The following is a 57,671-nucleotide window of genomic DNA, read 5'->3' as shown; positions in this document are numbered from 1 at the left end:
CGTACCCCCAATGAAAATTTTACTGGTCGAGGATGATGCAGCCCAGCTCCAACCGCTTCACCAAGCGCTCAGCAAAGCCGGGCATGGTGTCGATGCCGTAGTGGACGGAGAGACAGCCCAAAAGCTGATGTGCGATCGCACCTACGATCTACTCGTGCTCGACTGGATGCTGCCCCAGATCAGTGGACTAGCATTGTGTGAGCAGTATCGTCGTCTGGGCAAAACTACTCCAGTCTTGTTTCTGACCGCCAAAGATACAATTCTCGATAAGGTAACTGGACTCAATGCTGGTGCCGATGACTACCTTGTCAAGCCTGTAAACCTAATGGAGTTTCTGGCACGGGTACGAGCGTTAGGGCGGCGCTCTCCGCTGTGGGTAGGAGATTATCTATCATTAGGAGAGCTAGAACTAAATCTCGACACCCTAAAATTACAACACCAAAATGCCAGCGTTCAGCTTTCAGGGCGAGAGTTTCAGCTCATGGAATATCTGCTACGGCATCCTCGTCAGGTACTCAGCCACAACCAGATTGAGCGAGCCTTATGGGAATGGGACATGCAACCCGACAGTAAAGCTGTCGCGATTCTGGTGCATCGCCTACGCCAACGTCTACAGTCTATCCAGGCTCATGGCTGGCTGCAAACTGTTTATGGCATAGGATATCGCTTAGCTATCCCTGAAACGGAGTCTTAGAGCTGATGTTCGAGCACAGTCGCCTTAACCTAGCTCGGTGGTTTAGTCTCTCCATGGGCAGTATTTTAGTAGTTTTTGCCGGAATACTCTATACCTGGAGTGCTCGCAGTCGTCTCTATTCTTTTGACCAAGAGTTGTACAACACAAGCCAGGTAATTGCCTCTGGAGTGGAAGAAATCACCTTTGACGCACAACATCATATCGACTTAGAAGACGCCCCCATCTTGGGCCGTGATAGCATCAAGCTGGATACTAATATCGTCTTTGCCCGGTGGTACACCCCTGACAAAAAACTGTTGCAGTTTATGGGAGAAATACCTACCCCTGTTCTGGAGACAACATTAGGATTTCAGACACTACAGGGCATTGAGTCTGCTCCATTGGAACCACTACGGCAGTTGACTCTGCCCGTTTATAGGGATGATCGACTGCTGGGTTATCTACAGGTGGCAGCATCCCTCACCCCGGTGATGAGACCCCTACAACAACTGCGCGTGTTTCTAGGCATCGGATTACCGATTACCTTAGCGGCCATTGCCGGCACTGGCTGGTTTTTAGGTGGCAAAGCGATGAGACCCATTCGCAATGCTTATCATCGGCTACAGCAGTTTACCGCCGATGCCTCCCACGAACTGCGGGCACCTTTGGCTGCAATTATCAGCAATGCCCAACTTGGCCTGATGGAACCCACTTCCCCAACAGAGCAAACCCATTGCTTGAAGACTATTTCTGTAACCGGAGAGTCAATGAGTACATTAGTGGGGCATCTCTTATTTCTAGCCCGGCACCAGGGGAATTTGCCTGCTGAAGTCTTTCAGCCCATCGATGTAGTTGCCCTACTAAAGACTATTAAAACTAACTATGCTCCTCGGCTAATGGCTCAGAACCTGCACTTTGACAGTATGCTCCCCGATGGTTCTGCAACAGTACAGGGAGAGCATGGCTTATTGCAGCAAGCCATTGCTAATTTGTTGGACAATGCCTGTCACTATACTCCGACAGGAGGAATGATTCGTCTGAAATGTCAAGTTCAAGCTTGCTGGATTGTTATTCAGGTTGAAGATTCTGGGATTGGTATTCCGGCAGCAGACCTACCTCATATTTTTGAGCGATTTTATCGAGTTGATCAGCATCGATCGCGGCAGGCAGGCGGGTTTGGCTTAGGACTAGCTATTGTGCACCAAATTGTTGAGTTGCATGGCGGACAAATTAAGGCTAACAGCCAACTGCAACAAGGCTCACAGTTTGAAATTCGGCTACCCCTAGCCGCTGATTATATCCCTTGAAACCTTCGTGTTACTTTTAGGCCACATCATAGAATCCAGATCTTTATTAGACACCGTTGCGAAGTAATCTGGAGGAGTTCAACCATGAAGACACTTTTATTGGGTGCAAGTGCTACCACCATAACTGTGCTAACCGGCCTAGCCATGCCGGGGATGGCTCAAACCCAAACCACCGTTGAAACACTGCGTAGTAACAATATCGTCACACTGTCTGGAGAAGTGGTACGTCTGATGGGTGATGACTTTCTGCTTGATGATGATACTGGACAAATTGAAGTCGACGCTGAAACTAGCGCTATGCGCGAGGCAGCCATCTCAGTAAACACCACAGTTACTGTTACTGGCTATTATGACGATGACGAATTTGAAGCTCTCACCTTAACCCCCAATGGTGGTGAAACCATCCCTGTATTGGATGACTAATAAAGTCGCTTAATACAGCTCTTAATTTATAGCTACTCTATACGGTTGCGTTAGAGCTATGATTCGTGTGCTTGTCACGGCTAGCCGGCTACGCCTTGCCAAATTATTAGAAAAAGGGCTTCAGCTTCAAGGCTGGAACACTTGCGTTGCGACCACCTACAACGCTGTTATTGAAAAAGTGAAGCACACCCCTACCGACTTGGTGTTAGTCGATGCCGATTTCTTTCAAGCCGAGACCCTGCCATTGCTAGCAGTGCTCCAGCAGCAGAGGCTTCCCTTTGTTGTGATAGCTAAAGATTATCAAGTAGGGGGGCATGACCTGCGACAGGCCACCGCTGCTGAAGATATCTTGATCAAACCCTTTTCCACTAAGCATTTAATTACTGTTCTCAGCCAAAAAATCACCCTTGAAGAGTATTAAGCAGTCAGTGACTTCACCTAATTGTTCTGGTTTACGTTTTCTCGATCCAGTTCATCCAGAGTTATTACTTGAGGGATTTTCTTATGAATTAATTCACAAGCAGTACCTACAACAGGGAAGACCTCTTCTTATGAAGGGACTGTTAGAGAATTCAGATGGTTGGAGCCTTGAGTTTCTTCGCAAACATTTGGGCACACAACTGTTTCCTGTTCGCCAATATGGAAGAGAACGATATCAACAGGACAAGCGCCAATGGAAGGATATGGGCAGTGGCGTATCTGTTAGTAGTCTCACCTTTGAAACCTACGCTGATCTGATTCTCAATGGTGACGCACACAAGTACGATCTCTATCTCGCTAGATGCAGCCTTAAGGGAACATCTCTAGAAAAGGTTTCTGTACTTTCTCCAGTTGAACAGCTACTGAAGTTGTCAAATCCCGTTACTCCTGAAAATCTATGGTGTGGTCCTGCAGGACATACCTCTTGCTTACACTATGACCCAATGGATGGCACACTTGCTCAATTGGCAGGCACCAAGCAAGTCACATTATTTCCACCTTCTCAGCTCTACAATTTATATCCATTTGCCGTGTGGAATCACTTAATGCATGGGGCAAAACGTCGTGCTGTTTACAGTAAGGTCTATCCAGATAATCCAGATTTGAAAGTCTTTCCAAAGTTTAAAATGGCTATGCCTCATCGGATTGATATCACCCTCCAACCAGGGGAAATGCTCTTTATTCCAGCTGGTTGGTGGCATGAGATTACTTCTGTGGGCCATGGCATGGTTTGTTCGATCAACCGCTGGTGGAATGTACCACTCTCAAGAACATTTTCGAACTGGAGCAAGCTACGTGCCCATATTGGTAGCTTATTGGGAATACCCCACACGTTGCTAAACTTTGCAGATGCGATGGCCTCATCGGATAGTCGCCAGCACAAGTTGAGGGCATTAATACAGCGCTTTTAGCCTGTTTAGATAGAACAAAAACAAGCTATGCAACAGGCCATTGACCCGCACTAAGTGAGCAAACACACACTAAAAACCCATGGGGATCACAAAAACTGGTTGGGAATGCACCTGGTATGGCTTGAATCCCTATACACCAGAGAAAGAATTAGCGCTCCTATCTCTCAAATCCTCTTAAAGTACAGCCCCCCTGGCAGCGATGTCAGGGGATTTTTATGCAAAGCCTATGATTGTGATTAACACCATATAGGACTGCATTGAGTTACTGTGCAGCTGCCGATTCAATATCAATGGTGAGTTCATAGGTAGTAGCATTTTCTCGCGACCCACCAACAATCACCATATGGTCTCCCGGATGGGGCAACAGAATAGTTTCTTCTTTCGCTTTATTGGCCAGAATATAACGGCTCGGAGAAATCACATCAAAGAGCGCATTGTTCTCCAGTGACTTGATGGACAAATTCATTTGCTCCCCCCCATCTACCCTCAAATAGTAAACATTCTGCTTACCCTGGAGAGCGCTATTGCTTAGCGTAATGGAGCTGGTTCCTGGTGCAAATCGGACTGATTCTGTCAGGCCAGTGTTTATGTCATCAAGCAGATCACTGGCTTCTAAACCATTGAAATCCTGAAAAGCTTGGCTAACTAACTGACAGTCCGTCAGGTTGAGCACATCCTTACCGATCGTGAGCGTATCATCTGTAAAGCTCCAGGTCTCATCATCCGCTTGAAAATCATGTTCACTCCAGGTAAATACCCGCATTTTCCCTTGATTATCGGCTATTTTGCCTGAAAATGACTGGGCATAGGTGGCATAATTCCCTGCCTCATCATTTTGTGCTGCAGAGCGGGCATCCCCTTGAATGCTTTGGCGCTGATAGTCAATGGTCAAACGCAGGTTAGTTGTCAGGCGATCATTGTCTAGTCGATAACATTGACGTTTAGGTCTACTAAAAGCCGTAGCAGGCGAATCTGGCGGTGTATTGGCCAATTGATACTCAGCATCAGACGTTTCGATATCCGATGGTTGTGTTGCAGCAGATGGGGCTGATTCTTCAGCTTGGCGACTCGTTACGACAGGGTTGCAACTGCCAAGCAAACTAGCGGTGAATAATCCGAGTAAAGTGATCTGCGCCTTCAACCGAACCATAGTAAGTAATTCCATAGTGACCGATCTGCCAATCCTACCGAGCCAGGGCCACCATTACCTGAGTAATAGGACTTAGATCAATAAGTCAACTAGTTTAATCATGTAGGACAGCATAGTGTACACCAACACTTTTGCAACCTGCCAAACCTTATCTAAGCCTCTTGAACAGGCTGAGGCAGCGTATGCCGTTTATTCGCCTTAACCCCAGTCATCTGGTAAAGCTCACTCACGTACACTGCAATCAAACAGCTCTCGCGTTTCCGTAATCACAGCCTATCTGTAAGCATCATCATCATGATCCTTAGCATCCCATAGACTTAACTCACTGGTCAGCAGAAACAACAGAGACAAATAACAACGTTACCATTTGTATCAGAGAAGAGATTTTGAGGCACTACAGGAATATGCTGTACACATGAGTTGAAAAGCTCATAGCTGCTACACAAGGAGGTTTAACGATAGATAGCTCGATAGAATCGTTCGACGACTCAAAAACAGCACTCAAACACATCACTGATATTTCTTCTTACTTGCACTAGAGAGCCATGTTGATAATAGGTTCGCCTGATATACAACAACTCTAAAAAGTCTTGTTTGATTTAGAAGAGTCCCTCAGTCGATTGTTCTGGGTGCTGTTGTGATTTAAAGCTGTAATCGCAGACACAAAATACCTCAGTAGACAGAACTCTGTATTACTTACCTAAATTTATTTAGGCACCCTCTATATTTAACTCGAAGCCTCCATGGGTCTTAGTAGCTGTGGGGGCTTCTTATATTGAATAGATATTGGGCAGTTGCGATGCTCCGCTGGAGCGGCTCCGCCAACACAACCCACAATCACCCTTGTGACCCATATCACTACATTTCCTCAGCCAAATTCAGAAACCCCTTAAGCAACCTTCAGTTTACGGTCAGATAGCGTTCAGGTAGCCCCGGCATCCTTGTAATCAATGAAGCAAGTAAACACACTTCACGAATTCATAAGGAGCTTTAACCATGAAACGCACACTTCTTTCCGCTTTAACTGTTCTCGTTGCCTCCGCTGCGATCGCACCCATCGCTGCCGCCGCTGAGCCCGCTAGCTTCAATATTCAGTCCGCTCGCCTCGAAGCGCTAGACGCCCGCACTAAGAATTCCGTCCATAAACTACGCCTTGAGCACCTTAACAACCAAACCAAGGCTATCGAAGATATCCAAGCCGCTCGCCTTGACGCCCTGGATGCCCGCACTAAGGCTATCGATAACATTCAAGCTGCTCGCTTAAATGCGCTGGACGCTCGCACCAAAGCCGTTGATAACATCCAAGAGACTCGGCTCAACGCCCTGGATGCTCGCACTAAGAACAGTGTTCACAAGCTACGTCTTGAGCACCTTAACAACCAATCTAAAGCGGTTGAGGATATCCAAGCCACTCGTTTGGAAGCATTGGATGCTCGTACCAAAGCTGTTGATAACATCCAGGAAGCACGCCTCGATGCTCTAGATGCTCGTACTAAGTCCGTCCGCTAACAGATTGCTGAGCTGTTGCGGTGCTCAGGTTGACAAGCTTGGGTGCCTGGGGCCGAACTGTTGCGGTGCTCCGACTAAAAATTCTGGATGCCCGGTGCAGACTCCGTAATCTGTGAAATGCTTCATTATTTCAGGGCACCCTTTTCTATTCAGACTCTCCCTACAACACACACTCTAGAGCCTCTACCCTACTGGTAGGGGCTTTTTTTAAATTAATGGAACCTGATGCTGGGAAAATATGACTGAATAATTCTGATGATCCACTCAGTTTTAAGGAAAAGACAATGCCCATTGATCCATATGAACCAGAATTAGCAAAACGAAAAACCATACTTGCGATCGCAGATCGTCAGCTAAAGCAAGCGATGTCAGCCTTCTCTAATCTGAACAAAGTAAATTCACAAGAAAAGCTGAATGGAGTGTTAATAGCGCTCAAGGACTATCAGGACGCAGCCAAAGGCGTATCGCAGTGGGTGCAACAAAAACCCCAAAAATAGTGATATCACAACCAGCAACACCATCAACTATCACACTCCATAGAGTTATCTCACTGCTTCACAGGGAAAACAATGACAAATAACAACATTAACGTTTGTATCAGAGAAGAGTTTTTCAAACATTGTCGGAATATCCTAAGGACATGGGCTGAAAGGCTCATGGTCATAACGAAAGGAGGTCTAACAATAGATATCTCGATAGAATCGTTTGACGGGTCAAAGACAGCACCCAAACGAATCACTGACACCTCTTCTCACTTGCAATAGAGAGCCCTGTTTATAGTAGGTTCACCTTACATAAAACAACTCTAATTAGAAGTTGTGTTGAATTTAGAAGAACTCTTCAGTTGATTGTTTTGGGTGCTGTTACACTTTCAAGATTCACTAGACCAATTATCCAGCGTCAGAACTCACTGGACAACGGTGCACTATCTCCTCAGAATCCTTTAGTTAATACTCTATCGGAGCATTTCACAGTGATCGCTGACACATACGACTAAAAATTGATGACTGTGTGAGGAGACGATAGGCTTGTGCTGAAAAAGGGTGTATACAAACCATCGCAACATACAGTGGGTTCGCGGACAAAGCATAGTATGGAATAACCTCCTATAGCGAACCGTATATCTAAGTAGACAGAAACCTGTACTACTTGACCCTTTATATCTAAACCGAAGCCTCCATGCGCCGTCGTGTTCGTGGGGGCTTCATTACGCATAGACTAGGGCAACATCAATGGATATCCAGAAATTAAGAGGAAGTGAGACTAGTGACATACATATTTTGATGACTCTTGTGCGTGCACCGCTTCAATTAGTTGCTGAAACCTTAACCCAGATCAAACAAGTCAAGCATTGGTATACAGATGTTTACGCAACCTCTGTAGATATACCTTCACAGGGGCTCATTCTCATTCAATTTAAGGGACATCCCTGGACAATTATTCGCTATCTAAAGGGGCAAACATATTCAGGCTATGAAGAAGATGCCAAACTTCTCTCCAAGGAACTAGCAAGCCAAGCCTTGTATTACTTTAATTGTGATACTTCAGGTGAACTGGTCTACAAGTTTTATGATAATGGTCTTTGTCAAGAAGAGATGATTTGTAGCCATGATGAGGATTTGACTTTTCGATCAAGCTTAACGTCAACAGAAAAAGAAGATATGGGTAGTCCCTATTTGTTCACTGAAGATTTTTTAGTTGAACAGGATATTTATATTCCTGCCATTTGGATTCCCGACTTATCACCCATGTCTGGGAAAAATTTTCAAGATATAAAACTGGAGTTTTTTGGGTTTCTTCCTAATTCTTTGAATGCTGTTAAATTTGAGCGTTCATATTTTGAGCGTGTTGATTACTTCTCCATAAGTTGAGTTATTTTTATTTCAAAGTAAATAGCCCATCAACCTGTTAGAGGCGTTCAGCAGGTTGATGGGCTAGCTTTTTTTAATTACTAAGCAAAAATGGAGGATCACTCACCACGCTACGAATCTGACCCGACAGTCTCCTTAGATTTCCTCTGCGCGGCAGTGTCCCTCTCCTACGTGTCCTAAGCCTTTATAGATGTCGGCGAGCTGAAGTTTCTCCACCTTGGTCAGCCGTGCCTCCAAGTCTTCAGGAGTTACATTAACAACACCATCTTGTGCTAAAGCCGCAAACGGGTCAAATCCCAGCGCCCCGCGATTGAGGACCTCATCTGCAGGTATATCAATATCACCAAACAGATGGTCAAAGTGAAACGTGGCTTCCACATCTGCCGTTCCTTCAGGATCTAAAATCCCTTTACGCTCATCACCAATAAAATCGCCGCAGAAGAATTCTAACGACGGATTCATGGCAATTTCAAAAGGAATGGTTTCACCATCACGGGTTGCTGTTCCGATTAATACCAAGGATGGTTCACCCTCTGAAACTAACTTCCAAGATAGAGCGTTATAGCGACCTGCTGGCGTCTCTACCTGTTTTACCAAAATGGGTGCAGCAGTTGCATCCCCCTCAGCTAGATCCACATTGGCGGCATCTGCTAGCACAGTGTTGGTTTGAGCTGTAATTTCTACATCAGCATCTGGATTAAAAGGAGGCGATGTCTGGTAAGCAACAACATCCTGGATATTGGTATAGGCATGGTCAAACTCAATTTGCCAGCCATCTTTACTAGTAAACCCCTGTCGAATAAAGTCTTCACCATTAGCCCTTAATTCTAGGGTACCGACTTTAGCCTCAGGTGACTGGGTACAAGCAACTCCCCCTAACAAGAGCGGGAAAACAGCCACATGCAACAACCAGTTTCTAGACATAGTTCTTCCTCAAACAGCCATCTAATTGAAACGTTGTTACCCTGATCTCTCAATGCCCCCTAGGGGGACAAACGCCTATTATTAGAAATTCTATTCTAAACTCGCCTAATCTCCCTAGCCAGGTCTTGTCGACTTATTATTCAGCCTCCCTAATGGGAAATTCTTCACCTGCTTGATAGGCATCAAAATATTTTTTGAAATAAGTCGTACTGGTAACGTTGGGTTCGTCGATGGTATCTGGGGTGTGCTCATAAATAGGTACACGCTGACGAATTACTTCAATTAATTTTGGATTAAGCTCTTCAAAAGTTTCCACTCGCTGAATGGTGGTTTCAAATCTCAGACGAGCAGGATGCTCATAGCCCATCTTCATCCATGGGAGCCAGGGACAATCGCGAGCCCAAAGGGGGGTGGGCGCTGTCACTCCAGGGCGGACAGCGTAGGTTGTGAAATATTCGGTGCCTTGAAATGTAGGCCCAGGGCAGTGTTCGCGATACTGAGGATCGTCAGCCAGGGGATGGGGATAGGTGAGGGGTATCTCCTGGACTTTTTTTAGGTAAGGTTGCCCCGCAGGAATCGTCGTCGTTTTGGGGCTGACATCTCCCTGCACAACTCGGTTGGCAATGGGTACTACGGATACGGGTGGCCGATTGGGAAAGGGTTGCCACTGGGTAAGTACATCGCCAGTGTCTAGATCGCAATAGAGGCCTAGCTCTCGATTAATACGGTGGCCATACTCGCCATTTTCACCAGAGCAAAGGAATACTTTGGTGGCATTCATGCCTGCGATCGCAACTATCTTCTCTAACGGCGCTTCAGGTGACAGTCGCCACCACACCGTTCCCTCCCATCGATAATAAAGCTGCTTACCATGGTAATGACGATAAAAGTCCAGGTTACTGACATCGTAGGCACGATCTAAATCAGTCATCAGTAACATCCCCAAAAAACATCACCCTGAGTTCAGGCTTACCTTAATCCTACCTAGGAAGAAATGAAAAAAGTATCAAGGGCTACCAATAGGGAGCAATTATAAAGAAAATAAGTAATTACACCTATTTGTTATCTTTCCATGGGATTCTTAACTCAAGTTGATAGTTCAACACGTTTCTTCCAGTTGTGAAACATTGAAAGGTACAGATGTTTAGGCAAGAAATGTGAAAGTCAGCGCATTAACCCTTCGTTACCAGGGCAATGCCTGCTACTGAGCTTCCTAGGTTTTGCTAGTGTCTGTCGATGCTGGCAATTTCAGAACCGGGGTTGTCTGTTTTATGATGGGCAGCTCCTGGGGTGGGTTAACAAGGAGCGGGCGAGACAGCTTTACGCTGTTTCAACCGCTTTTTTTTTGCCATAGCGGTCAGCGGCCCAAGCTACCCTAAGCATGTGTGGTGTCTTGAGTTATCCATGGAAACATCCAAAAATCCCCAATCCCTATGGCAGCTAAAACCTTGGTGGTGCCAACCCTGGTCCATCGTTTTAACTGGCCTGGCTATCCCTACAATTAGCTGGATATGGCTGCATCGCTGGTGGATTACAACACCTGTTGCATTCGTGATTTTCGTCTGGTGGTATTTGTTTTTATATTTAGTCCCAAAGCAATACAAAACCACCCAATCTGACCTATGAAGTATCTACCCCTTGCCGCCCGTGTTTGCTTAGCGCTGATCTTTCTAAAAGCAGGCATTAATCATCTGATGGGCTTTTCTGATTTTGCTGACATGCTGGGTCAGCGTTTGCCCCTTGGCAGTCTATTAGCGGCTGCAACCATCACTTTTCAGCTCCTGGGGAGTCTGTCATTACTCCTGGGTTACAAGACCAAAATTGGCGCACTGCTGCTGGTTCTGTTTCTAATTCCAGCGTCGCTCATGTTTCACAATTTCGTAGCAGACCCTACTCAGATCAATTCATTTCTCAAGAACTTAGGCCTGATCGGTGGACTGCTCATGGTGATTGATGCTGGTGCAGGGGCTGTGAGTTTAGATAGAGCCCTCAAACATTAGTCTTTTGAATTTTGAGTGTTGGGTTTTCTAGGGGTTAACCATACGGCCCTGAACCATAGTCCGATACGACATCCTGACTGATAGGATCGCTCACAACTCACTCAACTCGCCCCAGGGAGTTGCGCATTGTCCAATTGTTGCTCCAGTTCTTCGACGGTGGGTAGCGTCCCTTGCAAATCCGCCGGTAGCTCACGCCCCAGCCGATGGGTGGCCACACCAATCGGCTTGTTGACATCCCGCAAAGAATACTCCGCCACCGTCACATCATTGGACTTGCACAAAATCATGCCAATCGTAGGCTGGTCATCTGCATGACGCAGCAGATCATCGACTGCCGAGACAAAGAAGTTCATCTTGCCGGAAAACTCCGGTTCAAACTCACCTAGCTTCAGGTCAATCACCACAAAGCAGCGTAGCTTCAGGTGGTAAAACAGCAAATCAATGGCATACTCCTTGCTACCCACCTGGATGGGATATTGGCTACCCACAAAGGCAAAGCCCACACCTAGCTCTAGCAAAAAATCTCGAATGTGGCCTAACAAAGATTGCTCCAAGTCTCGCTCTTGGGCATCGGCTGCCAGGGTTAGAAAGTCAAAATTGTAGGGATCTTTAATGAGATTTTTAGCCAGATCGGACTGGTCCGGCGGCAGCGTACGCTCAAAATTGTTGATGGCTGCGCTTTTCTGATGGTGTAGCCCCTGATCAATCTGCATAAGCAGCACATTGCGACTCCAGCCATGCTCAATGGTCTGGCGCGCATACCAAAGACGCTCTTCAGGATCTTTGAGGGCATCCAACAGTCGGACATTATGGCCCCAGGGAATTTGTGAGAACACCTGGCGCACCAGCTGAGCATCAGGGTAGGCATCGGCAAAAGAACGCATGTACTTGAGGTTACGGGACGAAAAGCCAGTCATTTCAGGAAAGTCGCGTTTGAGATCCTTAGCGAGGCGATCAATGACCTTAGTGCCCCAACCTTCTTGCTGTTGACGGTCTAAAATTTCGCGTCCAATCTGCCAATAGAGCAGAATCAATTCTTGATTGACGGCTAAGGCTGCCTTAACCTGGGCCGAGCGAATACGATCCTTGAGGGATTGTAAAAATCGGCGGTAGTTATCGGGTGACAGGGGATTAGCCATGGGTGGCAAGCGAAGAGCAGTCTTTGGCGTCAAATTTAGCTCACTATAGCCCCACTTGCTGACTGCGACTGCGCTCAACCAGCGGCCATGTCTGCATGGGTTGAGACCAAGATAGTGGCCTGTCTACATTGGCTGAGTGCAACGGATCTGACCTTTAGTAGTCATGCTTCATCTGTTACGTTTTGAAAAAATTTATATTTTTTGTAACAATACCCCCAATAAAGAAATTGGCTGTCCAAAACCCTCAAGGTCTTAGACAGCCAAGGCAATCATCACTATTTAGCATCCTGACTTCTACTAAAGAAATCTGAGATGCCTTCACATTCATTAATATAAGCTAATAAAAGTACAAAATGTAAATTTTCTTATGAATGAGGGTAAATTCCATCAATGCGTCCCATGTCCCATGGATACCCTCGACCCATCAGGCAACAAAAACGATTCAAAACCATGTAGTGTGGTCAATGCCTGACATCTACAGAAACATTGTCCGTCAGAATCAGCCTTGCCCACCATTGTTAGGTATATATAGCCAGAGCGTGGAAAAGCAACGAGTAATAGTCATTGGTGGCGGTGCAGCAGGTTTTTTTGGCGCGATCGCAATCGCCCATGCCCACACCAACGCCGTCGTCACCCTTTATGAAGCCGGTCCCGAGTGTCTAGCCAAGGTGCGCATCTCCGGCGGTGGCCGCTGCAACGTCACGCATCACTGCTTTGAACCTGCCCAGCTGGTGCAGAACTATCCCCGTGGCGGCAAAGCATTGCGCGGCGCATTTTCTCGGTTTCAGCCCCAAGACACTGTTGACTGGTATCGCAACCATGGCGTCAAACTCAAAACAGAAGCGGACGGACGCATGTTTCCCGTGACCGATGACTCTGCCACCATCGTCGATTGCTTGATAAAAACTGCCCTGAAAGCAGGCATCATCATCAAAACTCGCTCGCCTGTGAAACAGGTAACCGCAACAGAACCAGGTTTTTTAGTGGGGCTAAAGGAGGGCAATGTGAAGTGCGATCGCATCCTCCTGGCCACCGGCAGTAGTCCCCAGGGACACCGCATTGCCAAAAGTCTGGGCCACACCATTGAGCCACCGGTTCCCTCTCTGTTTACATTCACCATTAAAGATGCCGCCTTAAGGCAGCGCAGCGGCCTCTCCATGGACCCCGTAGAGGTAAAACTCAAACTGCCGGGCCAAAAGAAACCCCTTTCCCAAACAGGTCCAGTGCTGATCACCCATTGGGGTCTCAGCGGCCCAGCCGTTTTGAAACTATCGGCCTGGGGTGCGCGTGCCCTCCACGGGCAGAGATATAAAGGCACTGTGCTGATTAATTGGTTGCCCCAGCTGACACAGGATAATGTGCGAGCACTGCTGCAAACTGCTAGGGAGGAAGGGGGAAAACGTGCGATCGCAAATCACAATCCCACACCGGCCCCCAAACGTCTTTGGATCTATTTTGTCCAACGCGCCCAAATTGATCCCCAAGCCCAATGGACAACATTGTCTAACAAAGCCATCAACAAACTCACCCAAGAGCTCTGCCAAGGAGAATACTTCCTCCAAGGCAAGGGCGTATTCAAAGAAGAGTTTGTCACCTGCGGCGGCGTTCGCCTCAAAGAGATTAACTTTAAAACCATGGAAAGCCGCCTCTGCCCTGGACTCTTCTTTGCAGGAGAGATTCTAGATATTGATGGCATTACCGGTGGTTTTAACTTCCAAAGTGCCTGGACAACAGGCTGGCTAGCAGGCCATGGGATCAATTCGTCACACCTTTGATGGCCCATACGCATTCAAATATGCATGCAACGCAAATATCATAGATAATCAACCTATAAGCACGATTCAAAAGGCACCATTAATTCAACATTACAAAAACAGAGACAAAAACAGAGATTTTTCCGGTTGAAGAAACACAGCAACTTAGCACGAGAAATGGTTAACATCTTGCCATTCAAATCCGTAGAAACAACTTTAATTGCTGAGTTCACAAAAGAATCAAAATACTTTGTAGTGTGTTAAAAGATCTGAATACAGGAAACATTTACCCCCAAAGCCTTTTCAAAGATCAATATTATCTTCTTTGAAGACTGTATCCTTCATAAATAGACGAACCGAAGCAAACCAAATTTTGTTGTTGAGTTCATAGAGGAACCACTTATGCTTCGTATTATATTTAAAGAGTTACATACAAATAACCATTATATTAGTGATGTGACAGCGAAACAGTTACTATGCTCCAAGTGCACATAAACAAGATAAAACAAAGGATGTCAACAACTTTCTTTGCGTTCGAACACCTCATTACCAGCATACAGCTTCAAATTCGTGCATATCTTGTTTATTGCCACAGCATATGCAACAACTATATCTTCGAGTCTTAGGGGGACCTCCATAAGATTCAGAAACTGACAGAGTTTCTACGTCCTGGCATGGTTAGCTTTAGTTATCGTTAAAGCCCATTTTCCAGATTATTTAAATCTGCAATAGCTTCTCAATGGGCATCTGCCAATGTTGAAGAAGTTAACTGATCTGCCTGCCAAAAATACAAGGTTGCATCTCTTTGTTGAGCTGAATTGGCGGACCTTCTTTTGCCTGACCCAGTAGTAGGTGTAAGCCGTCAATAACTGTTTTCGCTTCACCATCTTGCTAGCAAATTCAACACACCAAGGAACACGATTTAAATGGATATCAAATCTCTAGGTGCTGCTTTGCCTGAGCAGCTAACATTGAAGGCTATCAATCGTATTCACCGTCACTATAGTGATCCTAACGATCCTAACGATTCAACATATGTGGATCTTGTGATTGAAGATGGAGGTGTCTTAAATGGCACATACGGTGGCTTTTGTATCGATAGCGACCGAGATATTGGGTTTGGTGTAGATGAAAACTTCAACGGTATCATCGATGCCAACACCAATGAAGTGGGGAGTAGCTATTCTGCCAAAGTTTATTCCAGCTACGAACCCTTACCCGATGAATTAGTGGGTCAGGGTCTCATCGAAAAACCTGAAAATCTAGACTTACTAAACTGGATTATCAATCAGGATTTTACTCAGCAAACCTCCCCTAGTGGTTCTGGGAATTACACTTGGGCAGACCTACAGAGGGCTGTTTGGACATTAATTGATGATGAAAACTCTACCGCTGGTGGCATTGGTGAAGAAGGGGACTACTGGCAACAGGAACGAGTAGATGAGATTGTTGCAGCAGCTCGTGCCAATGGTGAGGGGTTTGTTCCGAGCTATGGTCAAAAAATGGGGATTATTATTGTTCCCGATACAGATGGTGATGGTGCACCTGATGCACAGGTCCAGTTTGCGGCTATTGAGCTAGCCAAGCTAGGCGATAAAGTATTTGTTGACAGCAACCGTAATGGCATTCAAGATGTGACAGAAGTGGGGGTTGCAGGAACAACCGTCAATCTACTAACCGATGTTGATGGTGATGGCACTATAGAAGCTGATGAGGTGATCGACTCTACCACTACTGATAGCAATGGTGAGTATCATTTCACCGTTGTTGCTGGTGATTATAAAGTTCAGTTTGAAACACCTGATGGATTTGAATTTACCGATGCCAACACCGGTAATGATGCCCTGGATTCAGATGCAGATACAACCACAGGTCTTACTCACAAAATCACCCTAGACCCTGGTGAGTACGACAGCACCATTGATGCAGGAATTGTATCTGAAGCAACTGCAAGCCTGGGCGATCGCGTTTGGTACGACACCAATAAAAATGGCATACAAGATGCGGGTGAACAAGGCGTTGCAGATGTCAAAGTCACCCTGACGGGCGGTGGTGCAGATGGCATCATTGGGAATGCTGACGACACCACGGCTGAAACTGTCACTGATGCTAACGGCAATTACGCTTTCACAAACCTCAATGCGGGTGAAGAATATAAAGTCACATTCTCTCACTTACCCCAGGGTTATACATTTACCCAAGCTAATGCTGATGACATGACAACAGAAGAAGTCGTCTTTGAGTCCAGCTTTGAAAGCGTCAGCAATGGCAGTTTTATTAAAGCACCCCTAGAAGGATGGCGGTCAAAGGACGGTTATCTTGAGCTGCACTATAACCACTCAGCAGATGGGAACAACCACATCGAGCTGAATGATGACAGACTGAATTATTACAACGATACCAGTCAAATTTATCGGAATATTGCGACTGAAACAGGCAAGCAATATACCCTCACATTCCAGTCAGCAGCCCGACCAGGGTACAATGCCGATGTCAATGCCCTAGAGGTTCGTTTAGATGGTGCAACACTTCTAGAGGTCAAAGAAGATGGCACTCAGAGTTCAGGGCTCAACTGGAAAACCTATACCGTTACATTTGAGGGTGACGGCACCACAAAACAGCTGGAATTTTTATCCACTGGTATCGCTCAAAACTATGGTCGTGGAGCCCGTTTGGATGACATTAAGTTGGTTGCTAGCAGCGGCAGCAACAACGATGCTATTGATTCCGACGCTAATCCTGACAATGGCATGACTCAAATAGTCACCTTAGCCGCTGGTGAACATAACTCCACCTTAGATGCAGGGTTAGTGAAAACAGCAGTCTGTGCCAAGTTAGTAGGTACAGAGGGTATCAATGAAGGCAAAAAAGGACGTTACTTTGTTGAACTCGATGGTGTTAGTGATGTTGATCGCTATTTCACAGTTCAAGTAAACAGTGGCTCTGCCAAAATGACGACTGATTACCGTGCAGGTTATCAAGACATCATGTGGGGTGGCTATTACGATACTCGTAATCGCTGGGGTCGGGTGATTAAAAAGACCTATGGTTATATCGCCCAAGGTCGCGCTGGTTACACTGGGGACGATCGTAAAGCCATTGGCCCTGGCGATGCTAGCTGGGACTATACAGTCTATGACCAGAATGGCCATAAAGACTACGATGGCGTGATTCAGGTTAAAGTCGCTGCCGGTCAAACCAAGTCTGAAACCTTCCATGTGCAAACCTGGAAGGAAAAAGTCACCGTTGATTGGGATGCCCCCACGCGCAATGGTTACTATGAGGGTACTGAACGTTTTTCGGTTAGTCTGGTATCCGGTGATGCTGACAAGCTATGTGGCGATCATATCGATGTTTCGATTCGCGATCGCACCCACTACGACTTCTTTAGCCCCATTGCCCTTGATCTGAATGGTGATGGCGTTCAAACCACTGCTATGGGTGCAACAATTGGGACCTTTGACCTTTTAGGCACAGGCACTGCCATTGAATCTGGCTGGCTCTCCGGTGCTGATGCATTCCTCGCCGTAGATAACAACGGGAATGGCATCATCGACGATATTTCTGAGTTGTTTGGTGGTGAAGTGGGTGAAGGTTTTGCCAAACTACAGACATTTGACACCAATGGTGACGGTCTCATTGGTAATCAAGAGATTCTTACGGGTGGCATAATTCTTTGGCAAGATGCCAATGAGAACCACACAACTGATGAGGGAGAACTGATTACCCTAGGCTCTCAAGGTATCACCAGCCTCAACACCAGCTTTGAAGAAACCCCTGTATATCAGCACGGTAACGTTCTGATTGAACATGGTTCTGCTAACAAAGTGGACGGCAGTCAGATTGACATGGTAGATGCCTACTTCCAGATTCCTGCAACAGCCAGTAATCATGCTGAGACCATGACTAGTCTTGGATAATTAGTCAGGCACAGGCAAGCCGATCAATCGGCTGTGACCTTTATAGCAAACCGCTGACTGCATATCTCCAAAGGAGAGGCTGCAGCAACAGCGGTTTGCTGTGCCCATAGCTGTTACCACCTAATGCTTCAGCAATTATCTATGGCTGAACTATGGGTGCCAAGCGATGCTAACCCGACAAGAACAACAACCCTAAACTATCCGTCTCTTTTGCAAGGTAGTATCCAGAGTGACTAAATTTGTCCCTTCCAGGTCAATGTCTGCTCTGCAACATTACTCCCATAGGAACGAATAATCTTGAGCTCCACTTGAGCCCGGGTGCCGCCGCTGAGAAGCTGGGAGGCAATGGGCAATCGGCCCAGGGCTAAGGTAAACCGGTTATGGTCCTGTTGCACCAAGTCATCTGGCACGGGGCCATCAAACTCTACGTCATAACGACGACGGCGACCGTCATTGCCTGAGGTGCTATAGCGAACTTCAAAGCGTGTGTCTAACACATCAGAACGCTGGGCCAGATCGACCACGTTCACTTCAAAGGTACGGCTGCGACCATCAACGCGACCCATAGCTAGTTCGGTTACGTCCGCCACAGGCACAATGCCATCTACTCGGTAAGTAGTTAGGGTCTCTTGTTCTACGGTCTCTCCCAATAGCCAATACTCTTCAGGAAAATCAATATCGACTTGACCATTGGGTCGTAATGTTAAATCTATCGTTTCAGTAAAGGCTTGCAAGTCTTGGGAAGCCTGCCAATCAAGGGTAAATTGTCGATCAATAAATCCTTTATAGGCCTGATATTCATCGGCAATGACAGACCCAGGAGCCAGCAGGTTTGTCGATCCTCTGCGGGTCTCCCACAGGTTACGGGACAAAGTAACGGTTTTATTCGCCAGACTGGAAACTGAATGGGACTGTTCAGGATTTGCTTGGGGTAAGGGCTCTAATTGATTGATGAGGACCAGCTTGCCGATGTTACCCGCTGTGCCGTCGGCACCGTTGCGGCCATCTGCACCATCGCGGCCATCATTACATTCGTACTCTTCTTCTCGGCAGGTGCCGTTTTCACAAACTTTAACGGTCCAGCGTTCGTCGTCACATTCACAACCATAGGTACCATCACCACCACGACCACCACGACCACCGCGTCCCCCGCCTGCCATTGCTAAAACCTGTCGTAGGTGACTGGGGTCAGTGTATTGAACCGTCAGGGTACCGCCATTGCCACCACGACCGCCATTGCCACCATGACCGCCATTGCCACCATCGGCAGCATTCAAATCATGGCGCTCATCGCGGGGCTGCCGTCGACACCGCAACCACTCAGCGTTTTCACCAAAGCCACCGTCTTCTCCATCGGTCCCGGATAGATTCAAATTCAGGGGTTGACCCGTTACTCGAACGGTTTGGTCAGCGCCATCCCGACCATTACGACCGGCTCTACCATCCCGGCCATGCCGACCATCACGGCCAAATTCCCTGGTACTCCTGGCCAATGCAGCTGTGCCACAGACATCCATAGCAGCCAAAGACACCCAACTAGTCAACGTCAGGGTGCTCGCTGTTAATGCCGTCAAACTCAATCGCCATAAATAAGGAAAACCAGAAAACATAGTCATGGGGCAATACTCAACAAAAATCCTGTCACAGGGGGGCTGACAGCCACGTAGCCAGGTATGATCACAGACCACAATGTCAGTGGGATGCATTCCTGGTCAAATGGCTGTTACTCCCAGATAAACCAACATAAATACGCTTGACAACCCCCTATAGGCCAAAGTTTTTTCCGACTACGAATGAATGATGTAGCGCAATGTGTAAGAGGAGTTGATAGGCTATAGGTTGCTTGCACATCACATTGGCTTTGCCAGCCAGAGGTTGCAGCCTAAGGGTTCAGGGGTCTTCATGCTCCTGACCAATCTGAAACACGTTACAAATTGGTGTCCATGTTATCCACCCTCGACGATCTAAAACATCGCCTGCAAACAGCCCTTGTGAGTGCTTTTGGCCCCGATTTGGAAGGTACCGATCCGGTCCTGGTGCCGACGAATAATCCTAAATTTGGTGACTACCAAGCTAATGTGGCCATGTCACTGGCCAAGCGATTGAAAGACAAGCCGCGTGCGATCGCAACCAAAATTGTCGCAAACCTCACCCTCGACGACCTTTGCGAAGAGCCCCAAATTGCTGGGCCTGGTTTTATCAACCTCAAGTTCAAAACCGAGTACCTGCAAGCACAGCTCAAAACGGTTTATACAGACGATCGCCTGGGCGTCCCCACTGCCGACCCAGTTCAGCGGACCATTGTTGATTTCTCTAGCCCCAACATCGCCAAAGAAATGCACGTGGGCCACCTGCGCTCCACCATCATTGGCGAATGTATCGCCCGCACCCTAGAATTTCTTGGTCACGATGTATTGCGCTTAAACCACGTGGGCGACTGGGGCACCCAGTTTGGCATGCTGATCACCCATCTGAGGGATGTATGCCCTGAAGCGATCACCGAATCATCCTCAGTGGATATCGGTGATTTGGTAGAGTTTTACAAACAAGCCAAAAAGCGCTTTGACGACGATGAAGACTTTAAAACCACGTCTCGTGAAGCCGTTGTTGATCTCCAGTCCGGAGAAGAAAATGCCCGAAAAGCATGGCAGCTCCTCTGTGAACAATCCCGAAAAGAGTTTCAAAAGATTTATGATCGCTTAGACATTACCATTCAAGAGCGAGGAGAATCTTTTTATAATCCCTTACTTGAAAATGTTGCCAAAGATCTTAAGTCTCTTAACTTGTTAGAAGAAGACCAGGGTGCCCAGGTTGTTTTCCTAGAAGGATTTACCAATAAAGATGGTAATCCTCAACCATTGATTGTGCAAAAGTCTGATGGCGGTTTTAACTACGCCACCACTGACCTTGCCGCTATCCGCCAACGCACCATCGACGAAAAAGCCCAGCGAGTCATCTACATTACCGATGCAGGACAGGCAAACCACTTTGCCCAAGTCTTCCAAGTAGCCAATCGTGCCCATTGGATCCCCGCAGGTGTGGACCTAGTGCATGTCCCCTTTGGCCTGGTTAAAGGAGAAGATGGTAAAAAACTGAAAACCCGTTCCGGTGAAACCGTTAAGCTTAAGTCCCTGCTAGATGAAGCTGTCACCCGAGCAGAAAAAGATTTACAAACACGAATTACCGAGGAAAACCGGGACGAATCGGCAGAGTTTATCCAGACGGTGTCTACGGCTGTGGGTATCGGTGCCGTTAAGTATGCCGACCTCAGTCAAAACCGCACCAGTGATTACATTTTCAGCTTTGATAAAATGCTGGCCCTCCAGGGAAATACAGCTCCTTACATGCTCTATGCCTATGTAAGAGTCCAGGGCATTAGTCGCAAGGGCAACATCGACTTTACTCAGTTAGGCGATGCCCCTATTTTGCTGGAGGATGACTCAGAACTGACCCTAGCCAAACATCTATTAGAACTTGACACAACCGTGATGGAAGTAGCGCGAGATCTATACCCCAACCGATTGTGTCAGTATCTATTTGAACTCAGCCAAAAGTTTAACCAATTCTATGATCGATGCTCAGTGCTACAGGCAGAAGAACCGCAGCGGACTTCGCGCTTAATGCTGTGTGATCTGACAGCTCGTACCCTTAAACTAGGACTTTCACTCCTGGGCATTCCAGTATTGGAACGCATGTAGCCTGTATGTACAGATATCAAACAGGGGGCTAAATAGGCAAGTCCCGTGAGTAATACAGTCGCAATCTTCCGTGGTGTCTGTAGTTTCACCTATCGAAGCTGTTCTGTTGTTTCAGGTTCTTCATAGAACAACCTAACAGCAGGACATGAGAAAAGGGGAGAAGTTATGGAGTCCGGTGCTTCTAGGAGACGCTTCTCCCCAAACTTTGCAAACCCAGAGGGAGGGTAAATTCTTTATATTCAGCTGGATGCTAGGCCACTTACCTAAACAGATGTTTCACTCAATTACTGTTCCTCTGTAATTACCTATGCAACAATAAAGTCGCGCCACAATAACAAACTATTGAGATATGCAGTCGCATCTGATTAACCATCATGATTAAATTATCTCCCTGGTTGACTATAGAACACGTAAAACAAAAATCTCCCAGTCTAAATGCTGGTTTTAAGAGACTTCAGACACCCATTAGATCCGCTTGATTGTCAAACTATCCAAATAAGCTTGAGGATTAGTAGGATCAAACTTAATGCCGTCAAAAAAGGTTTCAACACCACGGGACATGTCACTGGGAATACCGTCAAATCCAGCTTCCTGGGCTGCTTCTCGCCAAATATCTTCCCGATTCACCTGATCAATGATCCGCTGAATCGTATCAAAATCACTAATGAAATTCTGATGGAATCCCCAGCGTAACATCTCAGTCAAAAACCACAGATCATGACTCTTGTATGGATATGAGACATTACCTCTGGGGTCAGTCCAGTAAAGGGGACCCACATTGACATCCTTAAAATCTGCCTTAGCATCACCCATCGCATAGCCACCTTCATAAGGGGGCGTTAGAATATCCACCGAGACGTTGAAATAATTACGACCAGAACAAATCCGCACTAGCTCAGGACGATTCGCTGGATCATCAGACCATTGCTGTGCTTCCATCAGACCTTTTAGCAATGCCTTTGTGGCGTTGGGATTACCATCAACCCAGTCCGCCCGCAGTGCCAGATACTCTTCCGGATGAAATTCCCATAATTCATGGGTGAGACAAGACATAAAGCCAATCTTGTCAGCAACAATACGATAAGGCCATGGATCACCGGTACTAAAAGCATCCATCGTACCATTACGCAGCCCTTTTACTGTCTCAACAGGGGGTACAGTCAATAAATCAATATCGTTATCAGGGTCTACTCCTCCAGCCGCAAACCAGTAACGAATCCAGAAGTCTTGATTTACATTGGGGAACGTATGGGCGGCCTTAAATTTACGACCTTCATTGCTGGGAAAACTCTTAATATAGTCAGCTGCTCCCGAGATATCCACACCTAAGCCTTGCCCTTCATGGATACCGGAAATAGCAATACCATTGCCCTGAGTATTAAGCTGGGCCAAAACATACATGGGCACTTTTTGCCCATTGGTGATAATCCCTTCACTAATTAAATGAGGCATGGGCATCTGCCACTGACCACCGTCAATACCACCCCCTTCTGAACCAATTGTGACGTTATTCCTTGCTGCGGCCCAGGTCGCTTGCTTAGAGAGTTCTACATCAGTCATCCCATATTTAGCAAAAAATCCCTTCTCTTGAGCGATAATCATCGCTGCTGATTCCACAATAGGAATATACCCGAGTTTGACAGCAGTCGTTTCTGGGGCATCTCTTATGGCTACAGGAACAGGCACGTTAGCTGTTTCTGAGGAGGGATTACCGACACAGCTTTTTAGCAGCACGGCACCTGCTGTTGATGCACCTGTAGTGTACAAAAATTTCCGACGAGAGACCCTTTTAGTAAAATCCGTCATCAACACCTCCTTTTATCCAACAACCTTGGACAATATGTTCGACATTTGAACAGATCCAAAAATCCTTAAATAAACACATATGCAAAGGCTGCAAGAGCCTTTAACAGATCAGTAAGGGCACCCGACAATCAGATTGCAACTAGCCACCAACAGCTCAATGAAGTATGTACTACTAACAACCGCTATTGAATAGATCTAAATCTATGAGATTTAAATCTTTGATATACATAATTCTATACTTAAACCATCAAAAAACAACCTCTGTTCGCATTAATCACAAATAAATTGTTAAAACTCAATTACAAGGTTTGCTTATGGATCAATACAAACACTTTTTGTTTGATTATAGAAAAATAAAGGTACCACCGCGAATAAAATAGACTCTAATCTATGAGAACAAAAGATTTTACCCTCTAAAACTACGAATTATCAGTAGGTAAGCTCTTGCACAGTCAAAAAAAGGACAGGAATGAGCGGCAACTCCCTGTCCTTAAAATTGAAATATTTTCCAGTGCGCGATCGCAAACAAAAGAGAAATATCTATCCTTTCCCAAACGTAGAAGCAATGCGACTAGTCCACCTGCCAAGCGGGCGTATGCTTTTGATTACTGTAATTATCAGACATGGGTGTAGGCGTTGCAGGTGGGCGCGCGAGATTAAAATGAGCAATAGATAATAACAAACCTGTACAACAGCCTAAGAAAAACAGCCAGCCGTGGGACGCATCAAAGACCCACAGAAGCTTACGATTTTGCCCATATACGTGAACAATCCAGGGTTCTGCAATAGATTCTCCCAGTTTTCTCATTACCAGTTCTCCCAAATAATAATGTAGTAACGTAAATCTCAACCATTGAGAAGTTCAACAAGATGACAAGAGCTTACTAAGTCAACCATAGGCAGGGATTACACTTGAAAACAACAATTCTGAAGGTGAAGTATAAAGATTGGACAAATGAGACACTTTTGTTGTGAGTTGCGCCTACCTTAATAAGATGCAAGTGATGAACAAGGAATGTCAAATATTCATATGCAAATCTGCGTATAAGCGATCACTATCATTAAAGTAGGGTTCACGATACCCTCGCTTTCTCCTAATCAAATGGTTTAACTGGGCTGAAAACTTGCTACGTAACTTAAAAATAAAAGCTATGGATAACAGTGCGGATTTAATTTGTATAGGATGTATCCTGTAGCAGGTCCCTATCTTCAGAAAAATCCTGCTATGAAGCGAATTATCCTATCTTCTAGCTTAATCTTAAGCACAGTTCTCGGTATCACAGGAGCGGCTAATGCCCAGGTTCCAGCTGTAGACGTGCAAGCTTCCACTGAAACAGCCTGCTCTTCTACAACACAAGCAGAGCAGATAGCACTGAACGCCGCCAAGAATGAAGCTCGGCAAATGGCAGAGTTCACGAACGGTGGCTTAAATTATTATCGTGCTGAACGCGCTATGCATGGCGCTGCAATCGAATCTCCCTGCGAAGTAATTGCCCCAGAAACATGGCGCTTCACCATCAGAGGGGGCGACCCAACTGACGTTGTTCTTTCAGAAGAATATACAACTGTCAGCATTGTGACGGTGCAAGGTACTGGTAGCGATCGCACAATCACCTTAGACTACAATGGCCCTATTGAAGAGTATGGCCAGCAGTAGTTTTTAGCACAACGGCAGTGATCGTTTATCTACTTCAACAAGAACTTCACTGCCGCTATCCCTCACATACCCAAACAATCAAGCATCTTTCTGCCAGGGCATTAAAAGCCATTTCTGCTGCGGCAAGATCTGCCATAGTAACCATCAGAGAGGGTCCTTTAGCCTCTTCATAATTACCTGGCATTGACTGATCTACACCAACTTAGACAAACCTGGCTCAAGCCTTAGCAATGCTTGAGCAGTCCCTGAATCCGGCACGATTAACTCAAAGTCTTCAAACTCAAATCCAGGCGCAACCGAGCACCCTACAAGCACGCGATCTTTGATAGGAACAGCAGCCTGCCAGTAGCCCGCTGGAATCACATGGCAGAAATTCATGGACTTCGCTGAGAGTTCAATGGCATCAATGGTGGATGCACAACCGTCCCATTGGTACAAAAACACTCCTTCCCCCTGATAAAGGTTCCACACCTCGTCATTGCTTACACGATGAAAGCGACTGACCTCATAGGGCTCCAGAGAAAAATAAATATGGGTAAGGGCAGTTCTCGTTTTGTCAGTGGCGGTAACTATCGTTGCAGAACGGTAGACCTCAAGATAACGACCACCTTCAGGATGGTCTAACAGGTCAGTATATTTCATGGGCAAACATAGAAATCTAATGCTGTATACGTAAGTGGATACTCAGGACTACTCTAGCAACCGTGACGTCACTATCATCAGCCCTGTGTGCAAAACTCACAAACAGACGAGCATATGCACCCACCCTTAGCACTGGTTAGCGCCGCTCCCTGATTACATTCGCTGAAACGAGGCAACATTAGACTTGCCTATAAAACGCTATCCATGCATTGCTGCTACGTCCTAGAGATACGCCACCAGTATCAGGGAATAATACTTAAAGATAGTGAATAGGATCATGGTCAGATAATCTTCTTCCATAAGAAGGAGAGTTCAGTTAGTGAATTCTTTGAGGTGTTGAGAATGACTGTTGGTACTCCCAGTGATTCTAGAGACATTACGAACCGGAGTGCTTCAAATGAAATAGTGCACTGCACAGGTGCGGCAACAAGATACCCCTTAACGGTCAGCAAACAAACAGCATTAAGCAAAGTTGTTGCCTTAATGAGTCATGATCGTCAAACCTGTGATCTAAACTGTGCCCTCCCTGCCAATAATCCCTCCCATAGACCACCTGAAAATTCGTCCTATCAAGACTCCCCTGAGTTCCCCCCATTGGTACTAAGCTGTGCCGTGATCCTAGACAACGGTAAACCCATTGGTATCGTGACTGAGCGTGATCTTGTGCGTTTAGCGGCACGGGGAACAGTGATTGCAGAGCAAACCGTTGAAACAGTGATGACGTCTCCGCTCATCGCCGTCAATCAAACACAGGCCAACGACTTATTTGCCGCAGTTAATCTCTTAAAACAGCACCGTATTCGCCACTTACCTATCGTTGATCACGATGACAGATTAGTTGGTATTGTGACCCGTGAAGGGCTGCGCCAGTCTCCGCAAATTAGTAATTTATTACGCCTACACCAAGCAGTAGACACCATGACTGGTGATGTCATTCAGGCTCCACCAACCACGACCTTAGAATCAATTGCCCAGTTGATGAGTCAACATCAGGTCAGTTGTATCGTCATTACCAACACTATTGAGGAGCAGACGTTTCCCATTGGCATTATTACCGAAGGCGATATTGTTCAATCCCAGGCATTGTCATTGGATTTTTCTCATCTCCCTGCCCAAAGCGTGATGAGCCATCCCGCCTTTTGTACGTCACCTAACCTTAACCTATGGCAGGCGCATCAGCTTATGGCTGAACGTCGGATTACATATCTGGTCATTATCCATGGAGATGGTCGTCTGGCTGGAATTTTGACCCAAACAACAATGTTCAAGGTCTTGAATCCAGAAAAAATGGTCGACGTGATCAGTATGCTACAGCAACAGGTCGAGTGCCTGGAAACTGAAAAGTTGCAATTACTAGAATCACACAATACTGAACGGCCACAAGCAGCGCACTGTGAATTAGCGACTTATCAACAAACAGAACTTTGCTTCTATGAGAGTGATCAGCACTATGTCTCATTAGCTGCCATCATTCCTGTAATCATCTTTCAAACTGATATTTTTGGAGCGTGCATTTACATTAATGAATATTGGACAGAACTCACTGGCATCTCCCGTCAGGAAACCTTAGGTCAGGGTTGGGTACAAGGGATTTACCCAGAGGATCGCCTAAATGTGCTAACCACCTGGCAACAAGCCGTGCAAATGGGTCAATCCTGGCAGCAAGAGTTTCGATTACAATTGTCCGATGGCTTAGTGAAGTGGGTCTATGGACAAGCCCAGCCAAAATGTTGCATGGCAGGCAAGGTTAGCAGTTATGTCGGTAGTCTGATAGATGTTAGCGATCGCAAACAGGCAGAATTGGACCTACGTGAGAGCGAACAACGGTTCCGACGGGCAATCGCAGACGCTCCGGTACCGATCATGATCCATGCCGAGGATGGCGAAGTCTTACAAATTAACTCAACCTGGACAGAACTTACAGGCTATACCCACACAGATATTCCCACCACCCAAGCCTGGATAGAGCGGGCCTATAGTGAGCAGGCCGCCAGTGTGATGGGCAATATAGTTTCTCAACAGTACAGTTTGAAATCTCGTTTGGAAGAAGGAGACTTTACCATTACGACCCATGATGGGCAACAGCGCATCTGGAATTTCAGTTCAGCCTCACTCGGCAACCTCCCTGATGGTCGGCGAATTGCCATCGCAATGGCAGCTGACATCACAGAAAAACAGCAAGCACAAGCTGCCTTGCAAGCTAGTGAAAATCGCTATCGGGCATTAGTTGAGGTCATTCCAGATTTAATGATACGTCAGGATGCAGAAGGTAACTATCTCGACCTGGTAATGTCTGACGAAGTTCGATTTATTCAGCCTGACCTCGCCTATAGTGGGGTCAACATTTATGACCTGCTACCGTTAGAACTCGCCCAACAACGCATGGTTTATGTATATCAGGCATTAGAAACTGGCGAGGTACAAATCTATGAATTTGAAATTGATATTGGAGGAGAACTACGCTGGCAAGAAGCCCGGATTATCGCCATTAACCCAACAGAGGTTCTAGTCATTGTTCGCGATATTAGTAAACGTAAACTTGCAGAACAGAAACAATATCAAACAGAAGCATCATTGCGTCAGATTGTTGAAGGTACTGCAGCTGTTACAGAACACGACTTTTTCCAGGAGTTAGTTCAACACATTACCGCAGCTCTAGATGTACGGTATGCAGGCATATCCGAGGCGACATCAGATGGTTTTGAAATCCTGGCATTTTGTGCGGATGGTCACTTACAAACGATTGATGCTTACCCGGACGAACAGTTTCCTTGCTGTATTCAAGCACTTCAACAAGGACAATATCATCAACCTGATTCACTGCTCAGTGTTTATCCAGAAAGTGAACTGTATAGCAGCTTAAACGCAGAAAGTTACCTTGGCATTGCCCTGCGTAATAGTGCAGGCACCTCCATTGGCAATCTATGTATCATGCATGATCGTCCTTTAAGGAATCACCAATGGATGATCAATTTACTCAAGATTTTTGGAGCCCGAGCTGGTGCAGAGCTGGAACGCTATCAAACAGCCCGACAACTCCAGATACTGACTAGCGAACTAGAACAACGGGTTGCTGATCGCACAACAACCTTAGCTAAAACTGTTGAACATTTACAAACCGAAATCAAACGACGACAAGCCCTTGCAGACCTATTACTCAAGAGTCAGGACCAATTGCAAGATATTTTTGACAGTGCTAATGACATGATTCAGAGTGTCTCACTCGCCGATGGTTCGTTCGAATTTGTCAACAGATCTTGGTTGGAAACATTGGGATATACGGCCCAAGATTTAGAACACATCACAATCCTGGATGTTTTGCATCCAGATTATCAGGAACACTATTTAACGTTGATACAACAGCTAAAAACAGGGCAATTACAAAAGCTTGAGCAAGTCGAAATTAGTTTTGTTACTAAAAATGGTCATGTCATTGAAGTTGAAGGCAACGTCAACTGCCGCATCGTTGATCATCAGACAGTTTATACCCGTGGGATTTTTCGCAATATTAGTGAACGTAAAAGAAATGAAGCACAACTCTATAATCTTTCAACACGTTTGAGTTTAGCTGTTAAATCTGGTGGTCTTGGCATTTGGGAATGGGATCTTATCAACGAGCAGTTGGCCTGGGATAGTCGAATGTGCGAACTCTATGGCATTCCACCAGAGGAATTCACAGGACATTTTACTGATTGGTCAAATCGGGTTCATCCAAACGATCTTGCAGAAGCACAGGCTAAATTTGAAAAAGCCATTCAAGAGCAAAAAGAAATGGATATCGAATTTCGGGTGATTCATCCTAATGGTCAGGTGCGACACATTAAAGCCAATGGGTTAGTCCAGCCTAATAACAAAGGAGAACATCAACGCGTAATTGGCATTAACATGGACATTAGCGATCGCAAAAAAGTAGAAATTGAAATCATCAAATCGCTAGAGCGGGAACGAGAGCTTAATGAAATGAAATCCCGCTTCGTATCCAACACTTCCCATGAGTTTCGAACTCCTCTAACCGTAATTTCAAATAATGCAGAACTGTTAAAACTATTTGGCAACAAACTCAATGAAACCGAACAACAACAATGTTTAGACACCATCTTGAACTATGTCGATCATATGACTGAGCTAATTGATGAGGTTTTGGTGGTCAGCAAAGCTGAATCGTATCAGATTCAGCTTAAAACTACCCCTCTAGATGTTGTTGAGTTTAGCCAACAACTAGGGCAAACAATTAGCCTGAGTTCACCAAAGCATCACGTCGAATTTGTGGTACAAGATGCCCGCTCCCACTTACAAAAACATAGCTATTATGCTCCAGTAGACAGTAAGATTCTGCAACAAAGTCTGACCAACTTACTAACCAATGCCATTAAGTATTCTCCCGAAGGTAGCAAAATAATTTTTCAGTTAGAGCTTTTACCTGACACTATTCAGTTTAGAGTCATTGATAAAGGGATAGGAATTCCTAAAGAAGATCAGAAATATTTATTTGAGCCCTTTCACCGTGCCACCAACGTTGGAACACGTCCAGGGACAGGTCTGGGACTGTCCATTGTGAAACATCTCGTCAATATTCACCAAGGCAAAATCAACGTTCAAAGTACCCTTGGACAAGGCAGTTGTTTTACAATCACAATTCCTAGCCAATGGCAGGAGCTCGATTCATGCCATAGATGACCCCACAGCTTTAGAAGGTTTAAGAAACATCAGAGGAATCACCAATTTATAGGAGTTATCTATCACAATCAACATGAGAAATTTGAATAGATTAGATGAGTTGAGATTCTTGTCAAACATGTTATTTACTCTCACCTTCTATGTATCCTCCTAAAGTAGCTTCATCTTGAGCTGGTTCAGCAACACAACGAACTTACTACCAGAGAATTCATCATGACAAAAATTCTAATTATTGAAGATGAAGAAAAGATTCGATCCAGCTTACAACGCATTTTGAAACTGAGTAACTTTGATGCTCTAGTAGCTGCCAATGGCTTAGAGGGCATTGAAATCGCAAAGAAAACACTGCCAGATATTATCCTTTGTGACGTTATGATGCCAGTGCTCGATGGCAATCAGGTCTTGCGAATATTAAAGAACAATCGTTCAACCGCAACCATACCGTTTATTTTTCTAACCGCGAAATCCCATCGGCTCAATATCCGTGAAGGAATGAATTTGGGAGCCGATGATTATTTAACCAAACCTGTTAAAATTGAAGACTTATTAGATTGTATTCATACAAGACTGGGCAAAAGAGAATTACAATTTCAACAATCACAGGCACAACTGAACACATTAAGCGCTAATATCGCTCGCTCCATTCCCCATGAACTCAATACACCTCTCAATGGAATCATTGGTTTTGCTGAAATCTTAAGTACAATGCCCGACCCCGAGGTGCAAGAACTCAGCAATGAAATTCTAGCTGCTGGCGAACGTCTCTTGGTCACCATTACTAAATTTTTGGTCTATATCGAGCTAGTAGAATTAACTATACACTCAGCGAAACCGAGTAACTTTTGCAAACAAGCCACTAACCTAGCAGCCTCTCCTGTGATTGAGGAAATTGCCAAACGAACCGCAACCAAATTAAATCGCCAAGCTGATCTTCGCCTTAAACTTCAATCTGGCAACATAACAATTTCCTCCTTCTTTTATGAGAAGTTACTGGAGGAACTGATTGATAACGCTTTTAAGTTTTCTGAGAATGGTGATGAGGTCATCATTAGTAATCGCTGGGAAAGTGGCCAAATGATTTTGATCATTCAAGATTATGGTCGTGGTATGACCTCAGACCAAATCAACGAAATAGCGGCTTATAACCAATTAGAGCGCTCAATATATGAGCAGCAAGGCCTTGGTTTGGGATTGGTAATTGCTAAGTATATTGCTGAACTTCAAGGCGGAACATTAATGATTAATAGTCAACCCACAGTTAGTACTACGATCTATATAACACTTCCACTACAACCAGCTCTAGCGAGAAAAGATCAATAAATCTCATAAAAGAGAATTCAACACAATGACAAACTTTACCGACTGCTCCATGCCGCATAGCTCACGTCTAAAGTATTAGCCTCCCCCCGCAAAACAAGCAGCTTTCTCCACAATACTCAGAGCAACAGCTTCAGCAACCTTAATACCATCAACACCAGCCGAGAGAATTCCTCCCGCATATCCTGCACCCTCTCCAGCCGGATATAGCCCCTTGGTATTAAGACTTTGAAAATCATCTCCACGCTTAATGCGAATCGGTGATGATGTGCGCGTTTCCACACCTGTTAGCACCGCGTCATGCATAGCAAAGCCTTTTATCTTTTTATCAAAGACAGGCAAAGCTTCACGAATCGCCTCAATGGCGTAGTCTGGCAGGCTTGTACTGAGATCACATAGATGCACGCCAGGTCGATAGGTGGGTTTAACATTCCCTAGCTGTGTGGAAGGCTCACCTGCAAGAAAGTCTCCCACCAACTGACTTGGGGCCTTATAGGTGCTGCCACCCAACTCAAACGCACGGGACTCTAATTCCCGTTGTAAGGCGATACCTGCAAGAGGACCATCTGGATAATCCTCTTCTGGAGTGATGCCAACAACAATACCGCTGTTGGCATTTTTACCGCTGCGTTCGTATTGGCTCATGCCGTTGGTAACAACACGACCAGTTTCTGATGTGGCCGCAACAACCTGGCCCCCTGGGCACATACAAAAACTGTAAACTGAACGACCATTGCTGCAGTGATGCACCAGCTTATAGTCGGCAGCCCCCAGGATTGGATGGCCAGCCTGTTCACCAAAACGACATTCATCAATCAGCGGCTGAGGATGCTCTACACGAAAACCAATGGAGAACGGCTTAGGTTCAATATAGACACCGCGTCGATGCAGCATTTCAAAGGTGTCACGCGCACTGTGTCCCACCGCCAGGACAACATGGTCAGTACGAATATAGTCACCATTGGCCAGGATCACCCCCCGCATCTGACGGTCTTCGATATCAAAATCGTCTACGCGGGTCTCAAATCGCACGTCTCCACCAAGAGAGAGAATAGTATTGCGCAGATTCTCCACAATCTTGACTAGCCGATAGGTGCCGATGTGGGGCTTATTGATGTACAGAATTTCTGGCACAGCGCCAGCATTCACCAACTCTTGCAAGACTTTACGACCATGGTGATTTGTGTCTTTAATCCGGCTGTAGAGCTTGCCATCAGAAAACGTACCTGCCCCACCTTCGCCAAACTGAACATTGGACTCGGGTTTGAACTTGCCCTTACTCCAAAAGCCAAAGGTATCCACAGAGCGTTCGTGCACCGCCTTGCCCCGCTCCAGAATGATGGGCTTAAACCCCATCTGGGCCAGCAATAGCCCGGCAAACATACCACAGGGTCCATTGCCAATCACCACAGGTCGATGCTCTAACCCCTGAGGGGCTGAAGCGACATAGTGATAGCTAGTGTCCGGTGTGGGATTCACATGGGGATCTTTCTTGAATCGGTTCAGCAGTTGCTTTTGTTTTGGTGTCTCAATGTCAACGATGTACACCAGCCGAATTTCACTACGCCTGCGGGCGTCATAGCTACGTTTGAAAACTTTGTAGCTAGCCATGTCAGCTGCTTTAAGACGCAGTTTTTTCAGAATAGTGGCCTGTAGCTCCTCGTCCGTATGGTCGAGGGGCAGCTTGATCTCAGAAAGACGCAGCATGGACAGAAATTGGGCGTGGGTCACTGTGGGTCACTGCCTATTTTGCCACGGTTGTCTGGCGATGGCGCTTTGCTCAGCCACTAGAACGTGACCAGAATCACAAAATGCGCTGGGGAATAACGATCTGAGGTTTGTATCAAATTTAACCGAACCTTGCACACACTTAAGGAGCCAACCCCTATGGCTTATTACAGACACCCATTGCCCCAGCTGTCTGACGATGTCTTTATTACGGATGGGGGCATCGAAACCGTGCTGATTTTTCAGCAGGGCTGGGATTTGCCAGACTTTGCAGCATTTACGTTGTTGGATCGTCCCCTTGGAACTGAGGCGTTGCAGACCTATTTCAGCATCTACGGAAAACTGGCTCAAACCTATGGCCTGGGTTTAGTTTTAGAGAGCCCCACCTGGCGGGCAAACGCTGACTGGGGTCATCGCCAGGGCTATGGTGCTGCTGAGCTAGCAGATGTGAATCGACGTGCGATCGCACTGCTCGAAACCACTCGCCATGACTACGCCACTGCCCAAAGCCCCATCATCATTAGCGGCTGCATTGGTCCCCGGGCCGACGGCTACAGCCTTGACGTCATGATGAGTGCGGCTGAGGCTGCGTCCTATCATCAGGACCAGGTGGATAGTTTCCGCGACACTACAGCGGATCTGGTTTCAGCCATTACCATGACCTACCCTGAGGAAGCCATCGGCATCGCCCGCGCGGCCCAAAACGCTCAAATGCCTGTGGTCATTTCCTTTACGGTGGAAACCGACGGCACACTACCCAATGGCATGGGGCTACGGGATGCGATTCATACGGTTGATGCAGCCACTGATAGCGCTCCCGCCTATTACATGATCAACTGTGCTCACCCCATTCACTTTGACCGTGCCATTCTGAATCAAGGTGCCTGGGTAGAGCGCATTCGCGGCATCCGTGCCAATGCCTCCATGATGAGCCACGCTGAGCTAAACGAGACCGAAACCCTGGATGAAGGCAATCCCCAAGATCTGGGCGAACGGTTCTACATGCTGAAGCAACAGCTACCGCATCTAACGGTACTGGGGGGCTGTTGTGGTACCGACCACCGTCACATTGAAGCCATCTGCAAAGTCTGTAGTCCAGTCTCAGTGGGTTGAGTTCAGTGCGTAGGATATCCGTGGTAAACCAGTACAAAGATCAATATCTATCCACCACGCACCGTGCTCACCAAAACCCTAAAATCCTTATCCCAGGAACGTTGGCTAGAGGTAACCTCCTTGCTCGGCCTTGGGATAGGGATTTTAATGCGACTTAGCCAGTACTTTAGCAATCGGTCCCTATGGTTCGACGAAGTTGCCCTCGGGCTTAACCTATTGGACCGCAACTATCTGGAATTGCTAGAGGCCCTGGATTACAACCAGGCCGCCCCACCCCTGTTTCTGTGGGTTGAGAAATTTGCCATTGATACATTGGGCAGCCATGAGTTTGCTTTACGGCTATTCCCGTTGTTGGGTGGGTTGTTGTCCCTGGGATTGTTTTATCGGTTTACCCAACAGTTTACGCAAGGATGGGGGCGACCCATTGCAATTTTGCTATTTTCAGTGCTGGGCTACATCGCCTACTTTTCGACTGAAACCAAACCCTATAGCTGGGATGTTGCGATCGCATTATTGTTATTCATGGTGCTGATATCCATGGATACCCTTAAACCCAGCCTCAGAAAATTATCTATGGCTGGCATGCTGGGTATAGTCAGCATCTGGCTTTCATTTCCCAGTATTTTTATCCTGGCAGGTGTTGAAGGCGCTAACATCCTCATCCTTCAACCCTGGAAAATATCCTGGCAATCTCTAAAAGAATTTTTACTACGACGGATTCCTCTCTATGGTGTCTGGATAGGTAGCTTCGTCGGCCTATACTTTGGGGTGATCAGCAAAGCATTGTCAGAGACAGAGTTAGCCAATAGCTGGGCAGGCCGCTACCCCGATAATTTCTGGGATATTGTATGGTTGTTAGACTCCTTTGGCCGATTCTTTTATCGCCCCTTGGGGTTTCCCAGTCCCACAGATGGTGTTGCCATGGTGGCCTTTGTGACTGGCTGTATTTTGTTGTATCGGAGGTCTAAACGTCGACTATTATACCTTGGCAGCCCATTCATCATTTCTCTAATCGCTGCTTTTCTCCATAAATATCCGTTTAGAGAACGACTGATCTTATTTTTAACCCCATTTGCGCTTATCCTTCTGTCAGAAGGAATTGTTTTTTGGTTGGAGAGATGGAAACAAAAGCCTAGAATCCTGGGCGTTATAAGCCTGATCATGGCAATAACCATGATATTCATGCCGTTACAGCGAGGTCTACGCGTTACGATAGTGCCTACAGGTTTGCATTTTGATCACGTGAGACCAACGATTGAATATATTGATACGCACTGGCAATCAGGGGATAAGCTCTATGTTTTGCCAGGAGCACAGCTACAGTTTAAATTTTATAATCGCCGCTTTGAACTGCCGACATCTGACATTGTCCTCAGCCAGTTACAAAACATTGGCATTTGGAAAGTATCTGATGAGGATTTAGAACAGCACTATAGGGAATTAAGGACCCTCAAAACAACAGAGTTACAAAACAAAAAGAGGGTGTGGATTCTGTTGGCGCGCAAACGAGCCGAATCAGAAGAAGCGATTGTAGAGCAGCTGAACCGATTAGGATCACCGTTAGAACGGAAACAATATCCAGGTGCTATGGTGGGTCTATACGATTTTTCATCGTAGCTCTCCCATGTCACCTAAATCCTTAGACCTCACCAAAGTCGCATCTCCCATTGGCACTATTTTATTAGTCACCGATGCCAATGTAGTTGTATCCCTTGACTACGAGGGATATGAGCAACGAATGATGCGGCTATTGGCTAAGCGCTATGGCACCTTTGATTTAGTTGAACTACAACTCGGCAGTGCATGCTACAACCTACTTGAACGTGATTTATTAACCCCCATTCGTCATTATCTAGCAGGGGATCTCACTGCCATTGACCCTATTCCAGTTAACCCTGGTGGCACTAAATTTCAGACAAAGGTTTGGCAAGCTTTACGCTCTATCCCCGCTGGCACTGTAATGTCCTACGGAGAGCTGGCACGACAGTTAGGCAATCCAGCGGCAGTCAGGGCAGTGGGCACCACCAACGGTTTGAATCCTATTTCCATTGTGTTGCCATGTCACCGTGTCATTGGTGCAAACGGCAATTTAACAGGCTACGCAGGCGGATTAGATCGTAAACGCTGGCTCCTAGAGCATGAAGGTCTCGACATCACTCAACTCAAACAGAAAAGCCAAGAAAAACAACTTTCTCTGTTCAACAATTAATAACAATCGACAGATTTCTCTGTTTCAATTTATCTGTTTCATCTGTTTCAACAGTACGGGGAAAACACCAGCAGCCAGTATTCCATGGGTTTGAATAGCATCACCACCCATCAACTCATAGCTCAAGTTTTGCCCCGCTTTATGGTCAGAAACATATGCGTCAACTTAAGGGACTCTAGCCGTACCGACGCTGACGTCGCCCACCGTGACAACAACCGTGTCAAATAAACTAATATCGGTGTCTCCAGGAAATGACACATTAAATGCCCCCTCAGTTGCAGGCAATGTGCCCAAGTCAACCGTCTGCTTGGCTAAATCACCACCGATGGTTAAGTATCCCTGTAGCTCACCATCGGCATCTGTTGCAAAGTCTTGAAATGCCAGATCGCCACCAACGCCAGCGATAATGGCCACACCTACATTGCCGCTGGTGCTGTGGTTATTAGCTCCTGAAAAAGCGCCCATACAATCCTCCTTTTATTGGCCTTTTATTGGTTTAAATAGGGTCCGCCGTAAAAATCCAATAGGTATCCACAAATTTCCAGCAGACCTAAGCTTGATGCACAGTCAGATTACTAAGGTTCCAGCTCCATCGCAATTAGAGCTGAGCATATAATCCCCAAATAGCCATGGGGCGCAGATAGTGACAGGCCCGAAACGTTCCCATAGCCGTAATTGCCTCTGGGGTGCGAAACTGCAAGCCATAGTTATAAATTTGCTGCACCACCGCTTCTGTAATTGCCATGGCTTGATCGCGTTTGCCCATCTGAGCCAAAAATGCCGCTAACCCAAAGTTAATGCCGGTCCAAACCTCTAACTGGTGAGTGTCGTCCGGGTTTTCTGGCGAACCATCGGGCTTCACACCATTGGCTGCACCGATGGCCATCCCTAACTGGGCCGCACTAAAGAAACCCGTTTGGGAACCTGCAAATTTTTGATTTTGTGGTGTCGAATGCTTAGCTGCATACTCATTGAACTTCACAAAACAGGCATCGTAAATCGTGTCGAGGGCAATATTGATAAACTCTTGGTCCACAATGTCCGGCAAATCCATCAGGCGTGCACAAAATTGGCCGCACAGCTGATCGGCCATCACCACATCAGAGTTGCTTTCGGAGTCTAAACGATAGAAACTGCCTGTCCACAGCTTGTTTTGATAAACAATTTTGCCCTGCTTAATCCAGCGCTGATACTGGGATTTCACAATGGCAAAGCTGCCAGAAATTTTTCCATGCTGCTGCAAAAGGTCACCCATTTTGATCGCGGCTTCTAGGGCCGCCAGCCACAGTCCGCCACAGTAGGCGCTCAAGCCCTTAAGCTGCCAGTCATCAAAGGTTTGATCCGGAGCCCCTCCATTTTCAGGGACACCGTCACCATCCAGATCAAACAGCTTGAGATATTGCAACGTCTGAGTCACGGCGGGCCAGCATTCCGCCAGAAACTCAAGGTCATCGCCCCCGGTGAGCACAAAGGCGCGGTATACCTGTAGTACAAAGTCACTGGGTAAGTCCTTCCACTGATTGCAGTCTTGGTAGCTGGTGTAGTTTGTGGCTATCCAAGGATTCTCATTGGGAGCACCCAAGTCGTGAGGGGTGGCACCTTTCAGTTTGCGTGGAGCCAAATGCTCGGATTCACCCATCGTGTAGTAATAGCCAATGATGCGCTTTTTGGGATCTTCTGTGGGGATAGCCCGGGCAAAAGCTCGGATAATGGCCTTTTCGAGTTCGGGCCATAGCATTAGCGTTGAGAAACCACCGTACAGCCGTACATCCAGACTTTCGTACCAGCGGTAATCTATGCACTCCAGCACCCCAAATTGGCCCACAGGATCAGCTTCACTAGCTGCCGACCAGAGCGTACCGCCGCTGGCCATGTCGTAAAGCTCATTAAACAGAGCCATCTTGAACCAATCGGGCAGATCGGGCCGATCGAGAATTGGCTGCTGCCAGTCGATAATGTTTTGTCGCCAGGTTGGGTAATTGGCTAACGCCTCTTGGGCTAACTGCCAGGCATTGCGGCCAGAGCGACCTGATAAGTCAGTGCTGTCGCTACCTAAAAAGTCTGTATACCGTCGATAGGCCAGTTTGCCTTTTGCAAACTCGGTTACGGGTAAATCCCAGGTCAGGACAAAGGGCAGTTCTTGAGTTTCGCCAGGAGCCAGGGTGAATTTGATTGCGATCGCACCACCCACCTGTTCGTCTTTAACAGCAGACGTTGTATCAGCAACATTACTTAACGTCCCATGGCCAGCGAAGCTGTCCCACAGATCACCGCCATCCCCAGCCGGGTTCCAACGGGTGTGATAAGTCATAACCTCCGTGGTTGGCACCGCAATACAAAATTGGCCATCTCCTTCACCAGGACTCTCCGTCCAAGCCCCATCCATGACAATGCCCGTGGCCCGCTCACCGCTGACTAGCAGATTAAAATTGCCAGCACTCTGTCGCAGCGGTGGCACATAGTCATAAAACGGGCTGCCATCCTCCCGCTGCTGAATTTCTGGCGAAGACTCAGAGTTCGTAAACCAGCTCACCATGTTCTGCCAGCTCAGCAAAATGCTCAAGGTAATCGGTTGATCAGTGGGATTATGGGCTGTCCACACAAACACCGCCACCGGGTAGCTACTCTCTTGATAGTTATCGGGCCATATGGGCGAAAACTGTTCGCAAGTCAGGTTTGCGTTAAAAACATCTTGATAGGAATACCAGCTACGGGGATATAGAGCTTTATAGGTGCCTCCCTTGGCATCGTCATTTCCTGTCTGCCCCGCCGGGTACCATTGCCAACGCTCTAACCCATCACCAGTCGTTGCCATGGCATAGGTCTGCGAGGCACCAGCTGCTTCCTCATAGACGGCAAACTGACAGGCCGGAAAATGATCAAAGGTATGCTCGCCACCGTCTAAATGCCACAGGTTGAAGGTGCCGTTGGGTGCCCGGCCAATGCAGCCAGCCCCCAGCCCCCCCAGTGGCATGCCGTGCTCAGGGCCATCATCTAAGTTGCTAGCGTAGCGAACGATATAGGGCGTTTCCCATTGCGCACCGATGGGCCAAGTCCAAGCAACAGAGGGAATTTCAGGGCCAGGCATAAATTACCGTCAAAAACAGCAATCAGCATTTTATAGGGGGAGTGGGGAATAGGGAATAGATACTACAAAGAATCGCTATAACATGGACACAATCGAGCGTGGTTACGATAGCGTTATTTCTAAAGCAAAGGGCTAAGGCAATTTCGGCGCAAGGAGACCGCCCCTATGAAGTCCCCAAACGTTATCTATCCCATCAAAAAACCGATCAGGCGTTTGAGCCATTGGTGCATAAGGCTTTGGGATGGCATTAGTGGCAATGAATATCGCCGCGTCAGGCAATTACGGACAGCCTTAGCAGTCTCGCAACAGAATGAAGCAGATCTAACCCAGCAACTGACCCAAGCCCAAGCTCAATGTTTGGACCTGCAACAGGCCTTAGAAAATAAAAACCAGCAGGTCCATGAGCTATGGGAAGAGCTAGATGTATTAATCGCTGAAAATGATACTGAACTTCAAACGTTAAAACGAGAACTCGCTAACCAAACATCAGCCCTGAGCAATTGTCATTCCAATTTAGTGGCTGTCCAACGGTTCCAGGCAACCGAGGTTCCAGCAACAGCGCCTTTATCAAATTCCCAACCAGATACGACATCAGAAACTAATTTAGCCAATTGGAAAATTGCTTTTGTCGGGGGACACCAAGCCACTAGACGTTTCGTAATCGACACATTACACACTAGCCATGGGCTGATCCATACACCGGTAGAAATTCCATCCCATCGAGAGGTGAGTACGTCTCAGAAGCAACTCAAAGATAAGCTAGCTGATTGCGATCTGGTGGTTTCGATTGTTGGATATTCCAATCATTCACTGACTAAATCCCTAAACCACCTACGGGACAAAGGAGCCCTCAAAGGCAGCATCCTGATTCCCAATAGTCGCGGTGTCACTGGTGTTGTTCGCGATATTTTGGCCTTTGTAGCCAAGCAACCAGACCCGATTCAGGAGCACACTGATTAAGGGAAGCACAGCTTCCCGCAGCCCATTATTTCAAACACCTTTTGGCTAAAGCCAACCATTGGCGACGCCCACAATTAAGCCCACTCGGAATAGTTGCCAGCCAATAAAGGCTATGAGTAAAACGAAGATGATCCGATTGGTCCAGTCTTTTGGGGTAGGGGTACTCATGGCGGAATGGCGGAATTTTTCTTCACTATAGTGTTTCTTTTTGAAACACGTGGGACGGCAATCGTTGAGTTTATTGGAAAGAATACCGATCTTTTGACCGTCAACACTAGGATGAGGGACGTAGTGAGCTCTAACGTAATTCATGGCTGACACCACACCGACTTTGGCTGATTTAGATATGCATCCCTATTTAGTGGAGGGTGAGTTACCACCAGGATTAGCTAGCAAAGTGGGTATCTATGCCATTTTTGATGAGGCTAAAACACTACAATATGTTGGCTACTCAAGAGATGTCAGTGTGGGGCTCACGCAGCATTTAGTGCGCTGTCCACAGCAGTGCCACTGGTTTAAGGTTCACACAGTAACGCGCCCTAGCCGCACACTGCTAGAAGAAATTCGGAAGTCCTGGATCTCAGAATATGGCACCATCCCACCTGGTAACGCTGACCAGCAAACTATGTGGGAAAAACCCATTGATGCTAAAGCCTTTATGACAGAAGTAGAACGGGATGAGATCGCAAACGCCGAACCCTCCCAAACCAACAAATTGCTCAAACAGCTCGCCCGCCGCGTTGAAGCCGACGTCAAAGCCAAAGTTGCCGACCGAGGTGCTCAGATCCCCATTAAGTTCAATCCCAAGCTCAAAGAACAGGGATTATTAGCTCTCAAATAGTATGAAGCGGGACGTTTAGGATGAGAAGTCAGGGGTCAGGAGGCAGATAGCACCGGATATCGAGGGGCATCCACGAGGGAGTGCCCCTACAGGATGGTCCATTGTTCATCGGATTTAATGAATTTGGATTTGGGATAACTCTTGACTCTTGATCCCTAACTCCTGATTTCCCCACCCAGCAAAGCTTTTCCGGCTTAATTAGGGGCGCTATTCACATCCCAAATTGTCCAGCCTTCTTGTTCGCCTATTAAGGTGCCAGGCATATCTGGGTGCCATTCTTGTCGAGTCAGGATATAGCCTGCACCAAACTGCTTTGCCACATCGACTAATTCCGCCGCCGTGCGCTGCATAAATATTGCATCTAACTTATCTTCCGCAGGGGCTGGCAATGTGCCCACCATCGCCTCTAGCCGCTGTTGCCAGGTAACAATACCAGCATCTGTAAAGGGAAACGCCTTAAAAGTAGCCACTACAGAGCGCTGGCTATAGAAACGAAAGATCCGATCTGCGGGAGGTACCAGCACCAGAGCGTCAGTGGGGGTGCGATCGCGAAAGGTTACCCCCAGCTTTTTCACCGGGTGATCATATAACGGAGCAAATTTAATCGCCCGATGAACAGGCCCCAAACTGCGATGAACAATCACACCACCCAGATTGAGACCAACAAACACAACACATACAGCAGTGATCACATAAGCCGCTGGACGCAACCGTTTCACCTGGGCAGGGAACTCCTCTAACAAAAACGGATACGCAAAGCTTAAAAACAGTGCCAAATGGAAGGAATAGGTCACCGTCAGCACAATCAAAAAGAGTGCATAATTCAGGACCGGAAAGCGGTTAACCCGTTGGTTCACATGCTTCCAAAAGGTGTCTCCGCCCGGCTTAATCAGGCTTAAAACCACCACCACCAGAGTAGTCAGTCCACCATAGTTGTCGACAACAGGCGCAGCAATTAAGAGTAATGCCAGCGCCTGATTCCCTCGGCGATAGTGTTCGCTGGCATACACAGCAATAGCCGTCAGCGCCATTAGCAAAATAAACGGTGTTGTTCGTGCAAACTGCAGTTTAGCCACAGTCGCGATGGGATAAACCTCCACAAACCAATAGCCAAGAGCTAAGAGCCCACAGCCCATCACCATGGCAGAGCCAATGGTCATTTTGTGATTGGGCTTTAACTGTCGAGAGCCATATAAACACGCCAAACCTGCCACCAAAAAGTGAACAAACCGCCACCAGCTCTTGACGGAAAATTGGGACATGATGATGTGGTGGGGGTGGCGCACATAGCCATAGAGCCAAATAAAGTCTGAATTGCTGAGCAAATCGCTACTCGTATTGCCACTCAGCACCATGGGACTGTAAACCATGCCTGCCAAAACCAGCAGGGCTCCCCATGCCCCTAAAAGCTGTTTGGGTCGTTTGTGCCTGAGGCAATAAAAAATCAACGCCGGAGTGAATAAAACCCCTGGCAACAAACCAACCAGAAACTGTAGTAGACAGCTGATGCCAAATAAGACATAGCCCCGTATCCACTGCTGCCTCAAACAGAAGTAAATCCCCCAAACCGAGATCGCAATGGCATAAACACTGGGGTTCGGAGAGCGCCGAAACAAATCCGTAACCCCCACAGTGCCATCCACAACAGCTAAGCCCAGAAAGGGTAAAGCCGCGGCAGCCAGTTTAGACTGCCCCAACTCTCGACCAATGGCATATAGCCCCAAACTCAAGCCTGCAAATGAGATCGCAAAGTAAATAAAGCAGACCATCGGCACACTCAAGCCCAGCTTCACCGGTAGCGCTAAAGCATAGTAATAGTAGGACCTCGGTGTGAACTGGAGCATCTCCTGCACATAGAAGTCCTGACTGTAGAGTGTGGGGTCTACCAGAGCCATCACCGCAGGCATCTGATTAAAAACATTCTCTTTTGAGAAGTTGTAACCATAGGCCACTAAACCACTCAGTGCCATCGCCAGCTGCATCAGCATAGGAGGCTTAGTCATTGTTTTCGCGTTGGCCATCATCCATTAGATTTCATGGGGTCTAGCGATCAGGTTAAAACGCAATGGCACCTCTGATCAAAAAAGGAGCCGCCCCATTAGCCGCTCCCTTTTCAAAATTATTTAGGTAAAAAACACAAAATCACTGACTAAAACGTGATTCCAAAAACGTTATCCAAAATGCGCTGCATGATTTGCACACCGGTCACCGCCTGCCAGCCAAACAAACCCACAAGAATTACGTTGAGGCTAATGTGGGTCAAGCGAGCAGTTTCGCTACCACGCTGCATGTAGGGCACAAGGGATGCTGCGATCGCAATTAAACCCGTCATCCCTAGACCAGCCAATAGATGGGGACCGACAAATAGCTTGCCGTTGTTGAGATAGGTAACAGCCATACCGCCGATGGTACCGAGTACCATCAGCGCCAAGATGATTGACCCGATCTGGTGGTGCTTAAGGGCAAATTTACCTTTGATAAGTTCTTTCTTTGCTTCACCACTGGCGTAACGGACCTTTCGGCTCTGGAAGCCCAAATACATGGCATATACAGTGAGGCCAAACAGGACCCACATCAACATTGGATGGAAAAAATTCAGATAAGGCTTAATAGTTTCAAGGGTCTCAGGACTCATGGTGGGTAATATCTTAACGCGTCATAAAACTTAGTATATTGCGCTCAACTACATTCTGCCGTTGTATTGAAGCGACTTTCACCGAGAAAAAACCTGCATGTCACCCATACATTTTCAGCCAAGCCCCTTAAACAAGCACGATCGCTCAGGTTATTCCAGGGCAGATTTGGCAAAATAGTCCCATTAGGGATGTCCGAGCATCATTCTGAGATCCAATCGCTTCGTTATTCCGAGCCATGATGAAGGTCAATAAACGTTTTGCGCTGCTCTTAGCAGTGGGGTTCAGTCTTACGATACTGCTCAGCCCAGTGTTGCCAGGTCGAGCATCCGAACGCCCTGCTCATATCATTCTCCACAACAGTGGCAATAGTGACACTCCTGAGCAGAGTGTAGACTCAACAGGCGAGGAAACTAGCGACGACGCCTCAGATGCTGAGACCACAGCGGAGGATGAGGTTGAAAAGGATGCCGCTGATGAAACTAGTGACGAGGCCTCAGACGCTGAAACGGTAGCGGAAGATGAGGTTGAATACGATGCTGAAGCTGCCGCCCTGGAACAAGAAACTTGGTTTCAGCGAGAGCTGATTATAGAGGCAGACCGACTATATCTGGCCGGTGATGTTGCCACTGCCGAAGAGTACTATCGTGAAGCCAAAACGTTTGGTTGGCGAGATGATGATGATTTAGAAAATATTCCAGCCGAACCTTTTCGCAATCCTGAGCAGCTTTCCCCTGGTGGAGCCGTCTATTGGCGCGAGTCTTCCCGTGGCATAGAGGCGGGCAGAGAGTCCCAAACCCTGGTTCCCTTAGGCTTACTCACAGAAGAAGTTCCAGCCTTTATCCCAGGTCATCTGCGTTATGCCGAGCTACTCCAAACCTACGAGCGTCCAGAGGATGCTGAAATAGTTCTGGAAAAGGCACTGACACTATATCCATACGATCCTGATTTACTCAGTGCTCAGATTGAGTTGATGATGAAGCAAGAAGAATGGATTGAAGCATCGATTGCGTCACGTCAATTTGCATTATTGAATGAAGAGCATCCTGACGCAGAACACTACGCCAATCTAGCTGATGAAAACTTGGATCGGTTTAAGTCAGCCACCAATGCCAAAATTCGGAATAATGCGATCGCAAACATTTTCACTGGAGCCGCTGGTTATATCCTCACTGGCGGTCTATACGGTCCCTTTACCGCCCTCAACTCCAGCCTGATCCTGCTGCAGGGCGAAAAATCGTTAGGAGAATCAGTCGCTAACTCAGCCCGCGAGCAGCTTCCCCTCTCCGAAGATGAAGAGCTTTTAGCCTATGTCCGTGGCATTGGAAATCAGTTAGCTTCCGTAGCCGGTCGCGATGATTTTGACTACACCTTCGATGTCATTCTTGACCGAGAATTGAATGCATTTGCCCTACCTGGCGGCAAAATCTTCGTCAATGCTGGAGCCATTCTCGACACCGATAGCGAAGCTGAGCTTGCTGGACTGCTGGGCCATGAAATCTCCCACGCCGTCCTCTCCCACGGGTTTCAAATGGTGACCAAGGGCAACCTCACCGCCAGCCTCACCCAGTACTTACCATTGCCAGGCCTAGTCACCAACGCGATTGTCTCGGGCTATTCTCGCAGCATGGAGCGACAAGCAGATATCGTCGGCACTCAAATCCTGGCCTCCAGCGGTTATGCCGCCGATGGCATGCATGGTCTCATGCTTGCCTTAGAAGAGCGCTACGGAGACCGTCAAGTTGTCCCCTGGCTTGCATCCCACCCAGCCCCCCAGGACCGCGTAGATTATCTACAAGCCATTGTCGAAAATGGCGGCTACAACCGCTATGCCTACGAGGGTGTACTGGGTCACGAAGCGCAGCAAGCCAGGGCCGAGGCAGAACTCGCTGCCTATGAAGCTGAAAACGGCGAAACCGTTGAAGATGAAACGGTTGCCGACGATGACGAAATCGAAGAAGCCGTTGAGGACGTTCAACAAGAGCAAGAAGAAGCCATGGATGCTGAAACAGAGCCTGTCACGACAGATGAGGCAGCAGAATAGGGTCTATTAGTTTCCAAGCTGGCCTACTTCACCTCACATCAGCCATGGGATAAACTGACGCTCATGGAAGCTCAGGAATTACGATTAGCCAAATATTTCACGGCAGGCATATCCTTTTTGCTACTAGCCCTGGGAGGAAGTCTTTGGCCATTCACCTGGTGGGACATGTATTCCACTGGTGATGGCTATAGCCCCCCCACTGAAGTGAGTCGTCTTGAACTCCACGTTGTAGACAGTTCTGGGCAACAGCATGTCTTACGCCCCATGGATCTCTACACATTGGATAACGACACCTCTAACCAAACCCCTGGGCACCAGCTGGTGCAAAATGCCATAGAAGGCAACGCTGAACAGCAGGCGATCTATCGCCCTTACCTGATTCAACAAATAGAATTTGCCCTTGACACCAAAATTGAGCAGGTTGAGGCTTGGCGTTACTTTTGGCAAGTCGACTTTGACCAACAGCCTCCCATGGACATTCATCAACCTGCCCAGACTGTTCTGATTGATCGTTTTGCTGCCCATCCCACAGACTGAAATTGTCTAAGCCTGTCTAAGCCCCTATGAGATTTTTTCAGCGGATTGAACGTCGCTATGTTCAGTGGCTCACCCGCCCTGCCCAAAATGCGGCTGGACGCATGGGCCTCTATCGCATTGTTTATAGCTTGTTCTATCTCTGGTTTCTCAGCCCCTTAAACTTCTCTGAGCTGAACCTGGTGCCCGCAAGTCGCTGGGACCCAACTATTTTATTGAGTGGACTATCGCCACTACCAGACGGCGGCTACGCTGCCATGGAAACACTTTTGGTGATGGCATTAGTGTTGCTATTGCTAGGGTATAGAACCCGTCTAGCCACCCTAGGTGTTTTACTCATGGGATTTGGGTTAGCAGGGTTTCGCACTGGCTTTCTCATTCAAGAACGTACCATTGTACTCACGGTGTTTTATGTCCCCTTGTTCATGCTGTTTTCTAGATGGGGCGAGACCTACTCCATTGATGCGTTACTAAAACAAAAGCATGGGCACCCCGCCACCTCACCTCATTCATCTTCCTGGCGTTACATATGGCCAGCACGCGGGCTCATGGTAATTTTATCCATCTTATTTCTGTCGGCGGCGGCGGTGAAATTGATGGAGGTGGCTTGGCTGGTTGAACCCCGGCTAGTGGGCGATTTTATCCTCGCAAAGGGAGTTAAAAGCCATCTCACCAATGGGTTTCCCATTCATCCATTGGGACCACACATAGGCCGTACTGCTGCGTTGTCAATTCCCTCACAGTATGTGGTGCTGCTATTTGAAACCTGCTTTGTTCTAGTTCTCTTTAATCGGTTTGCCCAAGCTCTGCTCTTTCGACTAGCCCCTATTTTCCATAGTTTCAACACACTGTTATTGGGCATTCCATTCACATCGGTGCTCAGCATGTATGCCGCTTTTCCAGATTGGCAAAAGCTGTATGAACGGTTTTATCCCAAAGTTTTAAGACTCCAATGCTTAAACAAACTGCCATCATCACTGTTGGCAGCAGGGTCAATGGGCTCAGCGTTACTAGTTGGCCTACTTTGGAATACCACGCCCATGCCTCGTCAGGTTTTTGGCCTATTTGGTTTACTCAGCTACCAAACCCTTTGGTTTGCCCTATTGCCGTTTGTATTGATATGGATTTGCAGCCCTCTTTGGCGACGTCTGCGGGGTGATCAACCCTTACCCACACCTGAACGACTATAGGTTTTTATTATTATCCCCATTCACTAGACGCACTGATAAGTATGGGTTTATTGCGAAATGTAACCTATTTGTTACCTGCGGGCTGCTCCAAGTCAATGACCTTGGTAGACTAGAATCCACGTACGATGCCAGTTTTTTATCAATTTACTGGCCCGACACCTTAATGCGGTTTCATAGCGCTTTAACCATAAATATCTTGATAGAGGACTCATGGTAGATTCCCTAAGGAAACCTCAGGAAAAAACTCGATTTGATGAGCTACGGCCTGGGGTTAAGGCACCTTCTAAAGACACGATCCTCACCCCTCGCTTTTATACCACTGACTTTGACGAAATGGCCGAGATGGACCTATCCGTCAATGAAGATGAGGTACGCGCCATCATAGAAGAGTTTCGTGCTGACTATAACCGCCATCACTTCGTGCGGACCGATGTGTTTGACCAGTCGTGGGAGCACATTGATGGTGACACTCGAGCTCTATTTATTGAATTTCTAGAGCGCTCCTGTACAGCTGAATTCTCTGGATTCCTGCTTTATAAGGAGTTAGGTCGTCGTCTTAAGGACAAAAACCCCCTTCTAGCTGAAGGTTTTACCCTGATGTCCCGCGATGAAGCTCGCCATGCAGGCTTCCTCAACAAGGCGATGTCGGACTTCAACCTCCAATTAGACCTTGGTTTCTTGACCAAGAGCAAGAGCTACACTTTCTTCAAGCCTAAGTTCATCTTCTATGCCACATATCTGTCTGAGAAGATTGGCTACTGGCGCTACATCACTATTTTCCGTCACTTAGATTCTCATCCTGAGAATCGGATTTATCCTATCTTCCAGTTCTTTGAGAACTGGTGTCAGGATGAGAACCGCCATGGTGACTTCTTCTCCGCCATCATGAAGGCGCAGCCCCAGATTCTCAATGACTGGCAGGCTAAGCTATGGTGCCGTTTCTTCCTGCTGTCGGTATTTGCCACGATGTTCTTGAATGATATTCAGCGCAGTGGCTTCTACGCATCTTTAGGTCTAGATGCACGTGAGTACGATATTCACGTCATCAAAAAGACCAATGAGTCAGCTGCTAAGGTCTTCCCTGTGATGCTGAATGTAGAGCACCCCGACTTCTTCAAGCATATGGATACAGCGTCTGATGCCAGCTTGAAGGTCGCTGAGATTGGCAAGAGCAATCAGCCTAAGCCTGTGAAGCTTCTACGTCAGCTGCCTCACATCGCAAAAATCGGTGTGAAAATGGTTCAGCTTTACTTCATGAAGCCCATCGATATGGCAACTACCCGTGGCGTTGTTCGCTAGATAACAGTTGCTTCAACGTTAACAGCCGGGCCTTTTTGCAAAAAGGCCCGGCTGTTTGTTTTTTTTGCTATCCATCCTCCCGATACCACAGGGCTAAGCCACCGCCTCGGCCACGGGCCGCAATGCCCGTCTCAGTTACCCAAAAGTACTTAAAGAAGGCTTGTTCTTTGAGAGATTGCTGGAAAAACTCCTGATCAGCTGCCTCAGGTCTCATTCGACCTTTATATAAAGTGAGGCCACCTAACACAATCTGGATCTGGGTAAAGTCAAATGCTAAGCACCGAGCTTTATGCCAAAATTTGACAGGGCCGGTCAGTTCCAGCTTCAACTGGCCTAGGCTGACCGAATTTTTCACCAGACCTTGATCATCTGCCGTGGCTTGATAGTTGAGCTGAATCTTGATGATTTTAGGCAGATATCGGCCTGCCCCTAGAGCTACCCCTGCTTTCTGGCGTGTTTTTTTGGTGCCTGTGATAAAGCACAGCCGCCAAGTGCCAACTAAGTCAGTTAAGGAATAGCTATGCTTAATGCGCTTTTCTGTGGTTTGTAATGCTGCTACTAAGTCTGTAGCTGGGGGGAGCGCAGCAGATGATGTTCTCTGCGCTCCTGCGGCTTGATCTAAAACGGCTGCACTCTCGTTCATTTTGTTTAGCTAGGAGCTGCGTTGCCAATTTTACCCCTGACTTAGAAATTGAACGTTTTGACAAGCCCGTTTTCTAGAAAATGGTCAAATCCCAGTCAGCATCGGTTAAGCCATCGGTACCTACTAATTGGATGCGGATATCGAGGTAGCGATCGCAATACACCTTACATTGCTTATAGCGTGGATTGGGGCTACCAAAAATAGCATCTTGCTCTGCATAGCCCTTGAGTAGATCAATGCGCTCTACTTCCGAAAGCCTAATCAAATCATCAGTTGATGTCGATACGGTCATAATTTCCCTGAGCATAAAAAGATTCCTTATCAGGCTAGAGCCAACTTTCCAGTAGGCAAGTGACTCTCCCAAAAAGCTTAATCTCTCAGCAAGATAAATGGCCGATCCCCGTCATATCAGACCTATTCGGTTTACATCCCTACAAAATTCTCAGCCTGCTTTCACACGACCTTGTTAAGCTGGGGCGACCTTATAAATTAATCATCTTTGCAATGGTCAGCTACCGTCTTGAGCGCATCCACCTTGAAGTTACTAACGTTTGCAACTTTAAATGTGACTTTTGCCCAGACGCCATCATGGAACGTAAGCGTGGCCATATGGACCTGAGCCTGCTTGAAAAAGCACTAGATGAGATCGCCGAACGGAACCTGGCCAAAATCGTTGCTTTTCACCTGATGGGCGAACCCTTAATCTATCCCCACATTTTTAAAGCCATCGATATGGCATTGGCACGAGGATTAAACCTACATCTCACCACCAATGGCAGCACGTTTCACATCTTTCCTAAACATCGTCAGCAGCTAATTGCCTCCGGTATTCCGAAAGTTACCATCTCGCTACAAACTCCCGATCCAGTCACGTTCATTATTCGGGGTGCGCCCCCCAAGCTCAAACCTGAGCAATACTTTGATGGCATTACCCAATATGTCAGGGCTAACCTCGCCGATTCCACCTCTAAAACCCGGGTACACCTAAAATTCTTAGACACTACACCACACCCATTTTTGGTACCGCACAAACAGATGCATGTGGTCGAAGGCAAGGCCCAGATGCAACAAGAACTAACCGCTTGGGCCGATCGATTACTGGACGGTTGCGATCAACGGCCTAGCGATAATGACCTGCGTCAACGTATTGCCCGCCATAAGCCAGGTCGGTGGCAGGTTATCGAACTTACTCCCAAACTTGCCCTAGAAACATTCCCCCTGGATAGCTGGGGAAATGTGGAGAGCACAGAGGTCATCCCCGCCAAGTTTGGTTATTGCAACGGTACGTCAGACCAAGCAGGCATTCTGTACAACGGCACCGTTGTGCCCTGCTGTAAAGACTACGATGGTCAGATTCCGCTAGGCAATCTGCAAGATCACTCCCTAAGCGATATTTTGGATACACAGCAGCCAGCCTGCGGCCTCCGCCAGGGATTTAACCGTTTCCAAGTCACCAATCCCGTGTGTCAACGTTGCATGGGAGCGGACACATCCCAAAAAGCATTCGTGCGGCAAGTAGGTTCAGTTGCTTACTTTAAGGTGTATAACCCCATCATGAAACGTTTGCAGCCAGGTTGGGGCGAAGTTTAGGGGCTACGCTGAGCGTAGCTGACTTTGCAGCCAACCAGTAGCGCTCTACCTTAGAAAAGCTCGAAGCAGAGGTAAGATAGGGTGTCACTTTACTGCTTAGGTGCCCATGGGACGGCGACTTATACGGATTTTTTTAAACTGGCTGAGAAGAATATTAACTCAGTTTAAAGGAGAACAAAATCGCCGTCATTATCCCTCACCCCCACAGCGACTAACGTCATCAAAGCAACTCCCGCCCCAGATGCCTGTGCAGGAAAATCAGCCAGAACAGGGGCTAACAGATACAACACCGCCCATCAAACAACAACACCAAGCTCCATCACCCAACCCAGCCGCCAACAGGGCAGCCAACTCTTCTAATTTCAGAATATTACTCAGTGACTATCAGTACTCTCCTTGTTCAGCAGTACAAAGTTTAAGCAACCAACTATCTAACCCAACGACTCAACTAAATCGGGTGCAGGAACAACCAAAGCAAACGTTAGATTCAGCAAAAACATTTTTCACTCAAAATAAGATTAGAAGAGACCAGCCAGAACCCCGAATTGTTTCAACAGAGACACCAAAAGAAGAGAGTTTACCTCACGAACACATCAGAAATTTAGAGCACTTTTCTTCAGAGATTACATTCCGCCGCGACACAGACATCGACACCAACAAAACGCAACCATCCCCATCATTACTCGCCATAGATGCTGCTAAACAGCTAAATACTAAACAGCTGCCACAGCCCGAGAAAGCCACGCCAAAATCTACGTCAACACCTACTGCTGACCCAAGAGCCATTACAAAAACGGGGATTGTAAAACTATTATTCAAACTTAAAAAGAACAACCACCATGGTTATATCGCACCCCATGACGGTTCCAGCGACATTATTTTCCATCAAAAATATATTGGCAACGAAGTATTTTGCCAACTAGAGCGGGGCATGGATGTTGAGGTTACCGCCCATATTACTGAAGGCAAGGCCTACGCAGACCACATTCGGATTCTATAGCGATTCTTGAGATGCAACTTTTGTCAAAGAAAGTTAACCATTCCCAATCACTAGTTCGAGTTTTTTGAACTTAAAATTTGGGTTAGTTGTCTTTCTATTTGATTATGGTTGCCATTGCAATAGTCTATTTCTCTGGCCAAGGTCACACCCATCTGATGGCTGAATCACTTGCCAAAGGCGTAGAAGCCACTGGTGAAACAGCTCACCTGCTGCGCATTACGGGTGAGCAAATTGTGAATGGTCGATGGCAGGATGACGCCATCTTAACCACCCTCACTGCAGCCGACGGCATTGTCTTTGGCACTCCTACGTACATGGGAGGTGTAGCTGGGCAGTTTAAGTGTTTTATTGATGCCGCTAGTGCTACCTGGTTTCAACAGGGCTGGAAAGATAAAGTTGCAGGGGGATTTACCCATTCGGCTTCCCCCAGTGGTGACAAGCAAGGCACATTGCTCTACCTCGCGATCAATGCGGCACAGCACGGCATGATTTGGGTCGGCAACGCAGAACTACCCAATCCTGAGACTGGTGTGAATCGCTTAGGCTCTTTTATGGGGTCTATGGGGCAAAGCTATTTGGATATGAGTGGTTCACCTGCAAACGTAGAACCCGGTGATCTAGAATCAGCTCGCCTATACGGACAACGTGTGGTCACTGTGGCACAAAAGATTGCAGCCTAGGGATGAGAGTTATGAGTTTTGTAGACGCTTTAGCAGCTTCCCGAAGGTTATGCTGAATTATGGTTGAACCACCTTGGATAATCACGAAAGTGATGCAGGGCTGAACTTAAAATTCAAAATTCATAACTCTCTCAACTTTGTCCTAAGTCCTTCTCGCATTGTTCTCCCCTCAAAATCCCATCTCGTATTAACGTAGAGGGTGGCACACGTATGCCGTTGTCACAAGGAGTCCATAGGATGATTCAATCTGTACGCACCTCAGTTGATTGGAACCAGCTAGCCGAGCAGGCCCTGGCTGGTCAGATAATTGACCACCAAGATGCATTGAGGGTGCTACGGGCTGATGACACAGAAATTTTGGCACAGTTGGCAGCGGCATACCGGGTACGTCACCACTACTGGGGCAATCAAGTACGACTCCACTTTTTGCTCAATGCCCAAAGTGGTCTCTGCCCTGAAGACTGTCACTACTGTTCACAATCAAAAATCTCATCCGCAGACATTGAAAAATATCCACTGATGGCAAAAGAGCGGATCTTGGCTGCTGCCGATCGCGCCCACCAGCTCAAGGCTGGTACTTTTTGTATGGCTATTTCAGGCCGCACGCCCTCACCTCAGACGTTTGAGAAAATTTTAGATGCAGTACAAGCGGTTAAAGCTGACTACCCAATGCGGGTATGCACCACGTTGGGGCTATTGAATGAGGAACAAGCCCATCAACTCAAGGCCGCCGGAGTTGATCGCATTAACCATAACCTGAATACGGCTGAAGCCCACCATGACGATATCTGCACAACCCATGGCTATCAAGATCGTCTAGACACTGTAAAAGCGGTACAAGCTGCTGGGCTAACCACCTGCTCAGGCGGCATTTTAGGTATGGGTGAATCGGATGAAGATATTATCAATCTGGCAAAATCCCTCCGAGAGCTGGATGTGACCAGCGTGCCAGTGAATTTTTTGATTCCCATCGAAGGTACTCCGTTTGCTAGTCGCAGCGAGCTTACGCCTCAACGTTGTTTGCGAATCCTGTGTTTGTTCAGGTTTTTACTGCCAGCCCAGGAAATTCGGATTGCCGGAGGGCGGGAAGTGCATTTGCGATCGCAGCAACCCCTTGCCTTATATCCAGCCAATTCTATTTTTGTCGGTGATTATCTAACCACAGCAGGCCAAAGTGCCACACAAGACTATGCCATGGTCAGGGATGCAGGCTTTGTCCTAGAATCGCCGGACGGCAGTCCACTGCCAGAAAATATTGCATGAACGTTAGTTGAAGAAAGTCGGTAAACATGAAAAAATGATGTACCAGAAAATACACTGAGCCTTATCCAAGAATTCATTAGCCCGTCAATGAATCTATGGATAACATAGAGATTCCTAAATACAGTCACTGCAACCTATTTCAAACAACTTCTGTTGCTGCCATAAACCTTACTTAAAGCATTGGAAAATACTGCCAATTCATGTGTTGTCTACAGGTATGGAAGAGGCATACTAGAGCAATGCATCTGCTGGTAGTTGATCTACAGCGTTGTTTTCAGCGCTTAAATGTCACACTCCGGCAATAGTTCGGTAGGCAAACAAACTACTCACATCAAACATAAGCACAACTGCTATGCCTCGTCGTATTTTTATTGGTGATATTCATGGCCACTATGACGGTCTAATGCGACTGCTGGAAGCCGTGGATCTAAATCTCCAAGATGAGGTTTACTTTGTCGGAGACCTAATTGATCGGGGGCCTCAGAGCCGTCAAGTCGTTAATTACGTGCGTGACAATGGTTATCGGTGTGTGATGGGTAACCATGAGCAATTACTGCTAGAAGCCTTTCCCAACGGAGAAGCCCATATGCCCGCATTCCAGGGATGGCTTTACAGCGGCGGACAATCTACGCTTTCTAGCTACACCAGCGTTGACGACTTATTTGACCACGTCCACTGGATTCAAGACCTACCGCTCTATATGGACCTGGGAGATATCTGGCTTGTACATGCAGGATTAAATCCCCAACGCACCCTAGAAGAACAAACAAGCCATGAATATTGCTGGATTCGCGATGGTTTCCATAGCCATAAACAACCTTATTTCCCAGATAAGCTAATTATTACGGGCCACACGATCACCTTTACTTTACCGGGTGTCGAACCGGGAGAAATTGCTAGAGGTCCTGGTTGGTTGGACATTGACACAGGGGCTTATCATCCTAAAAGTGGCTGGCTCACAGCACTAGATATGGATGGCTCGATGGTTTACCAGTTCAATGTATTCAATAACATGCTGCGCATACGCCCGATTCACGACGCTGCAGCAACGGTAGAACAACATAAAATTAAACAGCGTTCTAGTCAGTTGGTAAATTCCTAGAATTAATATTCATAAACGTACGAGCAAGGCTGTCACGACGAATTGGCTTACTTAAATAGTCATTCATACCTACCTTGAGACAGTAATCACGGTCTTCAGAACTGGCATTAGCCGTCATTGCAATAATCCAAGGCTGAAGAATTTTCTGGCCCAGCTGGCGAATGCGACGAGTGGCTTCTACACCACTCATTTGTGGCATGCGCATATCCATCAGGATGACATCATAGTCTCCTTGTTCCACCGCTTCAATGGCTGCTCCACCAGTGGCGACAGTATCAGCCTGGTGTCCTAATAATTGCAACATGTGTTGAGCAACACGCTGGTTTACTGGATTATCGTCTGCAATCAGAACCTTCAGTCTCATTAACGATTGATCACCATCCTCAATACACTCTGAGGCAGAATTAATCACAGGTGCAGGAACCGATTTAGGATGAATGTGCATCAGTGCACGATATAAGGCTGCCTGTTTGATAGGTTTCCAAACAATTGCTATGTCAGGTTGTTCTTCTTGACTGAGATTCTCCTTGAGATCTGCCAGCAAAATCAGAGGCATGTTAGGTTTATCCATGGCCTGCCGCAACGATTCGATGGCACTAAACCTATCAATTTTAGTAATTGCAGCATCTAAAATCAGGCTGTCAAATTGTTGTCCTTGCTGAACTAGTAGTAAGGCTTCAGCAACGCTGCGGCAAAAGACAACTTCCATATCTAAAACCTCTAATTGCCACCTCAAACTGGTACGGCGAGTGATGTTTTTGTCAATCACTAAAATACGTTGATCAGCCCAATTAGCTAGGGCTTCAGGTCGCTCTGATTGAACCGTAACAGGATCAACATGGGCTCGAATCGTGAAGAAAAACGAACTCCCTTTGTTAATCTCACTCTCAACCCACAGACGACCACCCATGGTTTCCGCCAGACGCTGGCTAATGGTCAACCCTAGACCAGTACCGCCATATTTACGGGTAGTCGATGTGCTTGCCTGACGAAATGGCTCAAAAATCTGGGCCAGTCGATCCGCCGGAATACCAATACCAGTATCTCGCACAGTAAATAGCAACAGTACGGATTGAGTAGCAGGATGGGCACGACGGATAACCGGGACACCCAGATCATCGCTAGGGGCTAACTGCACCATCACAGCCACCTCACCCTTGTCGGTAAATTTAACTGCGTTACTTAGTAAATTAAGTAAAATTTGTCGGAGTCGAATGGGGTCGCTAATAATCACAGGTGGTGTTTCAGGATCCACCATATAGACAAGATCTAAGGGTTTGTTAGCAGCACGGGTAGCTACTATGTCCAAACTCTCTTCCACGGAATTGCGAAGATTGACTGGATGTTCTTCAAGCACAAGTCGCCCAGCTTCAATTTTAGAAAAATCGAGCACATCGTTGATCAACGCCAACAGGGCTTGACTGCTATTCTGAATAGTCTCACTAAACTCTCGCTGTCTAGGATCCAGGTTAGTTTCTTGCATCATTTCAGAGACACCGATAATGGCATTAAGTGGTGTACGTAACTCATGGCTCATGGTGCCGAGGAACTCATTACGAGCTTGCAAAATGGCACTACTACGCAAGCGATCGGTAAATACAATAAAACTTTCGGTTAAACCAAGCACCAGCATAGGCGCTACCACTGGCAGGGCATAGTTTTGGTATATGGCTAGCCAACAAATAATAAACCAGCTACCTGTACCAATAATCCAGATACCTAACTGAGGTACAAAAGATCGTCCCTGCAATCGCCAACTGATGATGGGGCCGACCAGCAGCAGCATAGCGGCGACGAAATGTGGATTGATTGTTCTTAGCCAATTTTCCTGTAAGAGATTATGTAAAGCAGCAGCATAAACAAAGGCACCTTCGACAGGAGTATCTTTATCAAACG

At 46.9% G+C, this 57,671-nt stretch carries 47 protein-coding genes (1 of these 47 running past the window's edge); 30 read left to right on the top strand and 17 right to left on the bottom strand.

What is annotated here, in order from left to right; genetic code table 11:
- Positions 1-10 precede the first annotated feature (10 nt).
- The 5 genes from SPB21_RS24670 (at position 11) to SPB21_RS24650 (ending at position 3,794) form a co-directional block, all read left to right on the top strand.
- Positions 11-694: a response regulator transcription factor gene (locus SPB21_RS24670; protein WP_499057251.1), complete on the top strand. Its 684-nt coding sequence runs from the start codon at positions 11-13 to the stop codon at positions 692-694.
- Positions 695-699: 5 nt separating this feature from the next.
- The gene (locus tag SPB21_RS24665; protein ID WP_499057253.1) at positions 700-1,980 is read left to right on the top strand and encodes a sensor histidine kinase; all 1,281 of its coding nucleotides are present in this window, start codon (positions 700-702) and stop codon (positions 1,978-1,980) included.
- A gap of 84 nt (positions 1,981-2,064) precedes the next feature.
- Positions 2,065-2,403, top strand: a complete 339-nt coding sequence (locus SPB21_RS24660; RefSeq protein ID WP_499867922.1) for a NirD/YgiW/YdeI family stress tolerance protein — start codon at positions 2,065-2,067, stop codon at positions 2,401-2,403.
- A 58-nt stretch (positions 2,404-2,461) separates the two neighbouring features.
- Positions 2,462-2,824 (top strand): hypothetical protein, encoded by a 363-nt coding sequence (locus tag SPB21_RS24655; protein WP_499867921.1) that lies wholly within the window; start codon positions 2,462-2,464, stop codon positions 2,822-2,824.
- A gap of 7 nt (positions 2,825-2,831) precedes the next feature.
- Entirely contained in the window at positions 2,832-3,794 is a 963-nt protein-coding gene (locus SPB21_RS24650; protein WP_499867920.1) for a cupin-like domain-containing protein, read from the top strand.
- 262 nt (positions 3,795-4,056) lie between these two features.
- Here SPB21_RS24650 and SPB21_RS24645 read toward each other — a convergent pair whose 3' ends face one another.
- A complete protein-coding gene (locus tag SPB21_RS24645) occupies positions 4,057-4,944 on the bottom strand; it encodes a hypothetical protein (protein WP_499867919.1) in 888 nt (295 codons plus the stop codon).
- A gap of 996 nt (positions 4,945-5,940) precedes the next feature.
- Between SPB21_RS24645 and SPB21_RS24640 the strand changes: the two genes are divergently transcribed.
- The 3 genes from SPB21_RS24640 to SPB21_RS24630 all read left to right on the top strand — a co-directional run bounded on the left by SPB21_RS24640 (position 5,941) and on the right by SPB21_RS24630 (position 8,324).
- Positions 5,941-6,453 carry a hypothetical protein gene (locus SPB21_RS24640; RefSeq protein ID WP_499867918.1) on the top strand — a complete coding sequence of 171 codons (513 nt, stop codon included), beginning with the start codon at positions 5,941-5,943 and terminating at the stop codon, positions 6,451-6,453.
- A 284-nt stretch (positions 6,454-6,737) separates the two neighbouring features.
- Positions 6,738-6,950, top strand: coding sequence for a hypothetical protein (locus tag SPB21_RS24635; protein WP_163666140.1), 213 nt, complete (start codon positions 6,738-6,740; stop codon positions 6,948-6,950).
- A 735-nt stretch (positions 6,951-7,685) separates the two neighbouring features.
- Positions 7,686-8,324: a hypothetical protein gene (locus tag SPB21_RS24630; protein WP_163666138.1), complete on the top strand. Its 639-nt coding sequence runs from the start codon at positions 7,686-7,688 to the stop codon at positions 8,322-8,324.
- A 135-nt stretch (positions 8,325-8,459) separates the two neighbouring features.
- Here the strand turns inward: SPB21_RS24630 and SPB21_RS24625 are convergent, their stop codons facing one another.
- Positions 8,460-9,248 carry a DUF4382 domain-containing protein gene (locus SPB21_RS24625; RefSeq protein ID WP_163701206.1) on the bottom strand — a complete coding sequence of 263 codons (789 nt, stop codon included), beginning with the start codon at positions 9,246-9,248 and terminating at the stop codon, positions 8,460-8,462.
- Between the two features lie 136 nt (positions 9,249-9,384).
- On the bottom strand, positions 9,385-10,179 hold the full coding sequence (locus tag SPB21_RS24620; RefSeq protein ID WP_163701203.1) for a DUF1838 family protein: 795 nt from the start codon (positions 10,177-10,179) through the stop codon (positions 9,385-9,387).
- Positions 10,180-10,652: 473 nt separating this feature from the next.
- Between SPB21_RS24620 and SPB21_RS24615 the strand changes: the two genes are divergently transcribed.
- Entirely contained in the window at positions 10,653-10,874 is a 222-nt protein-coding gene (locus SPB21_RS24615; RefSeq protein WP_490793736.1) for a DUF6737 family protein, read from the top strand.
- Positions 10,871-11,248, top strand: coding sequence for a DoxX family protein (locus SPB21_RS24610; RefSeq protein WP_163666130.1), 378 nt, complete (start codon positions 10,871-10,873; stop codon positions 11,246-11,248). Before SPB21_RS24615 ends, SPB21_RS24610 begins: the two co-directional genes overlap by 4 nt.
- A gap of 101 nt (positions 11,249-11,349) precedes the next feature.
- Here the strand turns inward: SPB21_RS24610 and SPB21_RS24605 are convergent, their stop codons facing one another.
- Complete coding sequence (locus SPB21_RS24605; protein ID WP_499867917.1) at positions 11,350-12,387, bottom strand: PDDEXK nuclease domain-containing protein; 1,038 nt, start codon at positions 12,385-12,387, stop codon at positions 11,350-11,352.
- Between the two features lie 539 nt (positions 12,388-12,926).
- Here SPB21_RS24605 and SPB21_RS24600 point away from each other — a divergent pair.
- Entirely contained in the window at positions 12,927-14,162 is a 1,236-nt protein-coding gene (locus SPB21_RS24600) for a BaiN/RdsA family NAD(P)/FAD-dependent oxidoreductase (protein WP_499868741.1), read from the top strand.
- A gap of 905 nt (positions 14,163-15,067) precedes the next feature.
- Positions 15,068-18,061 carry an SdrD B-like domain-containing protein gene (locus SPB21_RS24595; protein WP_499867916.1) on the top strand — a complete coding sequence of 998 codons (2,994 nt, stop codon included), beginning with the start codon at positions 15,068-15,070 and terminating at the stop codon, positions 18,059-18,061.
- Positions 18,062-18,294: 233 nt separating this feature from the next.
- On the opposite strand, the gene SPB21_RS24590 is transcribed toward SPB21_RS24595, so the two are convergent.
- Positions 18,295-19,677: a collagen-like protein gene (locus SPB21_RS24590; protein ID WP_499867915.1), complete on the bottom strand. Its 1,383-nt coding sequence runs from the start codon at positions 19,675-19,677 to the stop codon at positions 18,295-18,297.
- A 327-nt stretch (positions 19,678-20,004) separates the two neighbouring features.
- Here SPB21_RS24590 and argS point away from each other — a divergent pair, with 327 nt between their 5' ends.
- Entirely contained in the window at positions 20,005-21,759 is a 1,755-nt protein-coding gene (gene argS, locus SPB21_RS24585) for an arginine--tRNA ligase (RefSeq protein ID WP_499867914.1), read from the top strand.
- Between the two features lie 465 nt (positions 21,760-22,224).
- On the opposite strand, the gene SPB21_RS24580 is transcribed toward argS, so the two are convergent.
- Both SPB21_RS24580 and SPB21_RS24575 read right to left on the bottom strand, forming a co-directional pair.
- Positions 22,225-23,565, bottom strand: coding sequence for a CmpA/NrtA family ABC transporter substrate-binding protein (locus SPB21_RS24580; protein WP_163666119.1), 1,341 nt, complete (start codon positions 23,563-23,565; stop codon positions 22,225-22,227).
- A gap of 571 nt (positions 23,566-24,136) precedes the next feature.
- Entirely contained in the window at positions 24,137-24,373 is a 237-nt protein-coding gene (locus tag SPB21_RS24575; RefSeq protein WP_163666117.1) for a hypothetical protein, read from the bottom strand.
- Between the two features lie 417 nt (positions 24,374-24,790).
- Here SPB21_RS24575 and SPB21_RS24570 point away from each other — a divergent pair, with 417 nt between their 5' ends.
- Positions 24,791-25,222, top strand: a complete 432-nt coding sequence (locus tag SPB21_RS24570) for an MDR/zinc-dependent alcohol dehydrogenase-like family protein (protein WP_163666115.1) — start codon at positions 24,791-24,793, stop codon at positions 25,220-25,222.
- Positions 25,223-25,414: 192 nt separating this feature from the next.
- On the opposite strand, the gene SPB21_RS24565 is transcribed toward SPB21_RS24570, so the two are convergent.
- Complete coding sequence (locus SPB21_RS24565; protein WP_499867913.1) at positions 25,415-25,864, bottom strand: cupin domain-containing protein; 450 nt, start codon at positions 25,862-25,864, stop codon at positions 25,415-25,417.
- Between the two features lie 342 nt (positions 25,865-26,206).
- Here SPB21_RS24565 and SPB21_RS24560 point away from each other — a divergent pair, with 342 nt between their 5' ends.
- Both SPB21_RS24560 and SPB21_RS24555 read left to right on the top strand, forming a co-directional pair.
- On the top strand, positions 26,207-30,541 hold the full coding sequence (locus tag SPB21_RS24560) for a PAS domain S-box protein (protein WP_499867912.1): 4,335 nt from the start codon (positions 26,207-26,209) through the stop codon (positions 30,539-30,541).
- Between the two features lie 213 nt (positions 30,542-30,754).
- Entirely contained in the window at positions 30,755-31,861 is a 1,107-nt protein-coding gene (locus SPB21_RS24555; protein WP_499059734.1) for a hybrid sensor histidine kinase/response regulator, read from the top strand.
- A gap of 75 nt (positions 31,862-31,936) precedes the next feature.
- Here the strand turns inward: SPB21_RS24555 and SPB21_RS24550 are convergent, their stop codons facing one another.
- Entirely contained in the window at positions 31,937-33,565 is a 1,629-nt protein-coding gene (locus SPB21_RS24550; protein WP_163701181.1) for an NAD(P)/FAD-dependent oxidoreductase, read from the bottom strand.
- Between the two features lie 180 nt (positions 33,566-33,745).
- On the opposite strand from SPB21_RS24550, the gene SPB21_RS24545 reads away from it, so the two are divergent.
- The 3 genes from SPB21_RS24545 to SPB21_RS24535 all read left to right on the top strand — a co-directional run bounded on the left by SPB21_RS24545 (position 33,746) and on the right by SPB21_RS24535 (position 36,908).
- Positions 33,746-34,699, top strand: coding sequence for a homocysteine S-methyltransferase family protein (locus SPB21_RS24545; RefSeq protein WP_499059730.1), 954 nt, complete (start codon positions 33,746-33,748; stop codon positions 34,697-34,699).
- 63 nt (positions 34,700-34,762) lie between these two features.
- Positions 34,763-36,316 carry a glycosyltransferase family 39 protein gene (locus tag SPB21_RS24540; protein WP_499867911.1) on the top strand — a complete coding sequence of 518 codons (1,554 nt, stop codon included), beginning with the start codon at positions 34,763-34,765 and terminating at the stop codon, positions 36,314-36,316.
- A gap of 7 nt (positions 36,317-36,323) precedes the next feature.
- Positions 36,324-36,908, top strand: coding sequence for a methylated-DNA--[protein]-cysteine S-methyltransferase (locus tag SPB21_RS24535; RefSeq protein WP_163666100.1), 585 nt, complete (start codon positions 36,324-36,326; stop codon positions 36,906-36,908).
- A gap of 165 nt (positions 36,909-37,073) precedes the next feature.
- On the opposite strand, the gene SPB21_RS24530 is transcribed toward SPB21_RS24535, so the two are convergent.
- Positions 37,074-37,373 (bottom strand): hypothetical protein, encoded by a 300-nt coding sequence (locus tag SPB21_RS24530; protein ID WP_163666098.1) that lies wholly within the window; start codon positions 37,371-37,373, stop codon positions 37,074-37,076.
- A 133-nt stretch (positions 37,374-37,506) separates the two neighbouring features.
- Positions 37,507-39,996, bottom strand: a complete 2,490-nt coding sequence (locus SPB21_RS24525) for a GH116 family glycosyl hydrolase (RefSeq protein WP_499867910.1) — start codon at positions 39,994-39,996, stop codon at positions 37,507-37,509.
- A 165-nt stretch (positions 39,997-40,161) separates the two neighbouring features.
- Between SPB21_RS24525 and SPB21_RS24520 the strand changes: the two genes are divergently transcribed.
- Positions 40,162-40,956: a hypothetical protein gene (locus SPB21_RS24520; RefSeq protein ID WP_163666094.1), complete on the top strand. Its 795-nt coding sequence runs from the start codon at positions 40,162-40,164 to the stop codon at positions 40,954-40,956.
- A 45-nt stretch (positions 40,957-41,001) separates the two neighbouring features.
- On the opposite strand, the gene SPB21_RS24515 is transcribed toward SPB21_RS24520, so the two are convergent.
- Complete coding sequence (locus SPB21_RS24515; RefSeq protein ID WP_499867909.1) at positions 41,002-41,124, bottom strand: hypothetical protein; 123 nt, start codon at positions 41,122-41,124, stop codon at positions 41,002-41,004.
- 142 nt (positions 41,125-41,266) lie between these two features.
- Here SPB21_RS24515 and SPB21_RS24510 point away from each other — a divergent pair, with 142 nt between their 5' ends.
- Positions 41,267-41,797 (top strand): GIY-YIG nuclease family protein, encoded by a 531-nt coding sequence (locus SPB21_RS24510; protein ID WP_163666092.1) that lies wholly within the window; start codon positions 41,267-41,269, stop codon positions 41,795-41,797.
- 194 nt (positions 41,798-41,991) lie between these two features.
- On the opposite strand, the gene SPB21_RS24505 is transcribed toward SPB21_RS24510, so the two are convergent.
- Together SPB21_RS24505 and SPB21_RS24500 are read right to left on the bottom strand one after the other, a co-directional pair.
- Positions 41,992-43,800, bottom strand: coding sequence for a DUF6798 domain-containing protein (locus tag SPB21_RS24505; protein WP_499867908.1), 1,809 nt, complete (start codon positions 43,798-43,800; stop codon positions 41,992-41,994).
- A 146-nt stretch (positions 43,801-43,946) separates the two neighbouring features.
- Positions 43,947-44,432: a DUF4079 domain-containing protein gene (locus SPB21_RS24500; RefSeq protein WP_499867907.1), complete on the bottom strand. Its 486-nt coding sequence runs from the start codon at positions 44,430-44,432 to the stop codon at positions 43,947-43,949.
- 236 nt (positions 44,433-44,668) lie between these two features.
- On the opposite strand from SPB21_RS24500, the gene SPB21_RS24495 reads away from it, so the two are divergent.
- The 4 genes from SPB21_RS24495 (at position 44,669) to acsF (ending at position 49,497) form a co-directional block, all read left to right on the top strand.
- Positions 44,669-46,474 carry a M48 family metallopeptidase gene (locus SPB21_RS24495; RefSeq protein ID WP_499867906.1) on the top strand — a complete coding sequence of 602 codons (1,806 nt, stop codon included), beginning with the start codon at positions 44,669-44,671 and terminating at the stop codon, positions 46,472-46,474.
- Between the two features lie 63 nt (positions 46,475-46,537).
- Positions 46,538-47,011: a hypothetical protein gene (locus SPB21_RS24490; RefSeq protein WP_163696386.1), complete on the top strand. Its 474-nt coding sequence runs from the start codon at positions 46,538-46,540 to the stop codon at positions 47,009-47,011.
- A gap of 26 nt (positions 47,012-47,037) precedes the next feature.
- Positions 47,038-48,198, top strand: a complete 1,161-nt coding sequence (locus tag SPB21_RS24485; protein WP_499867905.1) for a hypothetical protein — start codon at positions 47,038-47,040, stop codon at positions 48,196-48,198.
- Positions 48,199-48,408: 210 nt separating this feature from the next.
- On the top strand, positions 48,409-49,497 hold the full coding sequence (gene acsF, locus SPB21_RS24480) for a magnesium-protoporphyrin IX monomethyl ester (oxidative) cyclase (RefSeq protein WP_499867904.1): 1,089 nt from the start codon (positions 48,409-48,411) through the stop codon (positions 49,495-49,497).
- Between the two features lie 67 nt (positions 49,498-49,564).
- On the opposite strand, the gene SPB21_RS24475 is transcribed toward acsF, so the two are convergent.
- Both SPB21_RS24475 and SPB21_RS24470 read right to left on the bottom strand, forming a co-directional pair.
- Positions 49,565-50,140 (bottom strand): hypothetical protein, encoded by a 576-nt coding sequence (locus tag SPB21_RS24475; RefSeq protein WP_499867903.1) that lies wholly within the window; start codon positions 50,138-50,140, stop codon positions 49,565-49,567.
- 73 nt (positions 50,141-50,213) lie between these two features.
- Positions 50,214-50,447, bottom strand: coding sequence for a hypothetical protein (locus SPB21_RS24470; protein WP_163666077.1), 234 nt, complete (start codon positions 50,445-50,447; stop codon positions 50,214-50,216).
- A gap of 197 nt (positions 50,448-50,644) precedes the next feature.
- On the opposite strand from SPB21_RS24470, the gene SPB21_RS24465 reads away from it, so the two are divergent.
- The 5 genes from SPB21_RS24465 (at position 50,645) to SPB21_RS24445 (ending at position 55,775) form a co-directional block, all read left to right on the top strand.
- The gene (locus SPB21_RS24465; RefSeq protein ID WP_163696390.1) at positions 50,645-51,730 is read left to right on the top strand and encodes a radical SAM/SPASM domain-containing protein; all 1,086 of its coding nucleotides are present in this window, start codon (positions 50,645-50,647) and stop codon (positions 51,728-51,730) included.
- Between the two features lie 106 nt (positions 51,731-51,836).
- The gene (locus SPB21_RS24460; protein ID WP_499867902.1) at positions 51,837-52,730 is read left to right on the top strand and encodes a cold shock domain-containing protein; all 894 of its coding nucleotides are present in this window, start codon (positions 51,837-51,839) and stop codon (positions 52,728-52,730) included.
- Positions 52,731-52,834: 104 nt separating this feature from the next.
- Positions 52,835-53,410, top strand: a complete 576-nt coding sequence (locus SPB21_RS24455) for a flavodoxin family protein (protein WP_163696394.1) — start codon at positions 52,835-52,837, stop codon at positions 53,408-53,410.
- 237 nt (positions 53,411-53,647) lie between these two features.
- Entirely contained in the window at positions 53,648-54,673 is a 1,026-nt protein-coding gene (gene bioB / locus SPB21_RS24450) for a biotin synthase BioB (protein WP_163659167.1), read from the top strand.
- A gap of 352 nt (positions 54,674-55,025) precedes the next feature.
- Positions 55,026-55,775: a metallophosphoesterase gene (locus SPB21_RS24445; protein WP_163659166.1), complete on the top strand. Its 750-nt coding sequence runs from the start codon at positions 55,026-55,028 to the stop codon at positions 55,773-55,775.
- On the opposite strand, the gene SPB21_RS24440 is transcribed toward SPB21_RS24445, so the two are convergent.
- Positions 55,753-57,671, bottom strand: the 3' portion of a protein-coding gene (locus SPB21_RS24440) for a CHASE2 domain-containing protein (protein ID WP_499059705.1). The gene runs 757 nt beyond the window's last position; 1,919 of the gene's 2,676 nt are visible here — the last part of the coding sequence; the start codon falls outside the window, past its right edge; its stop codon occupies positions 55,753-55,755. The genes SPB21_RS24445 and SPB21_RS24440 overlap by 23 nt on opposite strands.

The organism is Leptothoe sp. ISB3NOV94-8A, assembly GCF_043421595.1.
Lineage (GTDB): Bacteria > Cyanobacteriota > Cyanobacteriia > Phormidesmidales > Phormidesmidaceae > Leptothoe > Leptothoe turfae.
This window is presented reverse-complemented; position numbering and strand designations above follow the sequence as displayed.

What these genes read in the sequence shown, in the direction of transcription:
- SPB21_RS24505 (WP_499867908.1), bottom strand. Translation starts at nt 43,800, where the DNA reads ATGACTAAGCCTCCTATGCTGATGCAGCTGGCGATGGCACTGAGTGGT.
- bioB (WP_163659167.1), top strand. Translation starts at nt 53,648, where the DNA reads ATGATTCAATCTGTACGCACCTCAGTTGATTGGAACCAGCTAGCCGAG.
- SPB21_RS24580 (WP_163666119.1), bottom strand. Translation starts at nt 23,565, where the DNA reads ATGACGGATTTTACTAAAAGGGTCTCTCGTCGGAAATTTTTGTACACT.
- SPB21_RS24460 (WP_499867902.1), top strand. Translation starts at nt 51,837, where the DNA reads ATGGGACGGCGACTTATACGGATTTTTTTAAACTGGCTGAGAAGAATA.
- SPB21_RS24655 (WP_499867921.1), top strand. Translation starts at nt 2,462, where the DNA reads ATGATTCGTGTGCTTGTCACGGCTAGCCGGCTACGCCTTGCCAAATTA.
- SPB21_RS24610 (WP_163666130.1), top strand. Translation starts at nt 10,871, where the DNA reads ATGAAGTATCTACCCCTTGCCGCCCGTGTTTGCTTAGCGCTGATCTTT.
- SPB21_RS24500 (WP_499867907.1), bottom strand. Translation starts at nt 44,432, where the DNA reads ATGAGTCCTGAGACCCTTGAAACTATTAAGCCTTATCTGAATTTTTTC.
- SPB21_RS24605 (WP_499867917.1), bottom strand. Translation starts at nt 12,387, where the DNA reads ATGGCTAATCCCCTGTCACCCGATAACTACCGCCGATTTTTACAATCC.
- SPB21_RS24535 (WP_163666100.1), top strand. Translation starts at nt 36,324, where the DNA reads ATGTCACCTAAATCCTTAGACCTCACCAAAGTCGCATCTCCCATTGGC.
- acsF (WP_499867904.1), top strand. Translation starts at nt 48,409, where the DNA reads ATGGTAGATTCCCTAAGGAAACCTCAGGAAAAAACTCGATTTGATGAG.
- SPB21_RS24620 (WP_163701203.1), bottom strand. Translation starts at nt 10,179, where the DNA reads ATGACTGATTTAGATCGTGCCTACGATGTCAGTAACCTGGACTTTTAT.
- SPB21_RS24575 (WP_163666117.1), bottom strand. Translation starts at nt 24,373, where the DNA reads ATGAGAAAACTGGGAGAATCTATTGCAGAACCCTGGATTGTTCACGTA.
- SPB21_RS24545 (WP_499059730.1), top strand. Translation starts at nt 33,746, where the DNA reads ATGGCTTATTACAGACACCCATTGCCCCAGCTGTCTGACGATGTCTTT.
- SPB21_RS24520 (WP_163666094.1), top strand. Translation starts at nt 40,162, where the DNA reads ATGAAGTCCCCAAACGTTATCTATCCCATCAAAAAACCGATCAGGCGT.
- SPB21_RS24595 (WP_499867916.1), top strand. Translation starts at nt 15,068, where the DNA reads ATGGATATCAAATCTCTAGGTGCTGCTTTGCCTGAGCAGCTAACATTG.
- SPB21_RS24570 (WP_163666115.1), top strand. Translation starts at nt 24,791, where the DNA reads ATGAAGCGAATTATCCTATCTTCTAGCTTAATCTTAAGCACAGTTCTC.
- SPB21_RS24640 (WP_499867918.1), top strand. Translation starts at nt 5,941, where the DNA reads ATGAAACGCACACTTCTTTCCGCTTTAACTGTTCTCGTTGCCTCCGCT.
- SPB21_RS24475 (WP_499867903.1), bottom strand. Translation starts at nt 50,140, where the DNA reads ATGAACGAGAGTGCAGCCGTTTTAGATCAAGCCGCAGGAGCGCAGAGA.
- SPB21_RS24625 (WP_163701206.1), bottom strand. Translation starts at nt 9,248, where the DNA reads ATGTCTAGAAACTGGTTGTTGCATGTGGCTGTTTTCCCGCTCTTGTTA.
- argS (WP_499867914.1), top strand. Translation starts at nt 20,005, where the DNA reads ATGTTATCCACCCTCGACGATCTAAAACATCGCCTGCAAACAGCCCTT.
- SPB21_RS24470 (WP_163666077.1), bottom strand. Translation starts at nt 50,447, where the DNA reads ATGCTCAGGGAAATTATGACCGTATCGACATCAACTGATGATTTGATT.
- SPB21_RS24485 (WP_499867905.1), top strand. Translation starts at nt 47,038, where the DNA reads ATGAGATTTTTTCAGCGGATTGAACGTCGCTATGTTCAGTGGCTCACC.
- SPB21_RS24615 (WP_490793736.1), top strand. Translation starts at nt 10,653, where the DNA reads ATGGAAACATCCAAAAATCCCCAATCCCTATGGCAGCTAAAACCTTGG.
- SPB21_RS24445 (WP_163659166.1), top strand. Translation starts at nt 55,026, where the DNA reads ATGCCTCGTCGTATTTTTATTGGTGATATTCATGGCCACTATGACGGT.
- SPB21_RS24495 (WP_499867906.1), top strand. Translation starts at nt 44,669, where the DNA reads ATGATGAAGGTCAATAAACGTTTTGCGCTGCTCTTAGCAGTGGGGTTC.
- SPB21_RS24555 (WP_499059734.1), top strand. Translation starts at nt 30,755, where the DNA reads ATGACAAAAATTCTAATTATTGAAGATGAAGAAAAGATTCGATCCAGC.
- SPB21_RS24525 (WP_499867910.1), bottom strand. Translation starts at nt 39,996, where the DNA reads ATGCCTGGCCCTGAAATTCCCTCTGTTGCTTGGACTTGGCCCATCGGT.
- SPB21_RS24635 (WP_163666140.1), top strand. Translation starts at nt 6,738, where the DNA reads ATGCCCATTGATCCATATGAACCAGAATTAGCAAAACGAAAAACCATA.
- SPB21_RS24560 (WP_499867912.1), top strand. Translation starts at nt 26,207, where the DNA reads ATGACTGTTGGTACTCCCAGTGATTCTAGAGACATTACGAACCGGAGT.
- SPB21_RS24565 (WP_499867913.1), bottom strand. Translation starts at nt 25,864, where the DNA reads ATGAAATATACTGACCTGTTAGACCATCCTGAAGGTGGTCGTTATCTT.
- SPB21_RS24665 (WP_499057253.1), top strand. Translation starts at nt 700, where the DNA reads ATGTTCGAGCACAGTCGCCTTAACCTAGCTCGGTGGTTTAGTCTCTCC.
- SPB21_RS24660 (WP_499867922.1), top strand. Translation starts at nt 2,065, where the DNA reads ATGAAGACACTTTTATTGGGTGCAAGTGCTACCACCATAACTGTGCTA.
- SPB21_RS24670 (WP_499057251.1), top strand. Translation starts at nt 11, where the DNA reads ATGAAAATTTTACTGGTCGAGGATGATGCAGCCCAGCTCCAACCGCTT.
- SPB21_RS24490 (WP_163696386.1), top strand. Translation starts at nt 46,538, where the DNA reads ATGGAAGCTCAGGAATTACGATTAGCCAAATATTTCACGGCAGGCATA.
- SPB21_RS24530 (WP_163666098.1), bottom strand. Translation starts at nt 37,373, where the DNA reads ATGGGCGCTTTTTCAGGAGCTAATAACCACAGCACCAGCGGCAATGTA.
- SPB21_RS24550 (WP_163701181.1), bottom strand. Translation starts at nt 33,565, where the DNA reads ATGCTGCGTCTTTCTGAGATCAAGCTGCCCCTCGACCATACGGACGAG.
- SPB21_RS24510 (WP_163666092.1), top strand. Translation starts at nt 41,267, where the DNA reads ATGGCTGACACCACACCGACTTTGGCTGATTTAGATATGCATCCCTAT.
- SPB21_RS24465 (WP_163696390.1), top strand. Translation starts at nt 50,645, where the DNA reads ATGGTCAGCTACCGTCTTGAGCGCATCCACCTTGAAGTTACTAACGTT.
- SPB21_RS24645 (WP_499867919.1), bottom strand. Translation starts at nt 4,944, where the DNA reads ATGGTTCGGTTGAAGGCGCAGATCACTTTACTCGGATTATTCACCGCT.
- SPB21_RS24455 (WP_163696394.1), top strand. Translation starts at nt 52,835, where the DNA reads ATGGTTGCCATTGCAATAGTCTATTTCTCTGGCCAAGGTCACACCCAT.
- SPB21_RS24590 (WP_499867915.1), bottom strand. Translation starts at nt 19,677, where the DNA reads ATGACTATGTTTTCTGGTTTTCCTTATTTATGGCGATTGAGTTTGACG.
- SPB21_RS24630 (WP_163666138.1), top strand. Translation starts at nt 7,686, where the DNA reads ATGGATATCCAGAAATTAAGAGGAAGTGAGACTAGTGACATACATATT.
- SPB21_RS24515 (WP_499867909.1), bottom strand. Translation starts at nt 41,124, where the DNA reads ATGAGTACCCCTACCCCAAAAGACTGGACCAATCGGATCATCTTCGTT.